Origin of the sequence: Burkholderia sp. A2 (genome assembly GCF_001729305.1) — a bacterium.
Classification (GTDB): Bacteria; Pseudomonadota; Gammaproteobacteria; order Burkholderiales; family Burkholderiaceae; genus Burkholderia; species Burkholderia sola.
Window position 1 is genome coordinate 223,420 of sequence record NZ_LZXX01000092.1, and the last position, 55,225, is coordinate 278,644.

The following is a 55,225-nucleotide window of genomic DNA, read 5'->3' on the forward strand; positions in this document are numbered from 1 at the left end:
GCTGGCGAATGCGGCGGGACGGCTGACGTCGGCGCGGGCGGCCGGGTGGTAGAGACTGCCGAACTGGCATTGGGCCGTCACCTTGCAGGCCGAGCCCTTGGCTTTGGCCTTCGCGTGATCGGCGGAGGACGGCTGCATCGAATCGCAGCCGTTCATGTCGGCGGACATGGCCATGTTCATGCCCGTATCCGCCTCCATCGACATCGTGTGCTGCATTGGACATTCACCGGTCAGGCCGCTGGCTGCCAGCCCAGTGATGGGCAGCACCGCGCACAGCAGCAGCAGGATGAAGGTCCGAAACAGTTTCATGGCGGCGATTATAGCGCGGGCTGCAGCGGCATGCCGCTGCGTCGCGACGGCGAAACGACGCGCCTTCCCGCCGCAGCCGCCACGGGTCATCGCAGCAGGTTGTCCGCCGCCAGCACCTGCTGCACCGCCGGCCGCGCGCGCACCCGCTCGTACCACGCACGCAGATGCGCATGCCGGCTCAGGTCGATATCCGCGTTGTACACGGAACGCATCCAGTCGGCCTTGCCCCAGCCGGTCAGCGCGAACAGGTACGCATCGGCGACCGTGAACGTGTCGCCGGTAACGAACGTCCTGCCGTCGAGCTGGCGGTCGATCCACGCGAAGCGACCGTCGAGCTTCTGCCGTACGGGCTCGACGTACTTCCCCGCCTGCACCGCATACAGCAGCGGGATGAACCCCTTGTGGATCTCGGTGCCGAGAAAGTTCAGCCATTCCATCAGCCGGTAGCGCGCGAGCGTGCCGTAAGCGGGCGCAAGCGCAGCCGCCGGGCGCTGGTCCGCGAGATACTGGGCGATCACCGGCCCTTCGCGCAGCATCGTGCCGTCGTCGAGCTCGAGCAGCGGCACGTAGCCGAGTTCGGTCACGTCGTAGTAATCGCGGCCGCCGTCGACGACATGCTTGCGCGCGTCGACCTTGACGATCTCGGCGTCGAATCCGCCTTCGCGCAGTACGATGCAAATAGCCTGCGAACAGCTGCCGGGAGCGTGATAGAGCTTCAAGCGTTTCCTCCGTGGGTTGTCCATGTATCGATTCGCCGCGACGCGGGCGCTAATATCTCGCATCGGCGCAGCGCTGGGAAGACGGCAGTCGTTTGTGCCGTAGTCACAAAAAATTTACCGACCAGGATTCGGCACGATGAAAACGAGTGCGACAGGATGTTCCGTTGAAGAAGCGATGCGCCTGCTCGGCGGCCGCTGGCGGCTGCTGCTGGTGTCGTATCTGCTCGACGGGCCGCGCCGCTTCAGCGACCTGCGGCGCGACATGCCGGGCATCTCGCAGCGCATGCTGACGCTCGACCTGCGCGCGCTGGAAGACGCGGGGCTCGTGCGGCGCACCGTCTATCCGGAAGTGCCGGTGCGCGTCGAGTACGATCTGACCGCGGACGGCGACCGGCTGCGGCCGGTGGTCGACGTGATGCGCGAATTCGGGCTGTGGCTGAAGGCGCGCGATGCACAGGCCGACGCGATGCTCGACGCCGGGGCTGCGACCGAAGCGACGATGCATGCTCACAAATAACGCCTTCAGCAGGAATCGATGCTCAGGGAACTTCACGCTACCGTCGGCGCGGCCACGTCCGATCTCGACGATGACGAAAGCTTCGCCAACATCTACTGTCACGATGCGGAGCAGGACTATTGCTTTGCGCTGTCGCGCTTTCCGGACGACACGCTGATCGAAGTGATGGTGCGCGACCAGCTCAACGTACGCGTCAAGGATCTGTCGGTGCGGCTGACCGACGATACGATCAACGTCGAGATCGAGCCCGGCGTCGCCGCGCGCCTCGACGGCCAGACGCGTTATGTGATCCATCTCGCGCCCGGACAGTACGATCCGGTCACGCTGCGCGCCGCGCTGAAGGAGATCTTCGTCGGCAAGAACGGCTATCGCGACGACAGCACGCACGGCTGACCGGTCGCCTGCGCGCGCTCCTTCGCCACGACAACCGCTCATGACACGCTTCGCGCGATTCCACCCGCTTCCCTGTGTCGCCGCGCTGCGGGGCGGCACGGCGGGGCACGCGACCACCTACATCGCCGCGATGGCGCTCGCCGGTAGCCTGTCGTACGGGCTGCTCGTCGGCAAGGTGGAGCGTATCGACGCATAGACGCACACGAAAAAGGCGCAGGCGCACCGACTCGTTTACACTGCCCCGGTATACCCTCTTCCGGGTGACGCGCGACGTTTTACGGGGCGAACGGATCGACAGGACGCCTGCCGGCATTTCCCGCTGATGGCGTCCTTCGCGGCAAACGCGGGAATCCAGCCGCTTCAACGGCCGGCCCCGCTGATAACGGGCTTGCGGCCCCCTTCCGACGGCAAGCCGAACCCATGCTTTTTTCGTATCAATGGAACGCGCGTCATGGGCGGAACAGGCCCTTGGGAACCGCATGCTGCTCAACGTGAACGCCATCCACCGCGACGACGATCGCGTCAACCTATCGTTCAAGGCATTGGGCGAGCTGATCGAGACGGTCGGCACGCCGCACTTCGTGCCGCGCCTCACGCAACTGCTGAACGATATCGTGCCGCTCGACGTCGCACACGTCGAACGCTCGCGCGTCGATGGCACGATGCCCACAGGCTATCGTTGCGAATGGATCGGCAGCAGCGGCATCGGCGCCGCATCCACCGAAATCTCCGACGTGATGACGCTCTACTACGAGCGCTTTCTCGACAGCGACCCGCTGTTCGCGGGGCTGCGCGGCAAGACGGGCACGATGCTCGTCGTGCGCGACATCGCGGCAATCCCGCCCGGAGAATTTCGCCAGCGGCTGTTCGACGACGTGCATATCGGGCATGAATGCGTGCTCGCACGCGGCACCCGCTATTCGCAGCATTCGATCGCACTCGAGCGCGGCCGCGACCGGCCGCCGTTCACGCTCGCCGAGATGAACCGCTTCCGCAGCATCAGCGACATGCTGTTTCCGCTGCTCGAACTGCATGCGTCGACCACCGCCGCACGGCGCATCGCGCACGCGACGCCCGACCTCCATCCGCTCGCGCAATTCGATGCGCGTCTCGCGGCCGACGGCGTGAAGCTGTCGAAGCGCGAATACGAAACCTGCAAGCATCTGCTCTCGGGCAAGACCGTGCCGGAAACCGCCGGCATTCTCGGCGTGCGCGTCGCGTCGGCCGAGTCGTACGTGAAGCGCGCATTCGCGAAGCTCGGCGTGCGCACGAAGCGCGAACTCGCCGCGTGGGGTTCGGCCACCGCCGTGCTCCCCGCCGCCGGATCGCGCGACGACGGCGCACCGCGGGCCATCCCGCGCTGACCCGAGCCGCCGCGTCGGCGTCCCGGCGCAGTGAACGAAGCAACGACAAGGACGCGATACGGCGCGCATTCATCGCACCGACGATCGCATCACGGATACCATCACGTCATCCCGCCGAAGACAGGACACCGCCCCATGGACCGAGCCGAACACATCAGCATCGAACCAACGCTCGCGCTTGCCGCCGACGAGCTGAACGAATGCGATTTCTCGTTCGACATCGCGTGGGAATTGAATGCGCCGTATCAGGACTTGCTCGATCTTCGCGCGCTGCCGGCGCGGCGCAAGGACTACGGCTTCGATCCGGCTGGCTGGGCGAGCGAAGCGTCGGGCCGAACGGCGCTGTTTCGCGCGACGGCCGGCGAGCGGCTCGCCGGGTTCGTCGCGATCGAGGAAAGCTGGAACGGCATGGCCGAGATCGCGGAGTTGGCCGTCGACCGCCACTGCCGACGCCAGGGCATCGGGCAGCTCCTGCTGGCGGGCGCGGAAGCGTGGGCGCGCAGCCACGGATTCCGCTTCATGCGGCTCGAAACGCAGGCGAACAACGTCGCGGCGTGCTCGACGTATGCGCGCGCGGGCTTCGCGCTCGGCGGCTACGACCGCTTCCTGTACGCCGGTGGCGAGAACGCCGGGGAAGTCGCGCTGTTCTGGTACAAGGACCTGCGCGACGGGCAGACCGCGCGAAGCCGCACGGTCGACCCGGCATCCGTGCAGCCGGTGCGCTGACGCACGGCCATCGGCCCGATCCATGCCGCGTCGTTGCCGCGTTACTTGCGCGTCGCCACGATGAACAGGCGCGGAAACGGCAGCAGCACCGTGCCGTCGTCCTGCACCGGGTAACCGTTCGGCCCGGCCAGCGCGTCGCGATAGCGCGCGACAAACGCGCGCCGTTCGGTGTCGTCGAGCGCCGCGAGGAACGGCCGCAATGCACTGCCCTTGAACCATTCGACAACCGCATCCGCGCCGCCGCGCAGCAGGTGGTAATAGGTCGTGCGCCACACGTCCACGCGCGAACATAGCGGCGCGAGCAGCGCATGGTAATAGCGCGCATCGAACCGCTCGGTGCGCGCCGCGCCTTTCAGCTTGTCGGCCCACGGCCCGGCCGCGGCGACTTCTCGCATCAGCCGGTGCGCGGGTTCGTCGAGATTGTCGGGCATCTGCACCGCGAGATGGCCACCCGGCGCGAGGCGGCCGACGAGCCTCGGGAACAGCGTGTCGTGCGCGGGCACCCATTGCAGCACCGCATTCGACAGGATCAGGTCGTAGCCGCCCGGATCGTCCCAGGTGGTGACATCGGCAAGGTCGAAACGCAGCGCCGGCAGGCGCTTGCGCGCGGCCGCGATCATGTCCGCCGACGCGTCGATCCCGTGGATCGTCGCGTCGGGTGCGCGTGCGATCAACGCTTCCGTCGAATTGCCCGGCCCGCAGCCGATATCGATCGCGGTGCGGATCGGTGTATTCGGCACGGCGGCCAGCAGGTCGCGCACGGGGCGCGTGCGTTCGTCCTCGAACTGCACGTATTGGTTAGCGTATTGATCGAGCGGGGTCGTCACGATAGATCTCCTTGTCGGCATGAGCGGCCGCCGCGCTTCCGCGTAAGGGAATGCCGCAGGCCGCCGATGCAGCGCATTCTGCGACGGCCGGCGACATTCAGTAAAATGAATTTAATATCGTGATTGATTCAAAATTCTGATGAAGATCGATACGCTCGGTGTCCAGGCTTTCGTCGCGATCGCCGACGGCGGCAGCTTCAGGCAGGCAGCCGATACGCTGCACGTCACGCAAACGGCGATCACGCAGCGGCTGCGCAAGCTCGAAGCGTATCTCGGCGTCGCGCTGGTCGAACGCACGACGCGCCGCACCACGCTGACCGAGATCGGCCGGCGTTTCCTGCCGCAGGCGCGCCGGCTGCTGAACGAACTGTCCGACGCATTGACCGAAATCCGCGAGACGGGCCTGAGCCAGCGCGGCGACGTCACGATCGCGTGCGTGCCGACGGTCGGCGTGCAATACCTGCCGCGCATCCTGCGCGCGTTCTCCGGGCACCGGCCGCACGATCGCGTGAAGATTCTCGATCATGCGTCGGCGTCGGTGCTGCAGGCGGTGCTGCGGCGCGAGGCCGAATTCGGCATCAGCATCGCCGGTGACCAGCACCCGGAACTCGTCAGCGTGCCGCTCACGCACGATCCTTATGTGCTCGTGTGCCGCGACGATCATCCGCTCGCGAAGCGGCGGCGCATCCGCTGGACGGCGCTGCAGCCGCATCCGCTGATCTTCGCCGGCGAAGTGAGCGGCAATCGCGGGCTGCTCGAAGGCGCGCTGAAGACGAGCGGTGTGTCGCTGCATTCGTTCTACGAGGTGCAGCGCAGTTCGACGGCGCTCGGGCTCGTCGCGGAAGGGCTCGGCGCGGCCATCGTGCCGAAGCTCGCGATCCAGAAGAATGCGTATCCGATGATCCGCACGATCGAGCTCGTCGAGCCGTCGGTGTCGCGCACGCTCGTGCTCGTCATGCGGCGGAACGCACAACTGTCGCCCGCCGCGCGGGCGCTGTACGACATGATCGTCGAGCGGGCCGCACCCTGACGATAGTGTCAGGGGTGCGTCACGAAGCAGCGCCTTCGGGGTAGTATCGCCACACGCGGTCGCGACGACCGGTGCCTACCCGGCGCCGCACGCGTCATGCCGCCGCTGCAACGGCTGTTCCTCACCACCCCGCACGGAGCACTGCATGGCCTATCGCAACTACCACAAGCGCAAGATTGCAGACCGGGAACTCCATCCCGAAACCCAGATGATGTCGTACGGTTACGATCCGTTCCTGTCGGAAGGGTCGGTGAAGCCGCCCGTGTTCCTCACGTCGACGTTCGCGTTCCGCACGGCCGAGGACGGCGCCGAATTCTTCGACGTCGTGGCCGGGCGCAAGCCTTTGCCCGAAGGTGAAAGCGCGGGCCTCGTCTACAGCCGGTTCAATCACCCGAACCTCGAGATCCTCGAGGATCGCCTCGCGCTGCTCGACGATTCCGAAGCCGCCGTCGTGACGTCGAGCGGCATGTCCGCGATCGCCGCGATCCTGCTGACGTTCCTGCGGCCGGGCGACTGCGTCGTCCAGTCCGTGCCGCTGTACGGCGGCACCGAAACGCTGATCTCGAAGTTCCTGCCCGAGTGGGGCATTCGCTCCGAGGTAATCGCCGACGGGCTGTCCACCCGTGCGATCCGCGCCGCGCTCGAAGCGGCCGCGCAGAAGGGGCACGTGCGGATGTGCTACATCGAGACGCCCGCCAACCCGACCAACGCGCTGTTCGACCTCGAAGGGCTGCGCAGCGAGATCGATGCGTTCGAGGCTCGCCACGGCTATCGCCCGCTGTCGGTCTGCGACAACACGCTGCTCGGGCCGCTGTACCAGAAGCCGTCGCGCCAGGGCATCGACCTGAGCGTGTACTCGCTGACGAAATACATCGGCGGGCATAGCGACCTCGTCGCCGGCGGCGTCACCGGCACCCGCGCCCTGATCACGAAGATCCGCTCGTTCCGCAGCACGCTCGGCTCGCAGCTCGACCCGCATTCGTCGTGGATGATCACGCGCTCGATGGAAACGCTCGTGCTGCGCATGCAGCAGGCCGCGCGCAGCGGCAGCGCCGTCGCGCGCTGGCTCGCCGACAATCCGTATCGGCCGGTGCGCGTGCTGCACCCCGAGCTCATCGACGATCCGGCCTACCAGGCCGTCTACCAGCGTCAGTGCAGCGGGCCCGGCTCGACGTTCGCGTTCATCCTCGACGGCGGCCGCGAGCAGGCCTTCAGGTTCATCAACCACCTGACGCTCTTCAAGTCCGCGGTCAGTCTCGGCGGCACGGAGTCGCTGATCTGCCATCCGGCGTCGACGACGCATTCGGGCGTGGCGGCCGAGGCGCGCGCCGCGGCGGGCGTGTCGGAAGGGTTGATTCGCGTGTCGGTCGGGCTCGAACATCCGGACGATCTGATCGCCGACCTGTCGTACGCGCTGGAGCATTGCTGATACGCGTGGCATGCGCCCCGTGCGGGTTCGTACGGAGCCGGTCCCCGCCGGCGCGGAGCGGGCATTCAGCGATGCCGCCCCGCGCCCGATGCCGACGCCCGGATACCGATTTTCGCGCTGCGCGAGCGTGCTTGCCGCGCAACGCGAACTGCTTCAAAGCACCTTGACCATGAACACGCGCGCCGCGCCTTCCGGCTCGCATGGCACTTCGCCGAACGTCTCGTAACCGTGCTTCCGATAGAAATCGGGTGCCTGGAACGAGATCGTGTACAGCACCGCACGCGCGCAACCGCGCCGCTTCGCTTCCGCTTCGGCCTCGCGCAGCAACCCGCTGCCGAAACCGCCGCCGCGCAGCGATTCGGGCAGATAGAACAGATCGATGAAGAACAGGCCGAGCGACGTGCGGCCGGTGAGGCCGCCCAATACCTCGCCGGTCGCGGGATCGGTCACGTAGACGTCGAGCGCGGCCGTATCGGCGCGCCCCGTCATCGCATGGTTGAATTCGCCGAGCTTGCGGCTGATGAAGTCGCGGGCGGCCGGCTGCTCGGTGTCGGTCAGTTGAAGGGTGACGTCGGGATAGGCTGTCATGGAGGCGAACGCGTACGTGAAAAGACCGCCGGGCGTGCGGCGCCCGCGACGGGCGTCGCACGACTATAGCGCGTCGTCATGCGCTCATGCCACCGCGAACGAACGTCGCCGGCAGGCCGTGACGATCGCGCCGATCGTCACGCGCGCGCTGAACCGCGCCACCGTCGCACATCCCGTCACTTCGCGTTCAATTCCTTCCAGCGCCGGTACACGTCGATCGCGCCGTCGTGCTTGTGCTGCACCATCGGCAACCGGCGTTCCCCAATCGGCTTCGTGTATTCCGCATAAAACGTATCGAGCTCGAAGTACTTGCGGTCGTCGCGATAGAACGGCGCGTAGTCCTCGCGCGTCGTGACGTAGATCACGCGCTTCGGGCTGCAGTAGTACAGCGAGCCGAGGCACATCGGGCACGGGCTCGCGAGGATGTAGATCTCGCAGTCGGTCAGGTGCTCGGTACCGAGCTTGCGGCACGCGTCGCGCACCGCGAGGATCTCCGCGTGCGCGGTCGGGTCGCTGGTCTGCGCGACGAGGTTCGGGCTCTCGGCGACGATCTCGCCGTCGCGGACGATCACCGTCGCGAACGGGCGACCGCCCTCTTCCACGTTCTTCATCGCGAGATCGATCGTGCGTTTCACAAAATCCATGGGTGTGTCCTCGTTGAAACGACATGGCGGGAACGTGCGCCGGCCGGCGCACGGGCGATACTGCGCGACACCGTTGCAGCGGTGCCGTGCAGGCGTCAGAACGGCTTGGTCGGCAGGTACTTGCCGTCGAGCGTGATCACCGCGCGCGAACCGCCTTCGGGATCGTCGACCTTCTTCACGTCGAGCCGGAAATTGATCGCGCTGATGATGCCGTCGCCGAACTTCTCGTGCACGAGCGCCTTCAGCGTCGTGCCGTACACCTGCAGGATTTCGTAGAAACGATAGATGGTCGGGTCGGTCGGCACGCGATCGTCGATGCTACCGCGCAGCGGAATCGACTGCAGCAGCAGCACCGCGTCGTCGTCGAGGCCGAGCTTGTCGGCGACAACGCGCGCCGCATCGGCCGGCAGCGCATGCTGGCCGAGCAGCGCGGCCGTGACGAACGCTTCGCTCAGGCCCGTGCCTTCGGTAAGCTGCGCGAACGACAGGTTCTTGCGCGCCTTCGCGAGGACGACGGTTTCCGCCAGCGCGTGACGCGCCGTCTGACTGTGCTGGGACTGGATCATGGCAATTCCTCGTAGTGGAGTGAGAACAGGAGCGACTCAGGCCGCGACGGGCAGCGTCGCGGGGGTGGCGCGGACGCCGGGATGGTCCGCGAGGGACACGAAGCGGCCGCTCGCGCCGTCGTAGGCGTCGATGCAGCCCGATTCGATGTCGTAGACCCACCCGTGCAGCGCGAGACGCCCTTCTTCGAGCGCGAGCCGCACGGCGGGGTGCGTCTTCAGGTTGGCCAGTTGCGCGACGACGTTCTCGCGCACCATCGAGTCGATCCGCTCGCGCTCGCTGCGATGCGTGCGCGCCTCGTTCACGACCCGCGCCGAATCGGCATAGCGCAGCCAGTGGCCGACCGCCGGCATGTGGTCCATGCACTGGCAGGTCGCGATCGCGGTCATCGCGCCACAATCGGAATGCCCGCAGATCACGACGTCGGTCACGCGCAGCGCGGCGACCGCATATTCGACCGACGCCGACACGCCGCCCGGCTCCGGGCCGTACGACGGCACGATGTTGCCCGCGTTGCGGATCACGAACAGGTCGCCCGGTTCGCGCTGCGTGACGAGCTCCGGCACGAGCCGGCTGTCCGAGCACGAGATGAACAGCGCCCGCGGGTGCTGGCTGCGCGCGAGATCGCGAAACAGCGCGGCGCGCGCCGGATACGCGTCGCGCTGGAACTTCAGGAAGCCTTCGATGATGTCCTTCATCGCGTGTTCTCCGGTGCCGGTGGAATCGATGAAGGGCAGGTTACGCCCGGCTTCCGATAACGTAAAAGACTGATTTATGATCCGCTGGATAAGCACGACTTATAGGAACCGCCATGCTGCTGCGCCACATCCACTACTTCCTGGCCGTCGCCGAACACCGTAGCTTCACGCGCGCGGCCGCTGCGCTGCACGTGTCGCAGCCCGCGCTGTCGCAGCAGATCCGCCAGCTCGAGGACACGCTCGGCGCGCAGTTGTTCGACCGCACGGCGCGCGTCACGCGGCTGACCGATGCCGGCGACGTGTATTTCCGCTATGCGCGGCAGGCGCTGCACGATCTGGCGGAAGGCCGGCGAGCGATTCACGACGTGCAGGATATGAGCCGCGGCTCCCTGCGCGTCGCGGTCACGCCGACCTTCACGAGCTATCTCGTCGGGCCGCTCGTCGAGGCATTTCACGGCCGCTACCCGGACGTGTCGCTATCGATGCGCGAGATGTCGCAGGAGCGTATCGAAGCGCTGCTCGGCGACGGCGAACTCGATGTCGGCATTGCATTCGACGAGGTGCAGGCGGCGGATGTCGACGCGCAAACGCTGCTGGTCGAAACGCTCGCGCTCGTCGTGAACCGCGGGCACGCACTCGCCGGCAAACGCAAGGCCAGCCTGCACGCGCTGCACGACGCGCCGCTCGTGCTGCTCACCGCGGAGTTCGCGACGCGCACGCAGATCGACCGCTATTTCCGTGCGCACGACGTACAGCCACGCGTGCTGATGGAGGCGAATTCGCTCGGCGCGGTGATCGAAATCGTGCGCCGCACGAACCTCGCGACGCTGCTGCCGGTGACGATCGCGATCGAGCACGACGATCTCGTCGCGGTCACGCTCGATCCGGCGGGGCTGCGGCGCACGGCCGTGCTGCTGCAGCGCAAGGGCGCGTACCGGAGCGCGGCCGCGCGTGCGTTCGTCGAGCTGGCGCTCGCGCAGGGGGCGGAAAAATCGAAGGGGGAAGGCGGAGCGCGTGCAACGCGCAAAAAGGCGGCCGGCTGAACGCAGCCACGCGGAACGGAAGACGAACCGTCCCGCGCGGACGTCCGGCGTTTCAGTCGAACGAAACGCCGGCGTGACGTCGAAACGACGCGAACGAAACGCGCGTCAGTTGTACCCGAGGATCGCCACGGCCGCGACATCCGGCCGATCGATCGTATGGCCGACGAGCGACGTCATCGGTTCCTGCAGCACGGCCTGGTACGAGGTCACGCGCGCTTCTTCCGGCGCACCCGCGTCATCCGCGGCCGGTTCGTCGAACATCGCATCGAAACCGCTATGGAACACTGCCTGCTTCTGCGAAAAAGTCATCTCCACTCCTTTGCTTTGCTTTGATATGTCGTTGATGTTCCAGCTAGCCTGCTTCAACACCGCCGCACGCACGGGTGGGCCGTCATGCGCCGCCTCGGATCGCGCGAGCTGCGCGCGCGCGCCGCGCCACCCTCGGGCGAAACGCCACCGTGATCGCACTATGGCAGACACACAGCAACAATAAAAACGCATAATGCTGATCGTTACGTTCAGTTTTCCTGATACCTATGAAGATGCTCGATCACGACGTGCTGGCCACCGTCGTCGCCGTCGCGGAAACCGGCAACATGACCCGCGCGGCCGAGGCCGTGAACCGCTCGCAGTCGGCCGTGAGCATGCAGATCAAGAGCCTGGAGGACGCGATCGGCCGGCCGCTGTTCGTACGCAAGCCGCGCAGCATCGTGCTGACACGCGAGGGCGAGGTGCTGCTGGGATTCGCCAGGCGAATGCTGGCGCTGCGCGACGAGGCATGGGCGGCCGTGGTGCGGCCGGAAGTGACCGGCAAGGTCGTGATCGGCGTGCCGGACGACTATGCGTCGTCGCTGCTGCCGTCGGTGCTGAAGAAATTCTCGGCGACCTACCCGAAGGTCGAGATCCAGGTGATGGGGCTGCCGAGCAGCGCGCTCGCGCCGCTGATCAAGGAGGGCACCGTCGATCTCGTGTGCGGGACGCGCATCAAGGGGCTCACCGGCGACTTCATCCGCCACGAGCCGATGGCGTGGGCCGCGATGACGAACGGGCCGCGCGTCTGGGAGGAACGGCCGCTGCCGATCGCGGTGTTCATGCCGGGCAGCGTCGCGCGCGAGAACGCGATCCGCAGCCTCGAACGCGCGAAAGTGCCGTACCGCACGTCGTATGAAAGCCCGAGCCTGCTCGGGCTGCTCAGCATGGTCGAAGCCGGCCTCGCGGTCGCGCCGCTCGCTCGCTGCGCGATTCCCGCGCAACTGTCGATGCTCGGCCGCTCGCACGGGCTGCCCGACCTGCCGCCGCTCGAGCTGATTCTCGCGCGCAGCACGAAGTCGAAACGGCCGCCGTGCGACTTCCTCGCGGAACAGTTGATGGAAGACCTGCAGCGGCAGACCGGACAGACCGGCGACACGTGAGGCCGTCGGCGGCCGCTCGCCACGAGGTCACCCATGTCCGGCCGCGTGCAACGCCGCATTGACGATGCCGGCCACCGTATCGACGAGCGCTTCCAGCGTGTCGCCGTGCACGTACCGCCCGGCCGGCGGAACGTGCTCGCTGCGCCGGCCGCCCCACTGCGAGCCTGACGTGACCGACAGCGTCGCGCTGAACCGCTGGCCGTGCCGCCGGCCGAAGATGCCGATCCGCCGCTCGGCCACGTAAGCCTGTTCGGGAAGGAACAATCGAATCTCGACCGCCGCCTGATCGGGGTCGGCCGCGCACGCGTGCGCATCGAACGCCGGCGCGAATGCCTTGACGATGCGGAACGTCACGTGGGAATCCCACGCGGCCAGCGGCCCGCCGGCCGCATCGACGCGTTCGGCGTCCACCGACCACTGATGGTGATCGGGCACGCGAATCGCCTGGCGCAGCAGCACGTCCGCCGCGCGAACCGTCACCATCAACTGCCGGGCAAGCTGCCTGCCCGACGGCAACGCCGCGGTATGCGCGCGACGGGCAGCCGGGCGCGCAATACGCACTTCTTCCGTAAGGTACATGGGCCCTCCCTGTTCACGGGTAGCGCCGCGTTCGACGCAGCGCACAAACGGCCGCCGTCGCCGGCCGGCGGACAGCACGACGGCCGGCGAATCGGCGGCGGATGAGCCGAGCAATCGCCGTTCCCGATTCAACGGACGGCGGGCCGGACGCATATTCGGCGCGCGACCGGCCCGATCACCGCGTCGACTTGCTGCGCGATCAGCGTGTGCAGCGCGAAATCCAGATCTTCCGGCGCGATGTCGAACCGCACGTGAATCACGTTGCGCACGGCGCGCGCGCTGACGACGTACACGCCGAGCGGGGAATGGAGCAACGCGGCAAGCCGGTCGTGCGCGGCGTCGACGGAGTCGGCCGTCAACGTGACGGGCAGTTGCAGGCGCGGGCGCGGCGGCGGGAACGGCACGACGTTGGCGGATGCGCCGCCGCGCAACCGGCGGCCGGCGACATCGAAGGCGGGAAAGGGATGAATGAAGGTCATGGCGCGGACGGCGGCCGTCCCGGCTGTTCGACACGTGCCCAGCTTAGAAGAGACCGTATCAACGCCGTGCAAAAAAACGGGGCGGTCGTGCAAAAAACGGCATGCACGCGTCGGGATCGCGCCCCGTACGTCGCGCTTGCGGCGTCGGGCAATCACGGCGACGGCCGATCAGCCGTTTGGCGGACTCGCCCCGCCGGGCTCGCGGCGATATGCCGGGCGCTTTCCACGCGCCGCCTGCAGCCATGACCGTCTGGCGATGAACGTGCGATCGACATGCGCCGCCTGAACCGGTGACGGTCGCACGCATCCCCGTCAACCATGACAGGTCGACAACAGGCGATCCGTCGATACACTGTGAGCCGTCCCGACGACGGCGATCTCCGTCGTCATCGATGCCGGCCCTCGCTTCTTCGAGCGCGCCCGAGCCTTCGGCTTCCCATCCATCCCGCACACCGACCGCACGCTTGCCAAGGAGCTGCACTTGAAACACTGGCGCGACACGCTGTTCGTCTTCGCCGGCCTGCTGGCCGCCGCGTCCTCTCACGCCCATCCCGTCTGCACCGTCGTCGCCGACGCGGCCACCGGCAAGCTGCTCGTGCAGCACGGCGACTGCACGACCCGCGTGACGCCGGCATCGACGTTCAAGGTCGCGATCAGCCTGATGGGCTTCGACGCCGGCGTGCTGAAGGACGCGCACACGCCCACGCTCGACTTCCACGCCGGCTACCCCGACTGGGGCGGTGCGCCGTGGCGCGAACCGACCGACCCGGCGCGCTGGATGAGGCTGTCGATTTTCTGGTATTCGCAGCAGGTCGCGCAGGCGCTCGGGCAGGCACGCTTCCAGCAGTACACGAGCGCGTTCGGCTACGGCAACGCCGACGTCACTGCCCAGCAGGGCGAACGCCCCGGCGTGATGGGCGCCTGGGTCAATTCGTCGCTACGGATCTCGCCGCTCGAACAAGTCGCGTTCATGCGCAAGATCGCGCGCCGGACGCTGCCCATCAGTGCGCATGCGTACGACATGACCGAGCGCATCACGCTGATCGACGCACAACCGGGCGGCTGGATCGTTCACGGCAAGACCGGCACCGGCTCGCCGGGCTCCAAGTACGATGCTGCGCACGCGTACGGCTGGTTCGTCGGCTGGGCGACGAAGGGGCCACGCACGCTGGTGTTCGCGAACCTGATCCAGGACGACGAGCGGCAAATGCCCAATGCCGGCCTGCGCTCGCGCGACACGTTCCTCGCGGCGCTGCCGGCGCTCGCCGAAACGGCCCGGCCGCAATGAGCGCCGGCCCCCGCAATGCCCGCATCGACCTGCTGCGCGGCGTGTCGATCCTGCTCGTCCTGCTGCATCACTTCAACATCGCGTATCCGCTGCGCGACACCGCGCTCGCGCGCGTGCTCGGCTGGGACACGATCCATGCGATCGTGCGCAACGGCAACTACGGCGTGACGATGTTCTTCGCGATCTCGGGCTACCTGATCGCGTCGAACGCGCGCCGCCGCTGGGGCAGCCTCGGCGCGCTCGACGTGCGCGCATTCTATGTGTCACGGGTCGCGCGGATCGTTCCGTGCCTGCTTCTGCTGCTCGCGCTCGTCAACGGCCTCGCGGCGGCCGGCGTGCCGATCTTCACGAACCACGCGCCGCAGGGCATCGCCGTGTCGTACTGGCTCGTGAATCTGGCGTCGCTCACGTTCTGGATGAACGTGCTGATCGGCGCATACGGATGGGTCAACTACGCGCTCGGCGTGTTGTGGTCGCTGTCGGTCGAAGAGGTGTTCTACCTGACGTTTCCGCTGCTGTGCATCGCGCTGCGTCGCGACACGCGGCTGTTCGCGTTCTGGGTGATGACCGCCGCGATCGGTCCTGCGTATCGCTACACGCATTCGGGCGACGAAGGCGGCTTCCTGTACGCGTACTTCGCATGCTTCGACGGCATCGCGATCGGCTGCTGCACCGCGCTACTGGCCGAACGCGCCCGCTGGCGGGTACTCGCGGCCGCGCCCGTGCAATGGCTCGTGGCAACGGCGATGACGGTGTTCTATCTCGCGTGGCCGATCGCCGACAGCCACGTGCTCGGCGTATCCGCGATGGCGCTCGGCACGGCCGTGCTGCTGATCGGCGCCCATGCCGAACACGCACCCGCTCACGGCCGCCTGCTCGCGCCGCTGCGCTGGAGCGGCCGGCTCAGCTACGAGCTGTATCTGTTCCATCTGGTCGTGCTCGGCGCGCTGCGCACGTTCTGGCCGCCGTCTGCCACGCATGGCGACGACAAGCTGGCGCTGCTCGTCGCGTACCTGGCGCTGTCGGCGGCATTGAGTGCGGTCATTGCACGCGGCTATGCGGCGCCGCTCGACCGCTTCATCAAGCGGGTTGCGTCGCGGCCGCCGGTGCACGTGACGGACAGCGCGCGCGTGTAGCTGCTCCGGGTGGCGGCGAGCAAGGCAGAAGCCGGCCGCGGTCAGCCGGCGTATGCGGCAGCGCAGCGCACGGTCACGATGCGCGCCGGCGGAAGATTGGCCCAGACGATCCGGCTGTCGCACGCGACGAATGCCGAATCGCCCAGCGGATGACGGCCGGGCGGGCGCAGGTCGTAGGTAAATTGAATCATCACGCCATCGGCCGACAGCACGCGATGACATTGACCGACGATCGCCGCCACGTCATCACGCGGCAGCGTGCGCAGCGGCAGGCACGACACGATCGCGTCGACCGTGGCACCAGGCGGCAGCAACCGTTCGAGCTGTCGTGCGTCGCCCGACACGATCGAGATACCGGGAAAGCGTCGCCGCAGATGCCGCACGAACGCCGGCGAGCGTTCGACCACGACGAGGCGCCGCGGCGCCACGCCGCGTTCGAGCAGCGCCGCGGTGATCGCGCCGGTGCCACCGCCGAGTTCGACGACGAGCCCGTCGCCGTCCGGCACCGTGTCGGCCATCTCGCGCGCCAGATGCCGCGAACTCGGGCACAACGCGCCCACCGCGGCCGGCCGGCCGACCCACTCGCGCACGAACAGTGCCGAGACACGCCACGCGTTCGGCCACATCACCGGCGGGGCTCCGGCGCTTGGGCGGTGGGCGGCGGCGTGCCGACGACTGCGCGGGACAGGGCTACGGCGATACGGGCAAGGTTCATGCGCATCCTCCTGGGCGAATCGGTCCGCCGCAGGACGCGCGACGGTCAATCGATTCTAGGAAACGCAAACTTAAGGTGACGTGAAGATTGACCCTGATTTGCCTGACCAATTCGTGCCGGATCGGCGATCGACACGCTTCTGCAAGTGCGCGGGTTGCGCGGGATAGCGCTTGCCGCCGATCCGGATTTGCCCCGGCGCCGTCTGGATCTGCGCGAAATCGTCGGCGGTCAGTCTCCAGCGACAGAAATGGGGTCGGGACGTCGGCGCGCGATGCCTCTCTCCCGCGAACCATCATCTCGCCCACCGCCTCGAGGTCGTCAGCCAAAGCCGTGCGCGAGCGAGCGGGCTTTGAACCGCGCGCCATGCTCGCCACACGGCACGCGCCCCCCCTTCACCGCAAGTTGGTTCTCGCCAATTCGACGATCTCGTCGCCGCGCCCGCTGAGGATCGCGCGCAGCATGAACAGGCTGAAGCCCTTCGCATGCGCGATCTCGATCTTCGGCGGCATCGCGAGCTCGTACTTCGACGTGACGACGTCGACCACCGCTGGCCCGTCATGCTCGAACGCCGTGCGCAACGCTTGCTCGACGTTCTCCGAATGCTCGACGCGCACGCTGAAGATACCGGCGCCCTTCGCGATCGCCGCGAAATCGGTCGAGCTCAGGTCGACGTTCGTGTCGAGATAGCCAGCCGCCTTCAGCTCCATCGACACAAAGCCGAGCAGGCTGTTGTTGAACACGACGACCTTGATCGGCAGCTTGAGCTGGCGTGCGGTCAGCAGATCGCCGAGCAGCATCGACAGCCCGCCGTCGCCCGACAGCGACACGACCTGCCGCCCCGGATGCGCGCCCTGCGCGCCGAGCGCCTGCGGCATCGCATTCGCCATCGACCCGTGGTTGAACGACCCGTGCAGTTGCCGCTTGCCGTTCATCGTCAGGTAACGCGCGGCCCATAGCGTCGGCGTGCCGACGTCGGCCGTGAAGATCGCGTCCTCAGCCGCGACTTCGTCGACGATCTTCGTCAGGTACTGCGGATGGATCGCGCGGCCCGGCGGCTCGGCCACCGCGAGATCGTCGAGTCCCTTGCGCGCGGCCGCGTAATGTTTCAGCGCGTTCTCGAGGAAGCGCCGCTGCGTCTTGCGCGTCAGGCGCGGCAGCAGCGCCGCGATCGTTTCCTTCACGGTGCCGACGAGCCCGAGCGCGAGCGGGGCGCGATGGCCGAGTTGCGAACCCTTCCAGTCGATTTGCGCGATCTTCGCATTCGTCGGATAGAACGGCCGGTACGGGAAATCCGTGCCGAGCATCAGCAGCGTGTCGCACGATTCCATCGCGTGATAGCCGGAGCTGAAACCGATCAGCCCCGTCATCCCGACGTCGAACGGGTTGTCCCATTCGACGAACTGCTTGCCGCGCAACGCATGCACGACCGGCGCGCCGAGCGTGTCCGCCAGCGCGACCACTTCGTCGTGTGCGCCCTGCGTGCCGCTGCCGCACAGCAGCGTGACCGCGTCCGATTCGTTGAGCAACGCCGCGAGCCGGTCGAGATCGGCATCGGCCGGCAGGATCGACGGCGGCGCCGATTCGCTCCACGCGGGCGCTTCGTCGGGGCCGTCGCCGAGCGCGATGTCGCCCGGCAGCACGATCACCGCCACGCCGCGCTCCTCGATCGCGGTGCGCATCGCGCGCGCCAGCACGCGTGGAAACTGCGACGCGTTCGTCACCAGCTCCGCGAAATGGCTGCATTCACGGAACAGGTCCTGCGGATGGGTTTCCTGGAAGTAGCCCAGGCCGATCTCGGTCGACGGGATGTGCGCGGCGATAGCCAGCACCGGCTGGTGATTGCGGTGACAATCGTACAGTCCGTTAATCAGGTGCAGGTTGCCGGGGCCGCAACTGCCCGCGCACACCGCGAGCCGCCCGGTCGACGCGGCATCGGCGCCGGCCGCGAACGCTGCGCTTTCCTCGTGCCGCGTGTGCATCCAGCGGATCGAGCCGATCTGGCTGAGGCTGAACGACAGGCCGTTCAGGCTGTCGCCCGTCACGCCCCAGATGCGCTCGACGCCCGCTGCCGCCAGCGTCTTTGCCAGGTATTCCGCCATCGTCTGTCTTGCCATGATGCCCTCGCTCGTTGATCGATTGTCGATTGATCCGGCTCCGGCACCTGCGGCCTTCGCCGATGACGGAACGAGCATACGCGATCGTGCCACGCGGCGTCGTGAAGATGCGGGCGCCCCGCGCGGCGACGCGCAGCGACCGGATCTGCGGCAGTCCGCCCCTTTCGACGGCGTCGGGCAATCGTCGGCGCGTTGTCGCCGTTTCGTCTGAAACCTGAAACCGGACGGGGCGCCGGCGCCCCGCGCTCAGCCCCAGTCGGACGCCGACTCGTCCGGATCGACGAGCGTCAGCCCGGCCGCCGGCAGCGGCAGCGCGGTCTTGTAGCGCACCTGCTTCAGCGCGAAGCTCGACCGGATGTTCGACACGCCGGGAATCGTCGTCAGCCGCTCGATGACGAAGCGCTCCAGCGTGCGCATGTCGGGCATCACGACGCGCAGCAGATAGTCGGCGTCGCCCGACATCAGGTAACACTCCATCACCTCGGGCCGCTGCGAGATCGCCTCCTCGAAACGCTGCAGCGCATCCTCGACCTGCTTCTCGAGACTGACCTGGATGAACACGTTGATCCGCAGCCCGAGCGGCTCGGGATCGAGCAGCGTGACCTGCTGGCGGAACAACCCGAGCTTCTCCAGCGCGCGCACGCGGTTGAAGCACGGCGTGGCGGACAGGTTCACCGCGCGCGCGAGCTCCGCGTTCGTGATGCGCGCGTTCTGCTGCAGCTGGTTCAGGATGCCGATGTCGATGCGGTCGAGCCGACGCGGGTTTGCGCTCATGGTCGAAATATTCCGGAAGAGTGGCCACAACCGGAATATTTACACTATCCGTGAGCGAAATCCCAATGAAATCAGACGCATATTTTGCGGATCGGCGGGTAGCATGATCCGACCGATTGCCACTGATTGCGCGCCGCTCCGAACCGGCGCGCGGGGAGACCTGCGATGACGGACCTGTCGAACGGAATCGACGCCACACGGCGCGCCGGCGCGGCTCACGCCGACGCCGACCCGGAAGAAACCGCCGAATGGCTGGAAGCGCTCGACGCCGTCGTCGCGCACGTCGGCAAGGAACGCGCGCAGTACCTGCTCGGCCGGCTCGCCGCGCATGCGCACACCCGCGGGCTCGCGGCGCCGCGCGGCCCCGTCACGCCGTACCTGAACACGATCGCCGCGCACGAGCAGACGCCGTATCCGGGCGACGCCGAGCTCGAGGAACGGCTGTCCGCCGCGCTGCGCTGGAACGCGCTCGCGATGGTCGTGCGCGCGAACCGGGCATACGGCGAACTCGGCGGCCACATCGCGAGCTACGCGTCGGCGTCGGACCTGTTCGAAGTCGGCTTCAACCATTTTTTCCGTGCGGCGCCGGCCGACGCAGGCCATGAAAGCGGCCCGGGCGGCGACCTCGTGTACTTCCAGCCGCATTCGTCGCCGGGCGTGTATGCGCGCGCGTATCTCGAAGGCTTCTTCACCGAAGATCACCTGAAGCACTACCGTCGTGAAATCGCCGGGCCCGGGCTGTGTTCGTATCCGCATCCGTGGCTGATGCCGGATTTCTGGCAGTTCCCGACCGGCTCGATGGGCATCGGCCCGATCAACGCGATCTACCAGGCGCGCTTCATGCGCTACCTGCAGCATCGCGGGCTCGCGAACACCGCCGGCCGCACCGTGTGGGGCTTCTTCGGCGACGGCGAGATGGACGAACCCGAATCGCTCGGCGCGCTGTCGCTCGCCGCACGCGAAGGGCTCGACAATCTCGTGTTCGTGATCAACTGCAACCTGCAGCGGCTCGACGGCCCGGTGCGCGGCAACGGCCGCGTGATCGACGAGCTCGAAGCGCTGTTCGCCGGCGCCGGCTGGAACACGATCAAGGTACTGTGGGGCTCCGACTGGGATCCGCTGTTCGCGCGCGATCACGCGGGCGCACTCGCGCGCGCGTTCGCCGACACCGTCGACGGCCAGTTCCAGACCTTCTCCGCGAACGACGGCGCGTACAACCGCGCGCGCTTCTTCAGCGGCGACCCGGCGCTCGAAGCGCTGGCCGCCCAGCTCACCGATGCGGAAATCGACCGCCTGCGCCGCGGCGGCCACGACGCGCGCAAGCTGCACGCCGCATATGCGCGCGCGCTCGCCCATCGCGGCCAGCCGACCGTGATCCTCGCGAAAACGATGAAGGGTTATGGAATGGGCACGGCCGGCCAGGGGCGGATGACCACTCACCAGCAGAAGAAGCTCGACGTCGACGACCTGAAGGCGTTCCGCGACCGTTTCCGGTTGCCGCTGTCGGACGGCGACGTCGAGCAGTTGAAGTTTTACAAACCAGCGGAAGACAGCCCGGAAATGCGTTACCTGCATGCCCGCCGGGCTGCCCTGGGAGGCTATCTGCCCAGAAGGCGGATGGCGGCATCGAAGGGGCTGACCGTCCCTTCGATGCCGGCCTGGGGTGCGTTCGCGCTGGAGGCGGCCGGCCGCGAGATGTCGACGACGATGGCGCTCGTGCGCATGCTCGCCGCGTTGATCAAGGATCGCGACATCGGTCCGCGCGTGGTGCCGATCGTCGCCGACGAGGCGCGCACGTTTGGCATGGCGAGCCTGTTCCGGCAGGTCGGCATCTACTCGCCGCTCGGACAGTGCTACGAACCGGAGGATCTCGGCTCGATGCTCTACTACCGCGAGGACACGCGCGGCCAGATTCTCGAGGAAGGGATTTCGGAAGCCGGCGCGGTGTCGTCGTGGATCGCCGCCGCGACCGCGTACAGCGTGCACGACCTGCCGATGCTGCCGTTCTACATCTACTACTCGATGTTCGGCTTCCAGCGCATCGGCGACCTGATCTGGGCCGCCGCCGACCAGCGCTCGCGCGGCTTCCTCGTCGGCGCGACGTCCGGGCGCACGACGCTCGGCGGCGAAGGGTTGCAGCATCAGGACGGCAGCAGCCATCTCACGGCGTCGACGATTCCGAACTGCCGCGCTTACGACCCGGCGTTCGCGTACGAAGTCGCAACGATCATCGATGCCGGCATGCGCGAGATGGTCGAACAGCAGCGTGACGTGTTCTATTACGTGACCGTCATGAACGAGAACTATTCGCAGCCGTCGATGCCCAACGACGATCCGGCCGCACGACCCGAAGGCATCCTGAAGGGCATGCATCGGCTGCCGTCGGCAGTGAACGCGACCGCGCGCGTGCAGTTGTTCGGCGCGGGCGCGATTCTCGGCGAGGTGCTCGCCGCGCAGCGGATGCTGAAGGAGGACTGGAATATCGATGCAGCCGTGTGGAGCGTCACGAGTTTCAGCGAGTTGCAGCGCGACGGGATGGAAGCCGAACGGCAGTCGCGGCTCGGCGACGGATCGGCATCGTCGTATGTCACGCGGATGCTTGAAGGAACGCATGGCCCGGTAATCGCCGCGACCGATTACGTGCGTGCGGTGCCCGAACTGATCCGCGCGTACGTGCCGCGCCGCTACGTGACGCTCGGCACCGACGGGTTCGGCCGCAGCGACACGCGCGACGCGCTGCGCGCGTTCTTCGAAGTCGATCGCGCGAGCATCGTGCTCGCCGCGCTGAAGGCGCTGGCTGATGACGGGGAACTCGATGCGGCGGCGCTGGATACTGCGCGCGAACGGCTCGGCAAGACGGTGCGGCAGCAGCCGGGCGCGGCGCCGTGGCAACGCTGAGCGCGCCATGTAGCGCCCATTTTCGAGATGGCGGGCGAAGACGAATAGGCAGAATAAGTCCATTCGTCAGGAGAATTGCCCGTGCCAACACCGAGATGTTCGAGCTTTTCCGAAGCGTTTCAAGCAAACATGACCGCGCTGCATATGCCCGTTCCCACAACGCTGTTTGCGACCCTGCAAACCGCGGTGGCGAGTGTCAGCACGATGATGGGCGCGCTCAAGACACTACGTCCGGATGCGACGGTCGCGGAATTGTTTGGCGCGACCACGAAACTCGAAGTGGCAACCGTCGTTGGGGCGATCCTCGGCAGCGTCTATCTGGGCGCGGTCATTGGTAGCCTGATGGTCGCGACAGATGCTGCGTCGGCATGCGGCATCGGCAAACCGGGAACCGACCTGTCCTTGGCGGTTGCGCAATGGGGCGCGCGCCATCGCCTTGCGGTTCATCCATTGATCATGGCGCAAATCCTGCGGCATCCTGAAGTTCTCGCGCCCGGCCCGCATAGCTATCTCGGGTTGAAGGCAAACACTGCAATCCGGAGTACACGATGGAGTGGATTGTGGATCATTTGCTCCTCATCGTCACGGCGCTGATTTGCACCGCCGTAGGATGGACCATCATCGCCGCGACCGGCGAATGGTTTCCCACCCTGATGATAATGATCGCGTTCGCAACGTTGTGGGGCGATAACGCACGACTGCGAAAGCTACTCGAGCAAAACGGCATCGACCCCAGACAGCGCAAGCGATAGGAGTCGGTTCGTTACGCCGGCAAGGAAAACTATGCCTGCCCCTCTGTTTGATCACGTGAAGATGGCCCTTCGTTATGCGGCGTCACCGGTGAGGTCCGCGTGCCGGTCGTACTCACTTCGCTTCTCCCGCTTGCCGCTAACGCAGCATGCGCGGCCATCCACATCCCGCTGCACTAAACCGGCAGCGCATGCGTCGACAAAATCTCCTTGAGCACCATGAACGAGCGCACCTGCCGCACGCCGGGCAGGTACAGAAGCTGTTCGGCGTGCAAGCGATTGAAGCTCTCGTTGTCGCGCGTGCGGACCAGCATGAAGTAGTCGAATTCGCCGGTCACCACGTGGCACTCGGCGCACCCTGACACCTTCTGAGCGGCGTTCTCGAATTCGGCGAACGCCTCCGGCGTCGAACGATCGAGCACGAAGCCGATCACGACCAGCATCCCGGCACCGAGTGGCTTCGGATCGAGCAACGCGACGATGCCGCGGATCAACCCCATCTCCTTCAGCCGCTCGACGCGCCGCAGGCATGCCGGCGCGCTCAGCTTCACCTTCGCGGCGAGGCTCACGTTCGAGATCGACGCGTCCTGCTGCAGCTGCCGCAGGATCGCGCGGTCGATGCGATCGAGCGTCGGCGCGGCATCGGCGGGGGCGGCGCTGCTGCGATCTAATTTCATTGCGCCTCCGATTGATTCTGCGAACCAAAATTATCTTCCTCTGCTTTTCTACATCGATAACGTAGGCACTTTCCATTTATTTAGCAAACTCATTTCCCGGCGTCCTGCCTATCATCTTTGCATCGGGACACGGCGCACCGGCCGCACGCGACCGATCCGATTTCCTGCCCACCGTCTTTCGGAGACTGTCGATGAACGTGCAACGTTTCCCCCGCTATCCGCTCACGTTCGGCCCGACGCCGATCCAGCCGCTCAAGCGCCTGAGCGCGCATCTCGGCGGCAAGGTCGAGCTGTACGCGAAGCGCGAGGACTGCAACAGCGGCCTCGCGTTCGGCGGCAACAAGACGCGCTAGCTCGAATACCTGATCCCGACGCGCTTGCGCAAGGCGCCGACACGCTCGTGTCGATCGGCGGCGTGCAGTCGAACCAGACACGCCAGGTCGCGGCCGTCGCCGCGCATCTCGGGATGAAGTGCGCGCTCGTGCAGGAGCACTGGGTCAACTACGAGGATCCGGTGTACGACCGCGTCGGAAACATCTATGACCGAACCGACGGCGTGTTTTCAGTGATTCAAGCTACCCCAGTATTCAAGGACAACCTCGCGCAATTGCCGGCCATCGACGGCATCGCACGCATCGATCTCGTCGGCGCGCACGGCGACGTGGTCGCCACCATCGAGAACCAGCCCGGCAAACAGGGTTCGCTCGCTGTGTACCACTACCTGAAGCAGGCATTCGGCACGCTTGACGCGAAGGCTGCCGAGCATGGCCTTGCCGTGTTCGCCGAGCACACCGTCGATGCGCGCAACCGCCCCGGCGCACACCCGAACGTCGATCGCCTGCTCGGGATCGCCGCCGGCGGCGAAGCGCTGCGCATCGACGTCGTCGCGAAGGGCTAAGCGACAGACGGGGCAATGATGCCGCGCGTCGATGCGCGGCACGCACATGCATCTCGCCAATGAGCGCGGGTGTATGCAGGATCGCCGTCCCGCCCGCACCGGCCGGGACACCCGTGCCCGCATTCAACGCGATCGATGACGGCCTGCCCCCGTCATTTTCACGATTTGCTATCCTGATTTAAATCCTCCTCCGCGAAAATCGCCGGCCATCTCGACGGCAAATCACGTCGTCCGTCATTCGAAGACGCCGAAGCGCTCGCGACACATCCCGCCGCCCGTCTAGCATGTAGGCCCATCGCGGCACCGCATATCGTCCATGCATCGAGCATGCCGGCATGCTCGCGCAAACACGGCGCCGACAACCCCTGCGATCGATGCCCGGTCGTTCGCAATGCACGCATCGCGAAACGCCCTCACATCGCATTAGTACATGTATCAATTGCTGACGACCGCATTTAATACACGTCCCATTTAAATCGCATCCCAGGTTACCCAAAATTGCCATGGGTTGAGTCGAATCCAACGCATCGCCCTCCCCGGCACGGCCCCGTCCGTATCAAAAATCCGGCCAATGCGATGCACGCGATCGACCTCTAAGGCAGGCAGCGTCCCTTCCCCTCGTCGACCACTCCCGTGAAACGGAAGCAACGGCACCGCCCCGATTTATCCCGGCGCGGCACGGTTCGTTGCGTCCTGCGCGAGGCGACGGACGCCGCATCGAATACATCGGTAGCGAAGGTATATGCATACGGCACTCGAACAGCAACGCGCCGCCGCTCCGTCGGCGATCCATGGGTTCTTCACGCGCATCGTCGACATCACGCTGATCGCGCTCGGCGCCGCGGCGGCAGCCTGGTTTTCTCCCGGCGACGGCATCGATCCGTCCGACAACGTGGCGATCGTCGCGAGCACGGCGGTGTTCGCGATGGTCCTGTTCCCGGCATTCGGCGTGGCGCGCATACCGCGCGATCGCGCGACCCATCGCATCGTATTCCTTACCGTCTCGGGATGGCTGCTCGCGCTCGCCGGCTCGGCAATCGTCATGTTCGCGATGCGCGGCGCGTTGCCGGTGCCGCCGAGCGGATTCCTGCTCTGGGCGGCGGCAAGCGGCATCGCACTCGTCGCGTTTCGGCTCGTCGTATGCGCGACATTCGAACGGATCGTCCACGTGGGCGAACGCACCAGGCCAGTCGCGATCGTCGGCGGCGGCGCACATTGCGTCGCCGTGCTCGAACGGATCGCGCAATCGCCGTCGGCGCGCTATCGCGCGGCAGCCGTGCTCGATCCGGACCGCTCCGCACAACCCGGCGCGAACGGCATCGAAGCCTTTTCCACCCTCGACGCGTTCGCCGCGCACGTGCGGGCGAATACGATCCCGGAAGTCTGGATCGCGCTGCCGATCACTGAAACCAGCGCCATCGTTCGCGTGCTCGATACATTCCGGCACGACCTCGTCGACATCCGCCTCGTACCCGACGTCAGCCAGCTCGCGATGTTCGACGGCGCGATGGTCAACCTGGTCGGTGCGCCGGCGATCAACCTGGTCGCCTCTCCGCTGTCGCCTCGCGCGCTGGTTCAGAAAGCGATTTTCGATCGGCTGTTTGCGGCGGCGGTGCTGGTCGGCACGGCGCCGCTGCTGCTCGCGATCGCGCTGGCCGTCCGGCTGTCTTCGCCCGGCCCCGTGCTGTTCCGCCAGCTGCGCAAGGGCGCGAACGGCAAGGCGTTCGCGATCTACAAGTTCCGCACGATGCACGTGCATGCCGACACGGACGGCGGCGTGCGGCAAGCGACGCCCAACGATCCACGCGTGACCCGCATCGGCGCGTTCCTGCGCCGCACGAGCCTCGACGAAATGCCGCAGTTCATCAACGTGCTGCGCGGCGAGATGTCCGTCGTCGGCCCGCGTCCGCACGCGCTCGAACACGACGACCTGTATCACACGATCGTGGACGGCTACATCCATCGCTATCGCGTCAAGCCCGGCATCACCGGCTGGGCGCAAATCAACGGCCTGCGCGGCGAAACCGACCGCATCGAGAAGATGCAGCGCCGCGTGGAAGCCGATCTTCATTACCTGCGCAACTGGTCGTTCGCACTCGACATGCGCATCGTCGCCGCGACGATCACGTCCGGCTGGACCCATCACAACGCGTACTGATCACGCACGGAGCGCCGCCGCACGGCGCCCATTCCTGGAGAAAGCCATGCCTATGGAATCCGCCGCAAACGTGCGGCCCGGAGCCGCGCGCCCGCGCGGCGCCCTCCTGTTGCCGATCCTGTCGATCGCGACGCTCAGCATCGCGCTGTCCGCCTGCGCGCTCGCCCCCGGGATGCGCATGGCCGAATCGCCCCCGTCATCCGCGGCGGATGCCCGGCCCGATGGTGAAGTGCCGCATTACGAGATCCGGAAAATCGGCCCCGACTTGATTCGCCAACTGAAGGCGCAGGCGGCACGGCAACAGGCCGCGCAGGCCGATCTGCTGACGGCGTCGCCCGGCGCTTACCGGATCGGCCCGGGCGACGTGCTGCAGATCACCGTATGGGATCACCCCGAGCTGGCTGCCGCGCAAGGCGCGGCAGCGCCGAACGCGCCGCACGCCGCCGATCCCGTCACCGGCTTCGTCGTCGACCGGAACGGCGACCTAGCATTCCCGTTCGCCGGCCGGGTTCACGTCGCGGGCCTCACCGCCGACGCCGCGCGCACGCGCATCGCCGATGCGCTCGCGCGCGCCTACCGCAATCCGCAGGTCACGCTGCGCGTCGCGTCGTTCCGTTCGAAGCAGGTCTATATCGACGGCGAGGTCCGCGCGCCAGGCAACCAGCCTGTCAACGACGTGCCGATGACGCTCTACGAAGCGCTCGGCCGCGCAGGCGGCCTGAATCCCGCCGCCGATCAGAGCCGGATGACACTCGTGCGCGACGGCGTAACGCATCCGCTCGACCTGACGCAGTTGCTGCGCCAGGGCCGCAACCCGGCCGACATCGTGCTCGCCGCCGGCGATCTGCTGCATGTGCCGAGCCGCAGCGACTACGGCGTCTACGTGATGGGCGAGGTCAACAAGCCGTCGCTCGCGCTGCCGCTGCGCGACGGCCGGCTGACGCTGTCCGACGCGCTGTCGCAGGCCGGCAGCGTCAATCCCAACACGGCCGACGCCGCACAGCTGTTCGTGATCCGCGGCTCGCAGACCGACAGCCCGCAGGTGTTCCACCTCGACGCGCGCTCGCCGGTGTCGATGGTCCTCGCGAACGAGTTCGAGCTGCAGCCGAAGGACGTCGTCTACGTCGACGGCAACAGCCTCGTGCGCTTCAGCCGCGTGCTGAGCCTGCTGTTGCCCGGTGTCAACTCCAGCGCCATGGCCGCGGCGCTCGCCATCAAATGAGCGCACTCGCCACCTTGCTCGTCGTATGCGTCGGCAACATCTGCCGCAGCCCGATGGCGCAGGCGCTGTTCCGCGCGCGCCTGCCGGGCGTCGACGTGCAGTCGGCCGGCCTCGGCGCGCTCGTCGGGCATCCGGCCGAACCGTTCGCGGTCGCGCTGATGCGCGAGCGCGGCCTCGACATCGCCGCGCATCGCGCGCGTCTGCTCACGCCGCCGCTCTGCGCGCAAGCCGACCTGATCCTGACGATGGAGCGTCAACAGAAGCGCGCGCTCGAACACCGCCATCCGTCGCTGCTGGGCCGCGTGTTCACGCTTGGCGAATTCTGCCCGGCGCCGGGCCACGCACGCCCGGGCTTCGACGTGCCCGATCCGTATTGCGGCACGCTCCCGCTGTTCGAGCAGAGCCTGAGGCTCATCGAGCACGGCGTCGACGACTGGTGCGCGCGCCTCGCGCCGGCCGCACCGCCCACCACCTCGGCAGGCGCCGCCTCGCAGCCGCCTGCCGCTTCCTCCCGCTTTCCGGACTGACCCGATGATGCCAACCTCTCCCCCTCCACGCATGCCCGAGCATGCCGACGAGATCACGCTGGCCGGCGTGATCGATACGTTCGTCTCTCATCGCTGGCTGATCGCGTGCGTCACCGCCGCATGCGTCGGCGCCGGCACGCTGTATGCATTCCTCAGCCATCCGCAATACCAGGCCGACATCCTGCTGCAGATCGAGGACAGTGGCGACGCATCCGCCGCGAAGAGCCTGCTCGGCGACGTGTCGTCGCTGTTCGACGTCAAGTCGACGGCCGCGGCCGAAGCGCAGATCCTCGCGTCGCGGCTCGTCGTCACGCGCGCCGTCGACGATCTGCGCAGCTATATCGACGTGCAGCCGAAGCGCTTTCCCGTCGTCGGCGATTTCATCTCGCGCTTCAACCCGGACGTCGCGCGCCCCGGCGTGCTGGGCATCGGCGGATATGCATGGGGCAACGAGCGCGCCGATCTTCCCCGCTTCGACGTGCCGAAGCCGCTCGAAGGCGATCGTTTCGATCTGACGGCGCTCGACGGCGCGCGCTACCGGCTGTCGGGGCCAGGCCTGGCCGAGCCCGTCGTGGGGCAGCAGGGACGGACGGAAACGTTCCGGACCGCGTACGGCCCGCTCGTCGTCGAGCTCGCGCGCGTCGACGCGCAGCCCGGCACGCGCTTCACGGTCGTGCGCCAGTCGCGCGCGGAGACGATCGACACGCTGCGCCGCACGCTCGACGTACAGGAGAAGGTCAAGCAGTCGGGCGTGATCGTCGCGACGCTGCGCGGCCCCGATCCACAGCGCGTGCAGGCCACGCTGCAGGCCATCGCGAACCACTACGTCCGGCAGCATATCGAGCGCCGGTCCGCCGATGCCGCGCAGTCGCTGGCATTCCTCAACACGCAGTTGCCGATCCTCAAGAAGCAGCTTCAGCAAGCCGAGCAGCGCTATACGGACATGCGCAACGCGCACGGCGCGGTCGACCTGACCGAGGAAGCGAAGCTGGTGCTGCAGCAGACGGCCGACGCCAAAACGCGCCTGCTGGAACTGCAGCAGAAGCGCGACGAGATGGCCACGCGCTTCGCGCCCGGCCATCCCGACATGATCGCGATCGACGCGCAGATCGGCACGCTGCGGCGCCAGCAGCAGGACGTCGAGCAGCACGTGAAGCGCCTGCCCGATCTCCAGCAGAACGCGTTGCGGCTGATGCTCGACGTCAAGGTCGACACGGATCTGTACACCGCGCTGCTCGGCAACGCGCAGCAGCTCGAGCTGGTGAAGGCGGGACGGACCGGCAGCGTGCGCCTCGTCGATGCGCCGACCGTGCCCGACGAACCCGTTCGCCCGAAGCGGGCCATCGTGATTGGCGCGGCCGCGCTGTTCGGGCTCGTGCTGGGCGTCGGGCTCGCGTTCGCGCGCGATTTCCTGCGCGGCGGCGTCGACAGCGCCGACGAAATCGAGCGTCACCTCGGCATCAACGTCTACGCGACGATTCCCGATTCGCCGGAGCAGCGGCATGTCGCACGCCGGATGGCCGCCCACGCGCCGGGCCCGCATCTACTGAGCGCGCGCGACCCGCACAACGCGGCGATCGAAAGCCTGCGCAGCCTGCGCACCGCGCTGCGCTACGCGATGCAGGGCGCGCGCAACAACGTGCTGCTGCTGAGCGGCCCGGCGCCGGGCGCAGGCAAGTCGTTCGTGTCCGCGAATTTCGCGGCGCTGCTCGCCGCGAACGGCGCACGCGTGCTGCTCGTCGACGGCGATCTGCGCAAAGGCTATCTGCACGACTATTTCGGCGTCGCGCGCGAGCGCGGCTTCGCCGAGATCGTGTCAGGCGACATCGCGCCGCACGACGCGATTCACGCGAGTGTCGTGCCGAACCTCGATTTCGTCGCGACCGGCGCGTTGCAGCCGAACCCCGACGCGCTGCTCAGCGACGAGCGGATCGCCGAGCTGCTCGGCGAATGGTCGGCGCGCTACGACGCGGTGGTCATCGATTCCGCGCCGATTCTCGCGGTCGCCGATGCGCTCGTGCTCGGCCGACATGCCGGCACCGTGCTGCTGGTCGCCCGCGCCGGCGCAACGCGTCTCGCCGAGCTGGGCGAAGCCGCCCGACAGCTCGCGCACAACGGTATCGCGACAGCCGGCGTGCTGCTCAACGACGTCATCCCGCGCCCGGGCCGTTACGGCGGCCGCTACGGCGCCTACCGCTACACGCGATACGGCGACGCGCCGCGTCGCGACACCCATGCTTCGCCGGCACGGCGCGCACTGCGCGCGCTGGCGGCACGACTTCGCCACGGAGGCTCGCGATGAGCGACACGATCGATCTCGGGCGTAACGTGCGCCCCGCCACGGACACATCCCGAGCACGCGCCCTCTCCGCGCCGCGCCGCCCGGCACGCACGGCGCACGGTCCGCATCCGCGCCTTCGCATCGCGCTCGTCGTCGAAGCGGCGGGCGGCGGCGTCGCCGTTCATCTCGCCGACCTCATCCGCGGCCTGAGCGCGCACGACGGCGTCGAGCTGCATCTGATCGTTCCGCAAGGCCCACGATTCGACGCAACGATTCTCGATGCGGACGTGCTCGCGCATTGCCGGTCCGTTCACGCGGTGCCGATGCGGCGCGCGGTCGGCTGGCGCGACGCGATCGCCGTCGGCCGGCTCTACCGGCATCTGCTGCGCATCCGCCCCGACATCGTGCACAGCCACAGCTCGAAGGCCGGCGCGATCGCGCGCCTGTGCATCGGCCCCTGGCGGCAGGTCTATACGCCGCACGCGGTATATACGCTGAACCCGTCGCTGTGCGGCTGGCGCCGCCGCTTCTACGGCACGGTCGAGCGCGTGCTCGGCTGCCTGCGCTCCAGCCGGATCGTCGCGGTCTCGCGCGACGAGGCCGCGCATCTGCACGACGCGCTCGGCATTCCGGACCACCGCATCGACACGATCGTCAACGGCGTGACGCCACCGCGGCTGCTGCCGCGCGACGACGCGAGGCGCGCACTCGGCCTGCCGCGCGATGCGATCGTGGTTGGCTTCGTCGGCCGCCTCGAGCACCAGAAGGGCGTCGACCGGCTCGTGCGCATCGCGCGCGGCGTCCATCGCCGGTGCGGCGACCCGGTGCAGTTCGTCGTGATCGGCCCCGGCGATTTCGACACGGCAGCCGGCCCCGACGCCGACGACGTGCCGCCGAACCTGCGCGTCGTCGGCGCCGTGGACGGCGCCAATCGCTACTTCTCCGCGTTCGACCTCTTTGCATTGCCGAGCCGCTATGAAGGCTTTCCGTACGTCTGCCTCGAGGCGCTGGCCGCGCGCGTGCCGATCGTCGCGTCGAACGTGGCCGGTGCGGCCGAGCTGATCCGCTCGCACGACATCGGCCTCGTGGTGACGAACGACGACGATACGACCGACTTCATGCACGCCGTCGTCACGCTCGCCGACGACGCAGCGTTGCGACGCGCAATGGCCGCCAATTGCGCGCACGCACTCGAACACCATTCCGCCGCCGCGATGGTCCGGCGCACGCTCGCGCTCTACCGCGGCATCGTTTACCAGGAACCGAAATGACCCCGACTACCCACGTCGCGCTGCTGCATGCGTACAGCGCGCGCAATTCCGGAGACGGCCTGCTGGTCGATCTGTCCGCCAGGCTGCTGCGCGACGCATTCGGCGATGCCGTCCGGATCTCGATCATCGCGGCCGATCCGGCTTCGTTTCCCGCATACGACGACGTTGGCGCCGCACCCGTGCTGGCCGACCACGGCGCGAGCCGGGTGGCGCGCGCGGCCCGCTTCGTGTTGCCCGTTCGCGCGAACGCGCGGCTGCGCGACTTGCGACGCCTGCTCGGGCACGTCGATCTGATCGTCGGCGTCGGCGGCGGCTATCTGCGCGCGCGCAATTGCCAAGAGGCGCTGAAGCTCGAGGCCGGCCACCTGCTGCAGATGCGCGCGGCGAAGGCCTCCGGCAAACCGGCCGTCTACCTGCCGCAAAGCATCGGCCCCGTGCGGCCGGGGTGGCCCGTGGGCACGCACCTGCGCCACCTGCTCGCGTCGTTCGACACGGTTTTCGTCCGTGACGACCGCTCGTCCACATTCCTTGCCGCCAATGCGAACACGCGTCGTGCACCCGATCTCGCGGTGCTCGATTTCGAGCGCCGCAGCGACACCATCCTGCAGCATGCCGCACGCTCCGGCGACGGCACGCGTCACGTCGCATTCGTGCTGCGCCGCCCGCCGGCATGGAACCGTTCGCAACGCGCGCGTTACGCCGCGTCGATCGCGCGGCTGATCGAGCGCGTCCGCCCGCACTGTCGCATCTCGTTCGCGGTGCAAAGTGCCTGTCGCGGCAACGACGATGCCGCGTACTACCACGGCCTGGGCATCCAGGACGCGCTCGTGCCGCTCAAGACGCTGCTCGCGCACGATGCGCCCGACTGGGTTGTCTCGGTACGCCTGCACGGCGCGCTGGAATCGGTACTGCAGGGCGTGCCTGCCTTCCACGTCAGCTACGAGCGCAAAGGCTTTGGCGCGTATGCGGACCTGCATCTCGACGAATGGGTCGTCAACGGCGCGGCGTTCGATCCGGACGCCGTCGCCGACAGGATCCTCTCTGACGGCTCGGCAGCCGCGTTCTGGCAATCGGCCCGCACCGGGCTCGACCGGATTCGCACCGCGCGCGAACACGTGGTCGACGCGTTGCGCGCGGCACGATACGCGTGACGACCTGGAGTCCACGGATGTTCATTCGACTCGCCCTCAGATTCACCGCGCTCGGCCTGAAATTCGGCCTGACGATCGTCATCGCGCGCACGCTCGGTTTCGATGCGGTCGCCGTCTACGGGCTCGCGGTCGCTGCGTCCGTCGTGGCATCGAAGCTGCTCGGCCTCGGCTTCAGCACGGAGCTCAACCGCCGGCTGAGCATGAGCGACCCGCTGCCCGCGATCGGCGAGGCGCGCAGGCTGGGCGCCGCGTTCGCCGGGCTTTATCTGCTGATCTGCACGTCGCTCGCGATCGCATCGCTCACCGGCTTTCCGGCCGCCGCATTCGGCCTGTCGACGCGCGTGCTCTGGTGCGTCCTGCTCGTCGCACTCTCCGAGCATGCGGCATTCGAAACGAATGCATGGATGTTTTCGCTGCACCGCCCGCGCGCGGGCTCGTTGCTGCTGTTCGTCCGCACCGGCGCATGGGCCGGCATCGCGTGTGCGGGCCTGCTCGCGGGCGCGGTCCGCTCGATCGAAGCCGTATTCGCGCTGTGGTTCGCGTGCAATGCGTGCGTCGTGGCCGTGTCGTGGCATCGCATCGGCGTCCTTGCGCACCGGGCCCGCCACGTGGTGCGGACCGTACGCATGCCGGCGTGGCGCGACACGATCGAGGGCTGGCTGCGCGGTCTGCCGTTCTATGCGGCAGGCGCGCTGCTGTCGTTCATGCAGTACGCCGAGCGCTTCATCGCCAGTGCCCACGTGGATGCCGGTGCGCTCGGCCGCTATGTTTTCGCGTGGTCGGTCGCCAACGCCGTGCAGACAGTCGCGTTCGCGACGGTCGTCGTCACCGCCGCGCCCGGTTTCGTGCGCGTGCTCGCCGGCGATCCCGCCGAATTCCGTCGTCGGCTCCGCCGCGCGGTGGCGGCCAGCGCGAGTCTGGCCGCCTTGCTTTCCATCGCGATTCTCGTCGCGCACGACGACATGTTCCGGCTCGCGAACGAACGGGCCGGCGCGCAAGAGGTCGCGTTGCTGGCTGTGCTGCTCGCGTCGTTCGTGCTGCGCGCGGCCGCCGACGTGCTGTGGGCAGCAGCGATCGCGTTACAGGCCGGCGCCGTCGTCACGCTGTCGATGGCAGGCGTCGCGCTGTTTTGCGTGCCGGCCGCGTGGTACCTGATCGCGGGTTTCGGCACGACCGGCGCGGCGCTCGCGCATCTGACGACCAGCATCGCGATCATCGCCGCACTGGTGCCGATCGTCCTGCGCGGCGAGCATATCCACGCGGCCGGCACGATCCGCGGGAGCGTATCCGATGCTGCATAAGCTGATTGGCACAGGGCCGGCCCTCAGCCGCGGATCGACCCGCACGATCGCGGCGCTGGCCGTGTTGCTCTACTGGGTCGTCTATGCGAAGGCCGGCGCGTTCCTGCCGGAATATGTGTTCCGCGACGCGGAGAAGATCCAGAGCCAGATCGGCGGATCGGGCGGCTACGACGGCACCTCGTTCGATGCCGTCGCGAAGTTCTACGCGATGCTCGGTGTCGGCGGCACCCACGCGTTCACGGCCGTGGTCGGCGCGGTGTTCATCTGCATGATGATCGCGCACGGGCGCCGCGTCGGTTCGCTCGCCGCGAGCCTCGTGCTGATCGTGCCCTGCGTGTTCTTCAACCTGTTCGTCGCGAGCAAGGACACACTCGTCGTGCTGATCGCGATCGTGATCGCCAAGGCCGCGCAACGCCGCCCCGCGCTCGTCGCGATCGTGGCGGCCGTCGTGCTGTATGGCGCCTACGCGGCCATCGTGCGCAGCTATTTCGCGCTGATCCTCGGGGTCGCGCTCGCCGTGCTGCTGTTCCGGCGCGGCTCGTGGCGCCGCAGGACGCTGCTGATGCTCGCCGCGCCGCTCGTGCTCGTGCTGCTGCCGAACGACGCGTATTACCTGCTGCTGCATCCGCGCGACATGGCCGCGGACTACCTCGCATACGGTTCGCCGTACGGCGCGCGCACCAGCTTCCACAACCCGGTCGCGCCGACGTCGTTTTTCGCGTTCTGCGTCGATTACGTGTATGCGGCGCTGCGGCTGAATCTGCCGGTGCTGTTCTCGCCCGGGCCGAAGGAAATCGCCATGCAGGGGTTTGTGTGGATCGCGGTGGCCGCCGTGTGGCGACGCACCCGTTGCGATGGCCTGTTGGCCCGCGACGTGCTCGCGTCGCTCGTCATCGGGCATGTCGCCGTGTCGATGCTGTTCGAGCCCGATCTCGGCAGTTACACGCGCCATTTGTCGAGCGTGTCGCTGCTGTGCGCGATGCAGTTCGCCGGTTTCGCGCGCCCGGTACGCCGGGCAGGTCGCTCAGCGTTCGTGCCGGGTGCCGATAACGGCGCCGCAAGCGCTGTCGAAGCGCACGTGCCTCCGTCCGCCATCTCGCCTTCGCGGCGCACGGTCCGGAGGTACATGTGAGCGCAAACATTCGGCGCCAGCCCATCTACCTGAACATCCAGTCCGCACGGGCGCTCGCCGCGCTCGCGGTGGTTGCCTATCACTTGCACGTGCTGCCGTCCGGGCAGGCCGGCGTCGACGTCTTCTTCGTGATCAGCGGATTCATCATGTCGTGCGTCGCACCGTACGAGGGGCGCGACTTTCTCGTCAAGCGCCTGATCCGGATCGTGCCGCTCTACTGGGTGACGACGCTCGGCATCTACGCGATCGCGCTGCTGCGTCCTCACTGGCTGAACACGACGACGGCGGCGCCCGACTATCTCGTCAAGTCGCTGTTGTTCATCCCGTACGTAAAGGAAAACGGCCATTGGGGGCCGCTGAATCTCAACGGCTGGACGCTCGAGTACGAGATGCTGTTCTATCTCGTCGTCGCGGCCGCGCTCGGCTGCATGCGCGCGCGTCATGCGACCGCGTTCGCCGCGCTGACGCTTGCGTTGCTGTGCGCATGCGTGGCCGTTTTCGACCCACGCGGCGCGACCGTCGCTGGCCATCTCGGTCAGCCATTTGTGCTGGAGTTCGGTCTTGGTGTCGTGGCGCACGGCGTGCTGCAAACCGGCATTGCGAAGCGGGTTGCCGCGCCCGTCTGGGCTGCCGTCGCCGTTGCCGCCATCGCGGCAATCCCGTTGCTGCAGATGCGCCATGGCACGCCCGAAGGGTTCGCGCGGGTCACGCTGTGGGGCGGCCCCGCGTTCGTGCTGATCGTCGCGCTGGCCGCGCTCGACAAGTGGAATTGGACTAACGGAAGCCGGATCACGGCAGCGCTCGGCGCATCCAGCTATTCGATCTATCTGATCCATCCCTACGTGATCGGCATGGCCGGCAAACTTGCCGGACTACGTGCCGATTCGCACACATTGTCGGGCCTCAGCGCCACGTGTGCGATCGTCGGCGCGACCTGTGTCTGCGGTTACATCTGTCACGTATGGATCGAAAGACCGATGTTGAAGACGCTGAACCGGAGATTCCTGCACGCACGGGGCGCGGATGAATCGGCGACGTGATTGCCCGCGGGGCGCGACATGGGCAAACCTGACTGGCCGCACCGGTTGTCGCGGCGATGGATCGAGTCGACACTCGAACATCCGGTATGGAATACAGGCCGATGATAATCACCAGGGCGATTAGCGTTGCTGTTATGCGATTAACTCGCGTTCCGCAGTCGATTTTCAATTGACATGGATCACATACGATTAATAGCGCCACCCCAATTTTTATTCAAAAACACAACAACCTCAATCCGGAATATAGGCGCAGCACTTGGTATCACGTCCGGCGAAAGCGCATGTCGCAGACAAACCGACTACGTATTTCCTCAATGCACCGATGTCGATCACCTGCCCATCCCATCGGCAGGCCGCCATCAGCCCGCCCGACAACTTCAAATCGATTTAACAAAGTCCCAAGGATTTCACGGCGAAATTCTCTCGGAACACATAATTAGTACTTGTCCTATATGAATGAACCAACCCTTTCGAACATATCCAATTTATAGACATGCCGCGCAACGATACCATCACTATAACTCTTTAAAGAGTTATCCCATCCTTTAAATCACGTTGAAACGGAGAAAATCATGGCTTTCAACAAGAACATCCTCGCTATCGCAGCGGCAGCAGTTTCGTTCGCGGCAGCAGGCTCGGCAATGGCTGCCGACGGCACCATCAACTTCACCGGTGCGATCACGACCGCGTCGTGCTCGCTGACGGGCGGCGCAGGCGCCAGCGTTTCGCCCGGCACCGGCGGCCAGAACATTGCGGTCAACCTCGGCACGGTAAGCGCGGATTCGATCGGCAGCACCGCCGGCGGCGGCGTTGCAGCAGGCACGCAGATCAACCTGAATCTCGACTGCGGCAACACCGGTACCGGCCTGACCCTGGTCAAGATGAAGTTCGACCCGGCCACGGGTTCGGGTCTCGACGGCAAGAACAACCAGCTGCTGAAGGTCGCGGGCGACGCTGAAGGTGTTGGCATCGGTCTGTACGACGGCAACAACAAGCTGCTGAACCTGGCCGCGAACGAAACGTTCGATGCCCCGCTCGTGAAGGGCGGCACTGAAGAAGCGCCGAGCTACACCGCCGCGCTGAATCTGCGTGCAGGCTATGTTGCCAACGGCGCAGCGATCAAGGCCGGTTCGGCAAACGGCACGCTGCCGTTCACGCTGACCTACGAGTAAAGCACCCCTATGGGCGACGCGGCGGATCACGGTTCCGTCGCCCATATCACTTTTCCATTCCATCATGAAACGATCACTCATTGCCGGGCTGGTCGCGGCCAGCTCGCTATTGCCCTATTCCGGCGCATCGGTCGCTGGTATCTCGTTGAACGGCACGCGCGTCGTTTACACGGCGCAGAGCAAGGAAGCGTCGCTGCTCGTCAGGAATCCGTCGAAGCAAGACGTGATGATCCAGTCATGGCTGGAATCCGACGACAAGAAAGGGGATCTGCCGTTCGCGATCACGCCTTCGCTGAGCCGTCTCGGCGCCGAAAAGCAACAAACGCTGCGGATCTTCTATGCCGGCCAGGGTTTGCCGACTGACCGCGAATCCGTGTTCTGGCTCAGCGTGCAGGAAATTCCGCAGAAATCGGATGGCGAGAACACGCTGCAAGTCGCGGTGCGTCAGCGCATCAAGCTGTTCTACCGGCCGGCCAACCTCGCGGGCAAGCCCGAAGACGCACCGAAGCAGCTTCAATGGCGCTGGCGCGCGGCGGGCGGCAAATATGGAATGGAGGTCGTCAACAACAGCCCCTATTACGTATCGCTGGTCAAGGCAACGCTCCACAGCGGCGCACAAACGCATCCGATCGACACGGAAATGATTCCGCCGAAGTCGACCCGTCAGCTTAGCGTCAAGAACTACAGCGGCCCATCGCTCGCAACGGGCACGAAGGTCGATTTCGAGTCGATCAACGACTTCGGCGCAACCGAAGAGAACAACGCAACAGTCGCCAACTGACCGCGCATTCCGTCAGTTCCGGCTTCGAATCGCTTCATAGAAATTTGCATTACTAATTTATCGGAGGGCGCGCATTCCTGAAATCGAGGCAGGTTGGGAAAGGCACGCGGTCAAGGTCAAGGCATGGATACCACTGAAAAGAAAATCGATTTGCGGATGGCAGCATGCCAGGGGGCTTCCTGTCTAGTAGCGCTCGGAAGTCTCGTTGCGGCAACGACTGTTCAGGCGGCAGAGTTCAACGAACTCTTCCTCAAGAAAGGGGACGCACCTGTCGAGCTCAAATACCTCGAACAGGGTAGTTCCGTACCGCCCGGCACGTACGACGTCGACGTGTCGCTGAACCAGCAGCCCGGCAAGCGCGAATCGATCGTCTTTCAGGCGAACGGCGGCGAGGTCAAGCCTGTCATCACACTCGGCCTCCTCAAGGCACTCGGCGTGGACGCGCAGCGGCTCGAGCGGGAAAACAGGATTCCGGCCGGCCTGCAAGACGACGCGGTGCTGAATCTCGCGGAGATCGTCGACGGTGCGTCGGCAAATTTCGACGTCGGCACGTTGTCGCTGAACGTCAGCATGCCGCAGGCCTACGTGCCGGGCCGGTCGCGCGGCTACGTGGATCCGTCGAAGTGGGACGATGGCATCGTCGCGGCCTACAGCAACTATCAGGGCAATTTCAGCCACGACTCCGACTCCGGTTACAACAGCTCCTACTATTACCTCGGCCTGCGCAACGGCTTCAACGTCGGCGGCTGGCGGCTCAGGAACGAATCGGCGCTAACCGGGCGCCGCGGCGCGAAGTCGCAGTTCACGTCAAACCGTACCTACGTGCAGCGCGACCTGCGCGGTATCAGGGGCACGTTGTCGGCAGGCGAACTGTATTCCGCCGGCGAAATCTTCGACAGTTTCCGCTTCGTCGGTGTGCAAGTCGGCTCGGACACCGGCATGCTGCCGGACAACGAAGTCGGCTACGCGCCGGTCGTGCGCGGCATCGCGCAAACCAACGCCGTCGTCGAGGTGCGTCAGAACGGCTATGTGATCTATTCGACCACGGTCACGCCCGGCGCATTCGAGCTGAAGGACATCTATCCGAGCGGCTCCAACGGCGACCTCGAAATCTCGATCACCGAATCCGACGGCAGCGTCCGGCGTTATACGCAAGCCTATTCGTTCCTGCCCGTGATGATCCGGCGCGGCTCGATTCGCTATTCGTTTTCCGCAGGCCAGTATCGCGGGGTCGGCGAGGTCCGTCCGAAGTTCGCGCAGGGCACGGTGGTGTATGGCCTGTCCGACAACTTCACCGGCTACGGTGGCCTGATCGGCGCACAGAACTATGCTGCGATCGCGCTCGGCGTCGGTTTCAACTCGCGGCTCGGCGGCATTTCGTTCGACGTCACACATAGCCAGTCGAACGCACCCGGCCGAAAAGCGAACGGGCAGAGCTTCCGGTTCCTGTACTCGAAGACGCTCGCGGCCACCGACACCACGTTCACGATGGTCGGCTATCGGTATTCGACCGACGGCTTCCGCACGCTGAGCCAGCACGTCGACGATATGAGCAGCCGGCAAGGCGACGGCGTGCGGCGCCAGAAGAGCCGCGTCGACCTGAACATCAACCAGTCGCTCGGTCGCAACGGGTCGGTCTACGCGAGCATCGGAGAAACGAGCTACTGGAACCGCGGCGGCGCGAGCCGCAACATCCAGCTGGGCTACAGCGGCTCGCTGAAGAACCTCAGCTACAGCGTCGCGCTCGCGCGCACCCAGGACACGGGGCCGTTCGGGCGCACCGACAACCAGATCTCGGCGACCATCAGCATTCCGTTCGGCAGCAGCGCGCGCGCGCATCGCGCGTACTCGAACGTCACGACGTCGACGCGCGGCGACGTGAGCGTCCAGGCAGGCGTATCGGGGTTCCTGAACGACCGGAACACGGTCAACTATTCGGTACAGGGCGACTACCAGAAGGGCAACGGCGGCTCCGGCGGCGTGGGCCTCGGCTGGGATACGCCGACGGCGAAGCTGACGTCGAACTACACCCAGTCCGGCCACGGCAAGCACGTCGACGTCGGCGCAACCGGATCGATCGTCGCGCATCGCGGCGGCATCACGCTCGGCCAGCCGGTCGGCGAGACGTTCGCGATCGTCGAGGTGCCCGGCGTGAAGGGCGCGCGCTTCGATTCGTCGTCGACGGTCAGCACCGATCGTCGCGGTTATGCGGTGCTGCCTTACGCGCAGCCGTACCGGTACAACTGGCTCAACATCGACACGGAAAGCCTCGGCAATGACACCGAGATCACCGAGAACGCGAAAACGATCGTACCGACGCGCGGTGCGATCGTGAAAGCGCGTTTCGCTGCGGAGACTGGCCGCCGCATCCAGTTCGACGTGACGACGACGGACGGCAAGAAGGTGCCGCTCGGCGCGACGGCTTACGACCAGGACGACAAGGTACTCGGTATGGTCGACAACGCATCGCGCGTGCTCGTGTTCGGTGTGAAGGATCAGGGGCGTCTGTCGATTCGCTGGAGCGAGGGCACGTGTGAAGGCAACTACACACTTCCGCAGCAAAACAAGGCGCTGATGTATGAACGCGTCGCGATGAGCTGCCGCATGGCTGGCCGCTAGTTCATTCGAGGGATTTACGGATGCGCGAGTTAATTCTCGCAACCCTCATCTTCGGCGCGAAGGCTACACCTGCCTTGGCCGCTTAGCCAGGGAATCGTGCAAATGATTTCCCTCCCGAGCCTGCCGGAAACGTCGTTGTATTCACTATCGATGTCTAGGCAATACCCCAATTCAACCCATCGGTTCCTGTCGGCACAGTGCTCGATTTACGAACAGTCGATACGTCGGGTGCTTCAGCAACCTTGGGTTGTGACTCTACAAATCAAGGGTCGGTGTGACATCGTAGGCGAATAGGCGAAGTAACGGACCCCGCGTACGACACATATCCAACAACCGTTTTTGGCGTCGGCGTGCACCTCTGCTACGAGACGCAAAGTACCTGATGACCACGAGAGGTCGACAATACCGCCCAGGCTGTCACGTTTGCCGCGTCGGCTCCTCTAATCGTCGAATTCGTCAAGGTTGGACCGATCACCGCAGGAGGCTCATTGCAAGGTGATATCCGGGGAATGTGGTTTCGAAATAGACAGTGGCAGGCAATTTCGATTCGTATCAACGGCTTGACTCAGATCAGGCCGAAGGTCCCAACTTGCGCGGTCACGGTCAAGCGGATTGGCGTCTGGATGAATCCGACGTGCGACAATTTCACGTCGCGCGACTTAGCTAGCGTCGGCAGCACCACTCGTGAACGAAACTTCGACATTCAGTTGAACTGCTCCAGCGGAGACCCGGAAACGTCGACCTGTACCTACGTCACGCTGACTGATAACCCTAAATAAGGGCAACCGGCCCGACCGGCTTTCGTTGGCGCCGGATTCCGGGACACCAGGTGTCGAGGTTCAGATTCTGAAAGACGGAAAACCGCTGAAATTCGGTCCGGATTCCAGTAGCTCAGGAAACATGAATCGGTAGAAAACCGGAGACACCCCGCAACGACAGAGCTGGTTAGTGATTCCGCTGATAGCGCGTTATACAGCCCGGCACGTTGAAGGGCGGTACAGCAAACACGTTGGCTGTTCTCGAGGAGCTATCAATAATCACCCACCGGCTATTGCACGCGGGCGTCGTTGCGAGGGCTTGTTTTAGTCACGCGAGGCTTCGACGGCAACTATCTTGACTACGTCGCGCCACTCCCGCGTTACCGACTACACGATGCATCGTTCGGCCGACGACCAGCACACCCGACCTCCAGCCGGCTCAACGCGTGCCCGATGCTGTTCCGGAATTCCGGCCAGCATGCATTGACCGCATCGATTCCACCTTCGTCGGCAACATGCTCCATTCCCGCGTAAACATCGCACACCTCGATATCCTCGGCTAGCCCAAAGCCGCGCCGCGCATCGAATGCAGTTCGATGCGCAGCGTATCGGCGTCGCCGCTCGCGAGCGCGACAGGCGATTGCCCAAGCGTTGGTCCGGACAACACCGCGCCGCGCGTCTCGATCGACAGTGGTTTGAGCACGACCTCCGCCGCGCCAACCCGTTCCCAGTTCCGCCGAGCTTCGTCCATCGCGTGTGCAGTCATCGCGATCACATACACCCAGGCATCCTACTCACGCAGGAAGTCCACCAGCGCGATACCGAGCAGGACCGGTGATATAAAGCATCGCGTGGTGTCGCTACACACATGGCGCCGCCATTGCGACCAATCGATCGTGCCCTGTCGGCCGCGATCTCACGGGAGGGGGATAAGGCAGCCGGTCGGCTCGATCAATGAGAAATTCGTAATCGACGGAAAGATATTTGTTGATGATCACGGCTTTCCGATTGATGAGATGGAGATCGCAGACATTAGGGCACTCGATCGCGAAAGACACACGCCAGAAGCAGGCGCGGCCAGGCGCGCTCTCGAGTGGCGAGTAACACGCGAGATCGACAGAAAGGGAATGCCTCTAGCAGGCTGTTGAATAGCGCTTTTGAGTCGCGTCCGAACCCCACATTCGGGGGGTGCTTTACCCCTTACCCAAGTCGCGCGAGCCGCGTGTAGGACGTTTTAAGAGGTCGACAATTTTCGGCGCGGCCCTCTCGGAACGTTTTTCAACAGCCTGCTAGTGCCTATTTTCGGCGGCAAACACGACGCAGACGCGTATCGGTTGTATGACTCCAGGCCCCAGCCGCCTTGCCCGGCCGGGCAAATGACCGCAACTTCCACACTTCAAGCACGGTCGTAACGTAAATCGGCGTGCCTACAAGCACGCCGATTTACGGAACACAATATACGCCTCTGAAAAATTACTTGTAGAATATATCAAACGTTGCGCCGGCCTTGAACTCCCCAAGCGTCGGTTGATTTGTATTCCATTTCAGCGTTGCCAGAAAACTCTTGACGGATACCAGATCCCCACTTGGCTCCACAAGCAAAAACTCCTTATTAAACGGAACCGCCTCACGATTCGCCTGCTTGAATATCGATATCGCAACAGACTTATTGTCATTCGGAACGATCCTGTAATCGTCCGGCGTCGCAGCGTTGATTGACTTCATCACTGCGTTTAATCCATATACACTATTGCATGTCTTTGATGCCGAAATTGTAAACGGCACCTCCCTGATCACTTTCCCCACAGCCGCAGCATTCGGATTGGCTGCGCCGAAGTTTATCAAATTAGGCGACACACTCAATTTAGAATCACACGCAACGTAGCGCAGTTTATTCAATCCAGTTACGTTCATTCTGAAATTATGCTGCGGCTGATCATTCATACCTCCGGCGCCATCCAGCTGAAACGCACCGTAAGGGCCAGAAACGCCAGACATGCTTCCTTCTTTACCAGCCCCGCCTACGCTTCGCTTCAGAACAATAAAACTCACTCTAATACTAGCTTGATAATAAAGCTCCGGACACCCCCATCCTTTAGAGCAAGACGGAATAACCCAATTGAGCATCTTTCGACAACGCCCCTTAAAAGACTCCATCCCATTATCACAATAATAATCGACCCCGTTAAAAGAGACACCCAACTCCAGATCCGGACCCAGATTTGTATACCCCGGATCATCCGGACTCAGATAAATGTATACGTTTTCTTGACTAGCACCTCGATCCGCCCAACAGGTTACCTTCAGAGAGACTTCTGGAGATCGCCAAAGTACCGTATTCTTTGGAGCGGTACTAGGTACGGCAATGGTGGTAGTGATACCACTAACCATACTTGCCTCGCCTGCCCATTGGACGATCCCGTTCCAAGTGCTCGAAGTTGCATTATTAAGGCATGCCAACGCAAAACCTTCCCGAGAAAACAATGCAATCAATATGAAAAAAGTCAATCGATATATTTTACACACAACTATAACCTCGCTCAATTAATATTGCCTTGATCCAAAATTATTTCTACCCGGAACCAGCTCCACTCGGTAGGGACGCGCATAGCCAGCATCACTGATTACACTGAAGCGCAAGCCGGCAGGATTACAATCCAATTTCCCCAGTGACGCGGTGGAAAATGGAGGAATCATCAGGTGCTCGACCGATTCGGCACAATCACCGCCATTCGAATCAACTATTTTGATATCGCTGAGCGTCAGATAGTATGGCGATGGATTGTTGGCCGTGATCTGCATCTGGCCTTCGCCTCGCGACTCCCAGTTCAAGGTAGCCATTGCGTCATTCAGCGTTTCTTTTAGCTGCGGGCGATAAAATAGTTTGAGCCGATGCCTCAGTGCAATCTGCAGCACATTGGGGTCATGAGGTGCCGTCGGCACATCAAGGACGTTGAGCAACATGTAGGATTCGCGGTCCGATGGAAATCCGACTCCTTGATAGATCACATCGACTGACCCGCGGCCGCTGGGCGAAATCCTCAACAGTGGCTGCGATACTACCAACGGAAGAGGCTTCGTATTATTTTCGTCACCCCATGTAACGGATACATCCGCCAACGCATTTTCAATACTCTCGTTGACGAGATCTATTTTCATGCGCTTCCCCGTCATGATGAATCGATTCTGACCGTCAAACGATAGCGCGGCAAGAGCGGGGCCAGATTGGGATGCAAAAATCAGAATGACTACTTTCAAAAACAGGTTGAGATTACGCGTCGCAATAAGCGCGCCAATACTCAACGGCAAGCGGAAAACCGATAGTGTGCAGGCGTGCACGACATGCTCCTTGATCCAGAGTGAGTTCCCTGTCACTTTAAGCAAATCGACACATCATGAAAATAGGTCAAGTACTATAGTATTTTTAATTTCACTAGTACAAGTTCCAATCTACTCGATCAAACGTCCTGCCCTTCTCGCCCCTCCCCAGAAGAAGGTTGAGCGAGGGCAAAAAGTAATCGCGGTAATCGCCCCCTCGCTGGCCGCGATGCCGTGCCCCGGTTAAAGGTGGCGCGCCGCGCTGGGGGGAGCCCGAAACCGAATAACCGGCTCGATTTTTCATAGTCGGTAACGACAACCCCGACACGCCGCCCACACTTGCCATTCGTCACGAACCGATGGCACATGCTACGGATTATTGTATTGACTAGCCCTGGCTCGGCTCGTCGTTCGTCGACAGCCGTTCGAGTGCTCGCTGAATCGTCACTTCGGTCGAATCCCACACGCATTTCAATGCTTCCGGGCCGCCATCCCGCATCGCGTGCTCAGCGCTTGCGCACGCATCGCGCGCATCGACATCGCCCGCCAACGCGAAACCGCCACGCATCGAATGCAGTTCGATGCGCAACGTATCGGCGTCGCCGTTCGCAATCGCGTCGCGAATCGTCGCGAATCGTCGCGAGCGACCGCAGCGTTGCATAGTGCAGCGTGCGTCGCACCTCGTCGGTCATCGCTGGCGCGACGGGCGCTTGCACTTGCCCGTGCACAGGCTCGGACGAAACCGGTTCTCGCCCCGCGTGCCGCCGCAACGCCGCGTCGAGCGTCTCGATCGACAGCGGCTTGAGCACGACCTCTACCGCACCGGCTTGCGCACAACGCCGCCGATCCTCGTCGGTCGCGTGTGCCGTCATCGTGATCACGGGCACGCGAGCGCCCTGCTCACGCAGGAAGTTCGCGAGCGCGAAGCCGTCGAGTTCCGGCATGCCGAGATCGGTCAGCACGACGTCGTACTGCCGCTCGAAGAACGCGCGCATCGCCTCCACGCCGTTGGATACGATCGTGGCGTCGTAGCCCAACGCATCGAGCTGGTCGCGCAGCAGCGCGCGGCTCGCCGGATGATCCTCGGCGACAAGCACGCGCAGCGGCTCGTCATCGTCGGCCTGCGCATCTGCGCCAGCCTCCGCGCCCGACTCGAATGCCGCATCGGCGTCGTGCTCGTGCGCCGTATCCGCGAACGTCTCGGACTCCGGCACATCGGCCCGCCACCCGGCCGGCGCTTCGGACAGCGGCAATGCCGCCACGAAAACCGTGCCTTCGCCTAGCCGGCTGTCGACACGCAACTCGCCGCCCATCAGCGTCGCGATGCGCCGGCACAGCGGCAGCCCGAGCCCCGTGCCGCCGAAGCGCCGGTAAATCGACGCGTCGGTCTGGATATAGACGTCGAACAGTGTCGGCATGCTGTCTTCGGGAATGCCGATACCCGTATCGCTGACGGCGATTTCGACGCCACTGCCCGTCGGACCCGCGTGCGCGAGCCGCACGTCGATCGTCACGCGGCCGCGCTTCGTGAACTTGATCGCATTGCTGACGAGGTTCGAAATCAGTTGCCGCAACCGCGTCGAATCGCCCACGTAGCCATCGGCCAGATCCGGGGCAACCCGGCACGTCAGCGCGAGGTTTTTCGCATCCGCGAGCGGACGGAAAATCGCAACCACGTCGTTCACGACGCGGCGCAGGTCGAACGGGATGCTTTCGAGCACCATCTGGTTCGACTCGGCCTTCGACAGGTCGAGCACGTCGTTGATCACGCGCAGCAGCGCATCGGACGACGACATGATCGTCTTCAGGCGCCGCCGTTCCTGCGACGGCAGTGCCGCGCGCTCCATCAACTCGAGATTGCCGACGATCGCATTGAGCGGCGTGCGGATCTCGTGGCTCATCGTCGCGAGGAAGGTCGACTTCGCCGTGTTCGCGTGCTCGGCGGCTTCGCGGGCCTCGTGCAGCTTCTCCTCGGCCTGCTTGCGCGCCGTGATGTCGAGCATCGTGCACAGCAGCACGTCGATCCCGCGGTACCTGGTGCGCACGATGTGCGCCTCGAGATAGGTCGTGCCGCGTCCCGCGCGCTCGACGGCCAGCTCTCGCGTCACGCGCGTACGCGCGTTGCCGCCCTGCGCGCCGGCCCGGTACGCCAGCCACAGTTGTCTGCCGAGCGGCTCGCCGATCATGTCGCGCTCGTACGCGGTCATCGCGTCGTTGCGTACGATCGTTTCGCCGTCGGCGAACGACAGCAACACGAGCCCGGCCGGCGCCGTGCGGATCAGCGTTCGGTTGAGCGCCTCGCTTTCGATCAAGCGAATCGCGCGCCGATTCGCCGGACGCAACGCGCGCCGGTCGAACATCACGATGGCGAACCACAGCAGCCCGATCGCGAAGAGCGCGGGTGCGACCGTCAAGCTCGCGCTCCACGCGATGTCGCTCAGAACGGCACGCCATGACACGGCTGCCATCACCACCTGGTCCGATCTCGGTACGCGGTCGCTGATGACGAAGTTCATGCCGACGCGATGGACGACCGCTCGCCCACTGGCCTGCAGACGCGCCTGCTCGAGCGCACGGGCCACCATCGCCCTGTCGGGCTGCCCGCCGAGCAGGAGCCCTCCATCGGCATCGACGAGCGCGTATTCCCTGCCGGCGCCCGGCGAGCGCAGTATCCCCTCTATCAGCGGCGGGCTGTTGATAACGAACCAGACGACTGGCCTGCCGTTCGCGCCGAGCACCCATTGCACCATCCGCAGCACGGAGCGTCCGAGCAGCGGATCGAATCGCCGCTCGAGCACAATCGTGCTTTGACGAGCGACGGGCGCCATCGATACGGCTGTATCTTTCGTTGTCGGCCGCAGTTGCTCGACCCACGCCCTTACATCGAATCCCGCTGGCAGCGCAAGCGCCCGTTTCACCAGCGGATGCCCTGCCGTAACGATGAAATCGCCGTCCGGATCGATCAGATAGGAAGTGCCGCCCGGATCGGCCGGTTGCGGCGGAGGCAGGACGCCCGTCACCTCGACCCGCCCGAGATAGCGCGCGAGGTAAGGCAAATGGCTGTTCGCCGATGCAGCCCGCGGGATGTCGGCGAATGCGGCGATCGCGATTCGCCCTATGCGCCCGACGAATGTCTGCATGCCGTGCTTGCCGGCGAGCAACCCGGGCAAGACCGGCGAATCGTCGACAACGCCGGCCCACTGCAGCTCCATGTCTTCGACATAGCGGTTCCGCAGCGCCCTCATGATTTCCAGCTCGGCCACGAGTTCGGCCCTGCGCCCCGTGAACTCGACGCGAAAGCGCTCGAGCGATTCCTGCACGTCGAGCCGCAAGACCAGCGTCGCGCACAGTAGCATGAACACCGAAATCGCAGCACCGCTTGCGTACAGCAGGATCTGCTGCTGGCGCCGGATACGACCGGGATTGAATGGCTTGCGAACGGCCGCCGTGCCGTGCGAGAGAAGTCTTTTCAGCTTTGCGGGCATGTCATATCGGTCTCGTCTCTCCTGGCCGGAAATACCGCGTCATTCACCGGTGCAGGCGCATCGGGCTCCTAGGAACCGGGGTAGTCGTACCGCATGCGTCGCGCCGACGGCGCCTCGCCGTCAGGCGCAATGGAGCGATTTTGCTCATCGGCATAGCGGACGACAGCGGCACGACCCGCGCGTAATCCTTGCCCGCAGCCCGCCTGCCGCGATCGCCGAGGAAAACGCGCGAGGGTATCGGGCGAGGCGGCCAGGCATGGCTCGCTATCGTTTCGAGGTTTTCGACGTAGCGGTTCCGAAGTGCGCTGACCACCTCGATCTCCTCGAGCAGGTCGGCCTTGCGGACGAGGCGCTCCGATCGAAACCGCGCAATCGGTTCCTGAAGATCCGTGCGACAAGCGCCATGCAACCCAGCACGAACACCTCGATCGCCACGCTGCTCCCATACAGCAGCCGCCGACGCGGGACGCGCCCGGGCTCGAACGGCTTGCGGCAGTGGACGTCGCGTACGCGATCAGCGTTCTCAGTCTATCGGGCATACATGTCGTCAAAGGCGGCCCGGCCACGCCGCTGCCTCATGCGCGGTCCGGATCGATCGGCACCACCGCCGGTTAGCGGCTACGCATCGGTTGCCGGCAAATCGGGCAACTGCCCCTCGCTCGCATAGCGGATCAGGTCCGCATCGCGGATGATCCCGAGCTTCTTCATCGCGCTCGATTTCTGCGAACTGATCGTCTGCTTGCTGCGGTGAAGCTGGACGGCGATCTCGCCAACCGTCAGGCCGGCCCCGTAAAGGCGCACGACCTCGATTTCGCGGGCGGTCAGCAAGCGCGTGCCGGCCGACGGCTGGCAGTCCTCCAGCAGCTTCTTGACGAACGGCGACAGATAATTCGCCCCGACGAACGCCGCATGTACCGCGCCGACCAGATGCGAAATCGCATCGGACTTGCTCAGGATGCACGCGACGCCCTGCTTCTGAATCGCGAGCAGCACGCTCGGGTTGTCGATCATCGTGATCGTCACGAGGCGCAGCGCCGGATAGCGGCGCTGGAGGAACGACAGCAGCGACAGGCCGTCGCCGTACTTGCCGCCGGGCATCACGTAATCGACGACGAGCACGTCGCTCTGCTGCTCGTCGAGCATCGCCACCAGATCAGTCGAATTCGAGACGGTGCCGAGCAGCTTGATCGTGCTGCTGCCTGCGAGCGCCTGCGACATCCCGAGCGCGGACGAAGGATGATCGTCCGCCACCATCACTCGCACAAAAAATTCATCCATCTTTATTCTTCTCCCGATACACGCGGCCCGACGTGCCATGTTGAGCGACGCGCCGGGATTCGAATCGATCGCGCAACACGCTTGCGTTGCGGTATTGAGCGAACCGGGCGGTGCGCAGCGTAATTTTAAGATAATAGACGGGTTCCGGGGCGCAGCGGTACGGTCGGCGTGACCGCTGACAGCCGCAACGGCCCGACGCGCCGGACACAGCATCCGGCACGAATCTTCGGCGGCCCACGGACCGCCGCCCGCACACACCCGATCGGCGGCGTCCCCCAACGCCGTCGATCCATCCTGTCCCGCCGGGCAGCTGGAGCTACCCTAACGTTTGATCACGGACTTGTCCGATTCACCCGAACCGTCATCCGCTGCGTGCTGCCACTCGACGATCACGCGCCGCTTCTGCGACGGCGACATCATGATGAATTCGTTCAACTTCGTCAGAAAATCCCGTCTGGATTTCTCCGGCAACGTCGCGAATCCAAGCAGCAGCCCGAACACCTTTCCCATATAGCGCACGGCCTTACCCTTCCTTCTTCAGTCGAAATCACGCGGCACCCTGCGATGCGGCGTGCCTGCCTTCCTCGTTTGACGCCGGGCGGCCTACGCCGCCGCCGCGCCGCGTTTTTCTTATCGCCCCGGCCCGTGTGCCGCCGCCGGCATTGCATCCAATGCCGGCCGCTTGTCCATCGCCCCGGCCGGAAAGTCGATCCCGCGCCGCCGCGCGATGCGGACCAGCGCGCGGCGCAGATCGGCGAGCATCACGGGTTTGGTCAATATGCATTCGACGTTCGACGCCGCATAACGCCGGGCGTCGTCGGGCGCCAGATGCGAGGCCACGACGATCATGTCGCACGGCAGCGCGCGCGCATGGACGGCTTCCGCCAGTTGGCGGGCCGACATGTCGGGCAAGTCCGCACCCAGCAGCAGCATGTCCCAGCCACCGGTCGCGAGCAGATCGAACGCCGCGCCGCCTGACGACACGCATCGAACCGTACAGCCGAGTACGTCCAGTTGCTCGCGGAAGATCGACCCGTTCACGGATGCATCGTCGGCAACCAGCACGCGTGGCACACGCGTGCCGGAACCCGGCACCGCCGGCAGACCGGCATGGGTAGCGCGACCCGGCCCGCGTGTCGATTCGGCCGTGGCGCCCCGCGCCTGCTCGAGCGCCGTGCGAAGCCCGTTCAGCGAATAGCTCGACACGCGGATCGTACGGCCCGCGACATTCGGCTGCAGCGGGCCGTCCGGCGTGGCCAGTACGACCGGCGTGCCGCCGCCGAGGCTGTCGAGCTCCTCGCGCCGCCATTGGTCGGAATCGCCGAAGAGCACGATCGCGTGAGCACGCGCGAGGCACCCGGCGGCAATCCCGATCGGACTCGGATGCATCGCGACGTCGAATCCCCATGCACGCAGATGCGGGAACGCGAACGCGCGCCATGCGTCCTCCGGCGACACGACGATCAGCGTCCGGCCGGCGCCCGCACCTGCGCCGATCGGGACTTTCCGCGCAATCCCCATGCGCAACGGCAGGCGCACGGTGAACACGCTGCCGATGCCCGGCGCGCTATCGACCGCGATCGTCCCGCCCATCACCGCGACCAGCCGGTCGCACAGCGCGAGCCCGAGCCCCGTGCCACCGTACCGTCGCGTGATCGACGCATCGACCTGCGAAAACGGCTTGAACAACCTCGCCCGGTGTGCAGGATCGATCCCGATGCCCGTATCCTCGATGCCGATCGCAAGCTCGGGCGCACCGCGCGGGTTTCGCCCCACCGCCACGCGCGCGACGATGCGCCCTTCGCTCGTGAACTTGATCGCGTTGCTCAACAGGTTGCCGACCACCTGCGCGAGCCGCGTCGGGTCACCGCGCATGCGCTGTGCGCCGCTCGCATCGATATCGGCGAATAGCGGCAACCCTTTCGCCTTCGCAACCGGCGCGAACGCCGCGAGCTCGCGCTCGATCACCGCAATCACGTCGAACTCGATCGACTCGACCGACATCGCGCCGGCTTCGATCTTCGAGAAATCCAGGATGTCGCTGACGATCGCGAGCAGCCCCTCGGCCGATGCCCGCAGCGTTTGCACGCGGCTCTGCTGCGACGCATCGAGCGCCGTGCGTTCGAGCAGTTCGAGATTGCCGAGGATCACGTTCAGCGGCGTGCGGATCTCGTGGCTCGTCGCGGCAAGAAACGACGATTTGGCCGCATTCGCCGAATCGGCCGCGCGCACCGCTTCCTCGAGCTGGTGCACGAGACGGCGCTGCGCGCTCGTGTCGGCGAACGCCGCGATCAGCACGTCCTCCCCCTCGTAACGCGCGCTGTGCGCGATGACCTCCAGATGCAGCGGCATATCGCCGTGTGCATCGAGCACGAACTCGGTCATCATCGTCCGGCCGCCCCCGCCTTGCGCGACGAACGCGTCATACTTCTCGAGCACCTGCGCGGACAGCGCATGATGATCGCCGCCGTGCGGCAGCAACATCTGCGTCAGCGCGTCGCTCGCGAGCATCACGCGCCGGTCGGACAGCGACACGAGCCCGATACCGACCGGCGCCATCGCGACCACGCTGCGGCAGAGCGCCTCGCTGTCGAACACGCGCGCCGAGCGCGCGTAGACCGGCACCAGCACGCGCCGGTGGAATCGCACGAGCAGCAGCCACATCACGGCGATCGCGACGAGTGTCGCCGCCGCCAGCGAGCCGGCCTGCACGCCGATGCCGGCCACCACGTCGGCCCACGACAGCGCATACGCGATCGTCCAGCCCGTCGCGGCGAGCTTGCCGCGGAACACGATCGTGCCGTCGCGAAAGAGCGGTTCGCCGGGTGCGCGATCGCCGTGGGCGACGTCGAGGCTCAACAGGCGCTCGGTCAGCGCGTTCGTGCGCTCGACACCGGGATCGACCGCAATGAGCCGGTTGTCCGCGGACGCGATGAAGAACACGCCGGCCTGCGTGCGCTCGGCCAGCCACGACAGCAGGTATTCGGGCGCGTATTCGGTGACCAGCACCGCGAACGGCTGGCCGCTGGATCGGGCCTCGGCGGCCAGCCGGATGCGCACCTGCCCCGTGACCGGATTGAGGTAGGGCGGCAACCAGCGGACGTTCGGTCGGCCATCGTCCGGCGCGGGCGGCCGGCCGTCGAAATCCACGTGCAGCGCATCGAACACCTTGGCGCGCGCGTCGGTCGACGCGAGCGCCGGGTCGTCGCGCGACAGGTGCGGCACGAGCCCGAACATCCCGGTTCGCGTGCTGTAGTGATAGCCCTCGAGCGTGCGCCCGCGATTGATCGAACTCGCCGCGCAGATGCGCGACAGCAGAAACGACAGGGCAAGGTAACGCGCGACCTCGTCGCGTTGCGCGGTTGCGCCCGGCACGCCGACCACGAGCGACGGAAACGGGGTGATCGCAAGCTGCTGGCCGTTATCGAGGAATGCCTTCGTGACGTCCGCTGGCGCCGGGCCGAGTTCGCGCCAGATCAGCTGCGTATTCGTGACGCCGTTCCTGAACGACGTCTCGGCCACCTGGACCTCGCCGGCGGTTTCTTCGACACCATTCAGGAAATTGCGCCGCTCGCCGTCCAGATAGCCGTAAACGATCGACGTAATCCCGAGCCCGCAGGCAATCAGGATCAGGACCGTGACGACGATGCCGCCCCCGAACATCGAGATGCTCTGGTAGCGGCGGATGGACTGAAGTGTGCTGTATGGCATGGCTCGACGTGACGGCGCCCGAGGATGCGGGCATGCGGCAGATTCCCTGCCGGACCGGGCGTCACGATGGGTACATTCGGGGTAGCGATGTCCCAATCATGCCAAACGACACTGCGAAAATCAGTCTTGCATTATCTTTTTAGTACAAATCCGATACCATCGAGAGATGATTTTGAACTTGAACGAAAGTTCATCGCGAGATCAGGTCGCGAGCCTGTCCGATCGGACAAGTCGTGTCGTCGATTCGCGGCGGACGGCCGCGCAAACGAAATACCGCCGGCAAGCCGGCGGCAGAAAAGACGCATCCACGGTAGACGCAGCGCGCCCGAGTCCCGTTCCGCCGCGCCGCCCCCCCCTCAGTTCTGCGTGAGCGGATTCAGCGTCGTGCACAGGAAGCCCGTGCAGTTCTTCGGCGTGAAATAGAACGACGCCATCACCGGCGTGGGAGAGCCGAGCGCGAGATCGCTCAGATACGCGCTGCCCTGTGCGCCGAACGTGTTCGCTTGCTGAACGAAGCTTGCGCCAGTCGACTGGATCGCGGCCGACTGGTACGAGAAGGTCGGCGACTGCGTCTGGTCCTTCACGTAGATCCACGAGATCGCCGTGCCGAATGCCATCCCGCCCTTCGCGCGATAGCCCTTCGCCCCTTCGCTGTTGGCCTGTGCGATGAAGTCGCCGACGGTCGACGTCGGCGCCAGCGCGTCGTACGTATAGGTCGCGTTCGACGCGTTGTTCTTCATGTACACGTTCGCCTGCACGGCGCCCACCATCATCGGGCCGAGGAGCCAGTAGCCCGACTGGCCCTGGCCGTTCGCCTGCGCGAGGAACGCATTCGCGTCGGCCGGCAGGCCCGTCGTCGTGTACGTGTAGGTGGCGGACGAACCGCCATCCTTGCGATAGAGATCGCCGTACGTGAGCGGTCCTTCGTAGCGATAGCCGCTCGCCCCTTGCGCGTTGGCCGCATTAACGAAGGACGTCATGTCGGCCGGCGCCGTCTGCAACTGGTACGTGTAGGTCTGCGCGGTGCCGTCGTTCACGAAGATCGACTGCGTTCCGCCGTTGCCCGCCGCGTAGAAGTAGTCGCCCAGATAGCGATAGCCCTTCGCGCCTTCGTTGTTGACCAGCGTCAGGAAGCTCGCGCGATCGGCAGCGACAGGTTGCGCCTCGTAGCGCCAGGTCAGCGTGCTGCCGCCCGAGCCCCCCGAACCGCCGCTGCCGCCGGATCCCGTGCCGCCTGTCCCGCCGCTGCCGCCGTTGTTGCTCGTGCCCGAGCCGCCCGACGAAGCGGGCGAGGGATTGTCGTCGCCGCCGCAAGCGGTTAGCGCGAGGCAGGTCAATGCAATCAGTGCAGCGGCTTTCATCGGGATCACCTTCCAAACGAACAGGACAAACGAAGCCCATACGCGCGGATCACGCCGCACGCACCGACCATCACGAATCAGGATCGGCC

The 55,225-nt window shown here is 65.6% G+C and carries 47 protein-coding genes and 2 pseudogenes (1 of these 49 cut by a window edge); 27 read left to right on the plus strand and 22 right to left on the minus strand.

Annotated features, from left to right (window positions below; genetic code table 11):
- A protein-coding gene (locus A9Z05_RS16440; RefSeq protein ID WP_069619078.1) for a hypothetical protein crosses the window boundary here: on the minus strand, positions 1 to 309 show its 5' portion. The gene continues 78 nt to the left of window position 1, outside the view; the window shows 309 of its 387 coding nt (coding positions 1–309); its start codon is at positions 307 to 309; its stop codon lies beyond the left edge, outside the window.
- Between the two features lie 86 nt (positions 310 to 395).
- Positions 396 to 1,028, minus strand: coding sequence for a glutathione S-transferase C-terminal domain-containing protein (locus A9Z05_RS16445; RefSeq protein WP_069619019.1), 633 nt, complete (start codon positions 1,026 to 1,028; stop codon positions 396 to 398).
- A gap of 136 nt (positions 1,029 to 1,164) precedes the next feature.
- Between A9Z05_RS16445 and A9Z05_RS16450 the strand changes: the two genes are divergently transcribed.
- The 5 genes from A9Z05_RS16450 to A9Z05_RS16465 all read left to right on the plus strand — a co-directional run bounded on the left by A9Z05_RS16450 (position 1,165) and on the right by A9Z05_RS16465 (position 4,028).
- The gene (locus A9Z05_RS16450) at positions 1,165 to 1,545 is read left to right on the plus strand and encodes a helix-turn-helix domain-containing protein (protein ID WP_069619020.1); all 381 of its coding nucleotides are present in this window, start codon (positions 1,165 to 1,167) and stop codon (positions 1,543 to 1,545) included.
- Between the two features lie 18 nt (positions 1,546 to 1,563).
- The gene (locus A9Z05_RS16455) at positions 1,564 to 1,938 is read left to right on the plus strand and encodes a hypothetical protein (RefSeq protein WP_069619021.1); all 375 of its coding nucleotides are present in this window, start codon (positions 1,564 to 1,566) and stop codon (positions 1,936 to 1,938) included.
- Between the two features lie 40 nt (positions 1,939 to 1,978).
- On the plus strand, positions 1,979 to 2,134 hold the full coding sequence (locus tag A9Z05_RS36950) for a hypothetical protein (protein WP_176730212.1): 156 nt from the start codon (positions 1,979 to 1,981) through the stop codon (positions 2,132 to 2,134).
- A gap of 283 nt (positions 2,135 to 2,417) precedes the next feature.
- On the plus strand, positions 2,418 to 3,302 hold the full coding sequence (locus A9Z05_RS16460; RefSeq protein WP_069619022.1) for a helix-turn-helix transcriptional regulator: 885 nt from the start codon (positions 2,418 to 2,420) through the stop codon (positions 3,300 to 3,302).
- Positions 3,303 to 3,437: 135 nt separating this feature from the next.
- The gene (locus A9Z05_RS16465) at positions 3,438 to 4,028 is read left to right on the plus strand and encodes a GNAT family N-acetyltransferase (protein WP_069619023.1); all 591 of its coding nucleotides are present in this window, start codon (positions 3,438 to 3,440) and stop codon (positions 4,026 to 4,028) included.
- Between the two features lie 41 nt (positions 4,029 to 4,069).
- Here A9Z05_RS16465 and tam read toward each other — a convergent pair whose 3' ends face one another.
- Positions 4,070 to 4,855, minus strand: coding sequence for a trans-aconitate 2-methyltransferase (gene tam, locus A9Z05_RS16470; protein ID WP_069619024.1), 786 nt, complete (start codon positions 4,853 to 4,855; stop codon positions 4,070 to 4,072).
- A 139-nt stretch (positions 4,856 to 4,994) separates the two neighbouring features.
- Between tam and A9Z05_RS16475 the strand changes: the two genes are divergently transcribed.
- Both A9Z05_RS16475 and A9Z05_RS16480 read left to right on the plus strand, forming a co-directional pair.
- Positions 4,995 to 5,885, plus strand: coding sequence for a LysR family transcriptional regulator (locus tag A9Z05_RS16475; RefSeq protein ID WP_069619025.1), 891 nt, complete (start codon positions 4,995 to 4,997; stop codon positions 5,883 to 5,885).
- A gap of 145 nt (positions 5,886 to 6,030) precedes the next feature.
- The gene (locus A9Z05_RS16480) at positions 6,031 to 7,314 is read left to right on the plus strand and encodes a cystathionine gamma-synthase family protein (protein WP_069619026.1); all 1,284 of its coding nucleotides are present in this window, start codon (positions 6,031 to 6,033) and stop codon (positions 7,312 to 7,314) included.
- Positions 7,315 to 7,467: 153 nt separating this feature from the next.
- Here the strand turns inward: A9Z05_RS16480 and A9Z05_RS16485 are convergent, their stop codons facing one another.
- The 4 genes from A9Z05_RS16485 to A9Z05_RS16500 all read right to left on the minus strand — a co-directional run bounded on the left by A9Z05_RS16485 (position 7,468) and on the right by A9Z05_RS16500 (position 9,808).
- Entirely contained in the window at positions 7,468 to 7,902 is a 435-nt protein-coding gene (locus A9Z05_RS16485; RefSeq protein ID WP_069619027.1) for a GNAT family N-acetyltransferase, read from the minus strand.
- 176 nt (positions 7,903 to 8,078) lie between these two features.
- Positions 8,079 to 8,546 (minus strand): nucleoside deaminase, encoded by a 468-nt coding sequence (locus A9Z05_RS16490; RefSeq protein WP_069619028.1) that lies wholly within the window; start codon positions 8,544 to 8,546, stop codon positions 8,079 to 8,081.
- Positions 8,547 to 8,641: 95 nt separating this feature from the next.
- Complete coding sequence (cynS, locus tag A9Z05_RS16495) at positions 8,642 to 9,112, minus strand: cyanase (protein ID WP_069619029.1); 471 nt, start codon at positions 9,110 to 9,112, stop codon at positions 8,642 to 8,644.
- 36 nt (positions 9,113 to 9,148) lie between these two features.
- Positions 9,149 to 9,808: a carbonic anhydrase gene (locus tag A9Z05_RS16500; RefSeq protein WP_069619030.1), complete on the minus strand. Its 660-nt coding sequence runs from the start codon at positions 9,806 to 9,808 to the stop codon at positions 9,149 to 9,151.
- A gap of 113 nt (positions 9,809 to 9,921) precedes the next feature.
- On the opposite strand from A9Z05_RS16500, the gene cynR reads away from it, so the two are divergent.
- Positions 9,922 to 10,851, plus strand: coding sequence for a transcriptional regulator CynR (gene cynR / locus A9Z05_RS16505; protein ID WP_069619031.1), 930 nt, complete (start codon positions 9,922 to 9,924; stop codon positions 10,849 to 10,851).
- A gap of 105 nt (positions 10,852 to 10,956) precedes the next feature.
- On the opposite strand, the gene A9Z05_RS16510 is transcribed toward cynR, so the two are convergent.
- Positions 10,957 to 11,160: a hypothetical protein gene (locus A9Z05_RS16510; RefSeq protein ID WP_069619032.1), complete on the minus strand. Its 204-nt coding sequence runs from the start codon at positions 11,158 to 11,160 to the stop codon at positions 10,957 to 10,959.
- Positions 11,161 to 11,387: 227 nt separating this feature from the next.
- Between A9Z05_RS16510 and A9Z05_RS16515 the strand changes: the two genes are divergently transcribed.
- Positions 11,388 to 12,263, plus strand: coding sequence for a LysR family transcriptional regulator (locus A9Z05_RS16515; protein ID WP_069619033.1), 876 nt, complete (start codon positions 11,388 to 11,390; stop codon positions 12,261 to 12,263).
- A 27-nt stretch (positions 12,264 to 12,290) separates the two neighbouring features.
- Here the strand turns inward: A9Z05_RS16515 and A9Z05_RS16520 are convergent, their stop codons facing one another.
- Entirely contained in the window at positions 12,291 to 12,842 is a 552-nt protein-coding gene (locus A9Z05_RS16520; protein ID WP_069619034.1) for a hypothetical protein, read from the minus strand.
- A 128-nt stretch (positions 12,843 to 12,970) separates the two neighbouring features.
- Entirely contained in the window at positions 12,971 to 13,321 is a 351-nt protein-coding gene (locus A9Z05_RS16525; protein WP_069619035.1) for a hypothetical protein, read from the minus strand.
- 475 nt (positions 13,322 to 13,796) lie between these two features.
- Here A9Z05_RS16525 and blaOXA point away from each other — a divergent pair, with 475 nt between their 5' ends.
- On the plus strand, positions 13,797 to 14,609 hold the full coding sequence (blaOXA, locus tag A9Z05_RS16530; protein WP_371090899.1) for an OXA-1043 family class D beta-lactamase: 813 nt from the start codon (positions 13,797 to 13,799) through the stop codon (positions 14,607 to 14,609).
- The gene (locus A9Z05_RS16535; protein WP_069619037.1) at positions 14,606 to 15,745 is read left to right on the plus strand and encodes an acyltransferase; all 1,140 of its coding nucleotides are present in this window, start codon (positions 14,606 to 14,608) and stop codon (positions 15,743 to 15,745) included. Before blaOXA ends, A9Z05_RS16535 begins: the two co-directional genes overlap by 4 nt.
- Positions 15,746 to 15,786: 41 nt before the next feature.
- On the opposite strand, the gene A9Z05_RS16540 is transcribed toward A9Z05_RS16535, so the two are convergent.
- From A9Z05_RS16540 to A9Z05_RS16550, 3 genes are all read right to left on the minus strand, one after another.
- Entirely contained in the window at positions 15,787 to 16,374 is a 588-nt protein-coding gene (locus tag A9Z05_RS16540; RefSeq protein WP_069619038.1) for a class I SAM-dependent methyltransferase, read from the minus strand.
- A 478-nt stretch (positions 16,375 to 16,852) separates the two neighbouring features.
- Positions 16,853 to 18,574, minus strand: a complete 1,722-nt coding sequence (poxB, locus tag A9Z05_RS16545) for a ubiquinone-dependent pyruvate dehydrogenase (RefSeq protein ID WP_069619039.1) — start codon at positions 18,572 to 18,574, stop codon at positions 16,853 to 16,855.
- A 246-nt stretch (positions 18,575 to 18,820) separates the two neighbouring features.
- Positions 18,821 to 19,348, minus strand: a complete 528-nt coding sequence (locus tag A9Z05_RS16550; protein WP_069619040.1) for an Lrp/AsnC family transcriptional regulator — start codon at positions 19,346 to 19,348, stop codon at positions 18,821 to 18,823.
- A 165-nt stretch (positions 19,349 to 19,513) separates the two neighbouring features.
- Here A9Z05_RS16550 and mdeB point away from each other — a divergent pair, with 165 nt between their 5' ends.
- Together mdeB and A9Z05_RS34820 are read left to right on the plus strand one after the other, a co-directional pair.
- A complete protein-coding gene (mdeB, locus tag A9Z05_RS16555; protein WP_069619041.1) occupies positions 19,514 to 22,246 on the plus strand; it encodes an alpha-ketoglutarate dehydrogenase in 2,733 nt (910 codons plus the stop codon).
- Between the two features lie 129 nt (positions 22,247 to 22,375).
- On the plus strand, positions 22,376 to 22,840 hold the full coding sequence (locus tag A9Z05_RS34820; RefSeq protein ID WP_084044292.1) for a hypothetical protein: 465 nt from the start codon (positions 22,376 to 22,378) through the stop codon (positions 22,838 to 22,840).
- Positions 22,841 to 23,171: 331 nt separating this feature from the next.
- Here A9Z05_RS34820 and A9Z05_RS16565 read toward each other — a convergent pair whose 3' ends face one another.
- Positions 23,172 to 23,672 carry an Lrp/AsnC family transcriptional regulator gene (locus A9Z05_RS16565; protein WP_069619043.1) on the minus strand — a complete coding sequence of 167 codons (501 nt, stop codon included), beginning with the start codon at positions 23,670 to 23,672 and terminating at the stop codon, positions 23,172 to 23,174.
- A gap of 191 nt (positions 23,673 to 23,863) precedes the next feature.
- Between A9Z05_RS16565 and A9Z05_RS16570 the strand changes: the two are divergent.
- The 14 genes and pseudogenes from A9Z05_RS16570 to A9Z05_RS16635 form a co-directional block, all read left to right on the plus strand.
- A pseudogene (locus tag A9Z05_RS16570) lies at positions 23,864 to 24,210 on the plus strand (pyridoxal-phosphate dependent enzyme); the annotation flags it as partial.
- Positions 24,211 to 24,237: 27 nt separating this feature from the next.
- Positions 24,238 to 24,570, plus strand: a complete 333-nt coding sequence (locus A9Z05_RS16575; RefSeq protein ID WP_069619079.1) for a DUF2322 family protein — start codon at positions 24,238 to 24,240, stop codon at positions 24,568 to 24,570.
- 742 nt (positions 24,571 to 25,312) lie between these two features.
- A complete protein-coding gene (locus tag A9Z05_RS16580; RefSeq protein ID WP_069619044.1) occupies positions 25,313 to 26,728 on the plus strand; it encodes an undecaprenyl-phosphate glucose phosphotransferase in 1,416 nt (471 codons plus the stop codon).
- Positions 26,729 to 26,774: 46 nt separating this feature from the next.
- Complete coding sequence (locus tag A9Z05_RS16585; protein ID WP_084044293.1) at positions 26,775 to 27,950, plus strand: polysaccharide biosynthesis/export family protein; 1,176 nt, start codon at positions 26,775 to 26,777, stop codon at positions 27,948 to 27,950.
- Positions 27,947 to 28,477, plus strand: coding sequence for a low molecular weight protein-tyrosine-phosphatase (locus tag A9Z05_RS16590; protein WP_069619046.1), 531 nt, complete (start codon positions 27,947 to 27,949; stop codon positions 28,475 to 28,477). The genes A9Z05_RS16585 and A9Z05_RS16590 overlap by 4 nt, the downstream gene beginning before the upstream one ends.
- Before the next feature lie 4 nt (positions 28,478 to 28,481).
- On the plus strand, positions 28,482 to 30,779 hold the full coding sequence (locus A9Z05_RS16595; RefSeq protein ID WP_084044294.1) for a polysaccharide biosynthesis tyrosine autokinase: 2,298 nt from the start codon (positions 28,482 to 28,484) through the stop codon (positions 30,777 to 30,779).
- A complete protein-coding gene (locus A9Z05_RS16600; RefSeq protein WP_069619047.1) occupies positions 30,776 to 32,029 on the plus strand; it encodes a glycosyltransferase family 4 protein in 1,254 nt (417 codons plus the stop codon). Before A9Z05_RS16595 ends, A9Z05_RS16600 begins: the two co-directional genes overlap by 4 nt.
- On the plus strand, positions 32,026 to 33,180 hold the full coding sequence (locus A9Z05_RS16605; protein ID WP_069619048.1) for a polysaccharide pyruvyl transferase family protein: 1,155 nt from the start codon (positions 32,026 to 32,028) through the stop codon (positions 33,178 to 33,180). The genes A9Z05_RS16600 and A9Z05_RS16605 overlap by 4 nt, the downstream gene beginning before the upstream one ends.
- 17 nt (positions 33,181 to 33,197) lie before the next feature.
- Positions 33,198 to 34,481 carry a polysaccharide biosynthesis protein gene (locus A9Z05_RS16610; protein WP_069619049.1) on the plus strand — a complete coding sequence of 428 codons (1,284 nt, stop codon included), beginning with the start codon at positions 33,198 to 33,200 and terminating at the stop codon, positions 34,479 to 34,481.
- Entirely contained in the window at positions 34,471 to 35,613 is a 1,143-nt protein-coding gene (locus A9Z05_RS16615) for a hypothetical protein (protein ID WP_069619050.1), read from the plus strand. Before A9Z05_RS16610 ends, A9Z05_RS16615 begins: the two co-directional genes overlap by 11 nt.
- Positions 35,610 to 36,653, plus strand: a complete 1,044-nt coding sequence (locus A9Z05_RS16620; protein WP_069619051.1) for an acyltransferase — start codon at positions 35,610 to 35,612, stop codon at positions 36,651 to 36,653. Before A9Z05_RS16615 ends, A9Z05_RS16620 begins: the two co-directional genes overlap by 4 nt.
- A gap of 572 nt (positions 36,654 to 37,225) precedes the next feature.
- Positions 37,226 to 37,825 carry a fimbrial protein gene (locus tag A9Z05_RS16625; RefSeq protein ID WP_069619052.1) on the plus strand — a complete coding sequence of 200 codons (600 nt, stop codon included), beginning with the start codon at positions 37,226 to 37,228 and terminating at the stop codon, positions 37,823 to 37,825.
- 64 nt (positions 37,826 to 37,889) lie between these two features.
- Positions 37,890 to 38,606, plus strand: coding sequence for a molecular chaperone (locus A9Z05_RS16630; RefSeq protein ID WP_069619053.1), 717 nt, complete (start codon positions 37,890 to 37,892; stop codon positions 38,604 to 38,606).
- A 123-nt stretch (positions 38,607 to 38,729) separates the two neighbouring features.
- Positions 38,730 to 41,225 (plus strand): fimbria/pilus outer membrane usher protein, encoded by a 2,496-nt coding sequence (locus A9Z05_RS16635; protein WP_069619054.1) that lies wholly within the window; start codon positions 38,730 to 38,732, stop codon positions 41,223 to 41,225.
- A 1,317-nt stretch (positions 41,226 to 42,542) separates the two neighbouring features.
- On the opposite strand, the gene A9Z05_RS16640 is transcribed toward A9Z05_RS16635, so the two are convergent.
- The 8 genes and pseudogenes from A9Z05_RS16640 to A9Z05_RS16670 form a co-directional block, all read right to left on the minus strand.
- Positions 42,543 to 42,764: a hypothetical protein gene (locus A9Z05_RS16640; RefSeq protein WP_069619055.1), complete on the minus strand. Its 222-nt coding sequence runs from the start codon at positions 42,762 to 42,764 to the stop codon at positions 42,543 to 42,545.
- 692 nt (positions 42,765 to 43,456) lie between these two features.
- Positions 43,457 to 44,527, minus strand: coding sequence for a fimbrial protein (locus tag A9Z05_RS16645; protein ID WP_218077812.1), 1,071 nt, complete (start codon positions 44,525 to 44,527; stop codon positions 43,457 to 43,459).
- Positions 44,528 to 45,322 (minus strand): molecular chaperone, encoded by a 795-nt coding sequence (locus tag A9Z05_RS34825; RefSeq protein WP_218077813.1) that lies wholly within the window; start codon positions 45,320 to 45,322, stop codon positions 44,528 to 44,530. It lies immediately after the preceding gene.
- Between the two features lie 367 nt (positions 45,323 to 45,689).
- Positions 45,690 to 48,786: pseudogene (locus A9Z05_RS16650) on the minus strand (ATP-binding protein).
- Positions 48,787 to 49,404: 618 nt separating this feature from the next.
- The gene (locus A9Z05_RS16655; RefSeq protein WP_069619056.1) at positions 49,405 to 50,064 is read right to left on the minus strand and encodes a response regulator; all 660 of its coding nucleotides are present in this window, start codon (positions 50,062 to 50,064) and stop codon (positions 49,405 to 49,407) included.
- Between the two features lie 321 nt (positions 50,065 to 50,385).
- Positions 50,386 to 50,574, minus strand: a complete 189-nt coding sequence (locus A9Z05_RS16660; RefSeq protein ID WP_084044297.1) for a hypothetical protein — start codon at positions 50,572 to 50,574, stop codon at positions 50,386 to 50,388.
- Positions 50,575 to 50,694: 120 nt separating this feature from the next.
- Positions 50,695 to 53,775 carry an ATP-binding protein gene (locus A9Z05_RS16665; protein WP_069619058.1) on the minus strand — a complete coding sequence of 1,027 codons (3,081 nt, stop codon included), beginning with the start codon at positions 53,773 to 53,775 and terminating at the stop codon, positions 50,695 to 50,697.
- A 356-nt stretch (positions 53,776 to 54,131) separates the two neighbouring features.
- The gene (locus A9Z05_RS16670; protein ID WP_069619059.1) at positions 54,132 to 55,136 is read right to left on the minus strand and encodes a hypothetical protein; all 1,005 of its coding nucleotides are present in this window, start codon (positions 55,134 to 55,136) and stop codon (positions 54,132 to 54,134) included.
- Positions 55,137 to 55,225: the final 89 nt, after the last annotated feature.

Bases quoted from the DNA above. Each gene is read 5' to 3' on its own strand.
- A9Z05_RS16450 (WP_069619020.1), top strand. From the start codon at position 1,165: ATGAAAACGAGTGCGACAGGATGTTCCGTTGAAGAAGCGATGCGCCTG.
- A9Z05_RS16455 (WP_069619021.1), top strand. From the start codon at position 1,564: ATGCTCAGGGAACTTCACGCTACCGTCGGCGCGGCCACGTCCGATCTC.
- A9Z05_RS36950 (WP_176730212.1), top strand. From the start codon at position 1,979: ATGACACGCTTCGCGCGATTCCACCCGCTTCCCTGTGTCGCCGCGCTG.
- A9Z05_RS16460 (WP_069619022.1), top strand. From the start codon at position 2,418: ATGCTGCTCAACGTGAACGCCATCCACCGCGACGACGATCGCGTCAAC.
- A9Z05_RS16465 (WP_069619023.1), top strand. From the start codon at position 3,438: ATGGACCGAGCCGAACACATCAGCATCGAACCAACGCTCGCGCTTGCC.
- A9Z05_RS16475 (WP_069619025.1), top strand. From the start codon at position 4,995: ATGAAGATCGATACGCTCGGTGTCCAGGCTTTCGTCGCGATCGCCGAC.
- A9Z05_RS16480 (WP_069619026.1), top strand. From the start codon at position 6,031: ATGGCCTATCGCAACTACCACAAGCGCAAGATTGCAGACCGGGAACTC.
- A9Z05_RS16485 (WP_069619027.1), bottom strand. From the start codon at position 7,902: ATGACAGCCTATCCCGACGTCACCCTTCAACTGACCGACACCGAGCAG.
- A9Z05_RS16490 (WP_069619028.1), bottom strand. From the start codon at position 8,546: ATGGATTTTGTGAAACGCACGATCGATCTCGCGATGAAGAACGTGGAA.
- cynS (WP_069619029.1), bottom strand. From the start codon at position 9,112: ATGATCCAGTCCCAGCACAGTCAGACGGCGCGTCACGCGCTGGCGGAA.
- A9Z05_RS16500 (WP_069619030.1), bottom strand. From the start codon at position 9,808: ATGAAGGACATCATCGAAGGCTTCCTGAAGTTCCAGCGCGACGCGTAT.
- cynR (WP_069619031.1), top strand. From the start codon at position 9,922: ATGCTGCTGCGCCACATCCACTACTTCCTGGCCGTCGCCGAACACCGT.
- A9Z05_RS16510 (WP_069619032.1), bottom strand. From the start codon at position 11,160: ATGACTTTTTCGCAGAAGCAGGCAGTGTTCCATAGCGGTTTCGATGCG.
- A9Z05_RS16515 (WP_069619033.1), top strand. From the start codon at position 11,388: ATGAAGATGCTCGATCACGACGTGCTGGCCACCGTCGTCGCCGTCGCG.
- A9Z05_RS16520 (WP_069619034.1), bottom strand. From the start codon at position 12,842: ATGTACCTTACGGAAGAAGTGCGTATTGCGCGCCCGGCTGCCCGTCGC.
- A9Z05_RS16525 (WP_069619035.1), bottom strand. From the start codon at position 13,321: ATGACCTTCATTCATCCCTTTCCCGCCTTCGATGTCGCCGGCCGCCGG.
- A9Z05_RS16535 (WP_069619037.1), top strand. From the start codon at position 14,606: ATGAGCGCCGGCCCCCGCAATGCCCGCATCGACCTGCTGCGCGGCGTG.
- poxB (WP_069619039.1), bottom strand. From the start codon at position 18,574: ATGGCAAGACAGACGATGGCGGAATACCTGGCAAAGACGCTGGCGGCA.
- A9Z05_RS16550 (WP_069619040.1), bottom strand. From the start codon at position 19,348: ATGAGCGCAAACCCGCGTCGGCTCGACCGCATCGACATCGGCATCCTG.
- mdeB (WP_069619041.1), top strand. From the start codon at position 19,514: ATGACGGACCTGTCGAACGGAATCGACGCCACACGGCGCGCCGGCGCG.
- A9Z05_RS34820 (WP_084044292.1), top strand. From the start codon at position 22,376: ATGACCGCGCTGCATATGCCCGTTCCCACAACGCTGTTTGCGACCCTG.
- A9Z05_RS16565 (WP_069619043.1), bottom strand. From the start codon at position 23,672: ATGAAATTAGATCGCAGCAGCGCCGCCCCCGCCGATGCCGCGCCGACG.
- A9Z05_RS16580 (WP_069619044.1), top strand. From the start codon at position 25,313: ATGCATACGGCACTCGAACAGCAACGCGCCGCCGCTCCGTCGGCGATC.
- A9Z05_RS16585 (WP_084044293.1), top strand. From the start codon at position 26,775: ATGCCTATGGAATCCGCCGCAAACGTGCGGCCCGGAGCCGCGCGCCCG.
- A9Z05_RS16590 (WP_069619046.1), top strand. From the start codon at position 27,947: ATGAGCGCACTCGCCACCTTGCTCGTCGTATGCGTCGGCAACATCTGC.
- A9Z05_RS16595 (WP_084044294.1), top strand. From the start codon at position 28,482: ATGATGCCAACCTCTCCCCCTCCACGCATGCCCGAGCATGCCGACGAG.
- A9Z05_RS16600 (WP_069619047.1), top strand. From the start codon at position 30,776: ATGAGCGACACGATCGATCTCGGGCGTAACGTGCGCCCCGCCACGGAC.
- A9Z05_RS16605 (WP_069619048.1), top strand. From the start codon at position 32,026: ATGACCCCGACTACCCACGTCGCGCTGCTGCATGCGTACAGCGCGCGC.
- A9Z05_RS16610 (WP_069619049.1), top strand. From the start codon at position 33,198: ATGTTCATTCGACTCGCCCTCAGATTCACCGCGCTCGGCCTGAAATTC.
- A9Z05_RS16615 (WP_069619050.1), top strand. From the start codon at position 34,471: ATGCTGCATAAGCTGATTGGCACAGGGCCGGCCCTCAGCCGCGGATCG.
- A9Z05_RS16625 (WP_069619052.1), top strand. From the start codon at position 37,226: ATGGCTTTCAACAAGAACATCCTCGCTATCGCAGCGGCAGCAGTTTCG.
- A9Z05_RS16630 (WP_069619053.1), top strand. From the start codon at position 37,890: ATGAAACGATCACTCATTGCCGGGCTGGTCGCGGCCAGCTCGCTATTG.
- A9Z05_RS16635 (WP_069619054.1), top strand. From the start codon at position 38,730: ATGGATACCACTGAAAAGAAAATCGATTTGCGGATGGCAGCATGCCAG.
- A9Z05_RS16655 (WP_069619056.1), bottom strand. From the start codon at position 50,064: ATGGATGAATTTTTTGTGCGAGTGATGGTGGCGGACGATCATCCTTCG.
- A9Z05_RS16660 (WP_084044297.1), bottom strand. From the start codon at position 50,574: ATGGGAAAGGTGTTCGGGCTGCTGCTTGGATTCGCGACGTTGCCGGAG.
- A9Z05_RS16665 (WP_069619058.1), bottom strand. From the start codon at position 53,775: ATGCCATACAGCACACTTCAGTCCATCCGCCGCTACCAGAGCATCTCG.
- A9Z05_RS16670 (WP_069619059.1), bottom strand. From the start codon at position 55,136: ATGAAAGCCGCTGCACTGATTGCATTGACCTGCCTCGCGCTAACCGCT.